This window comes from Rhodovulum sp. DZ06 (assembly GCF_050586345.1).
Taxonomy (GTDB): Bacteria; Pseudomonadota; Alphaproteobacteria; order Rhodobacterales; family Rhodobacteraceae; genus JBOCEF01.
Genome location: NZ_JBOCEF010000040.1, coordinates 1 through 48,271 on the forward strand (window position 1 = coordinate 1; position 48,271 = coordinate 48,271).

Below are 48,271 nucleotides of genomic sequence, written 5' to 3' on the forward strand. Positions count from 1 at the left end.
CCCCCCCCCCCCCCCCCCCCCCCCCCCCCCCCCCCCCCCCCTCCCCCCCCCCCCCCCCCCCCCCCCCCCCCCCCCCCGCCCGATTTGTTTCAGCCCCCTCACCGTTTCGGCGCCCCGCGTTCACGCCCCGGCGGCGAGGCGTTGATTGGCCCGTGCGCGGGGCGGCGCGGTATTTCCATCTTGCGGGCGGCGCCGCCGCCTGACGAAGAAGGGGAGAACCGCGAGATGACCCGCACCGCCATCCTGGCCGCCGCCTCGGCCCTGCTGAGCGCATCCACCGCCGCCGCCGCCTGCACCGCCCCCGCGGCGGGGGAGGACCTGACCGAGGCCCAGGCCGCCGAGGTCTACGCCTGCCTCGCCGCCGACATGCAGGCGGGCTATGCCAGGGGGCCGAAGCGCTGGATCGACGCGGCTTACGTCGCCGATTACCGCTCCTGGACCGCCGCCTCGACCGGCCCGGCCGCGCCCGGCGTGCATGGCGCGCGTTTCCTGATGACCTGGGTGAACCCGGTCGGCGCCGAGGCCTATCTGCGATTCGACGAGGAGGGCGCGAAGATGCCCGCCGGCACGGTGATCGCGAAGGAGAGCTTCACCGTGGACGCCTCGGGCGCGGCCGCCCCCGGCCCGCTGTTCTTCATGGAGAAGGCCGCGCCGGGCGCCAGCCCCGAGACGGGCGATTGGTACTACATGATGGTCTCGGCCCGGGGCGCGCCGGTCGCCGTGCCGGTCGTGCAGGCCTGCCATGACTGCCATTCGGGCTTCGAGGACAGCGACTTCCTCGGCTACCCGGCCGAGGAGGTGCGGGCGGGGGGCTGAGCGCCGCCGCCGGGGCCCCGCAGGCCGCCCGAAAACGCGAAACGCCGCCCCGGGGGGCGGCGTTCTTGCGTCCTGCTGACCCGCAGGAGGGGGATGGTACCGACGCCCCGGCTCGAACGGGGGACCCCTAGATCCACAATCTAGTGCTCTAACCTACTGAGCTACGTCGGCTCCGGGGGCGGATTTAGCGCCCATGCGCGCAGGATGCAAGAGCGGATCGACCGGAAAATTCCCCCGCTTCCGCAGGTCCGCGGCGCCGGGCGCATGCCTGGCCCGCGCCGGGCCCGTTGGGGCCGCGAACTTGCACCCCGCGCGCCGAGCGGCTATGCGCCCCCAAGGGCCGCAGGCGCGGCGGGCGGAGGCAGGACCATGGGCATCAACGACGAAAGCGAAATCGAGGCGGGGCTGCAGATCGGGCCGACCGAGCTCGGGATGGTGCGGATCCATGTCGAGGGCGACGGGTTCTCGATCCCGATGGATTTCGACCCCGAGGAGGCCGAGGAGATCGCCGAGGAGATCCGCGCCGCCGCCGAACGCGCCCGCGCCACGTCCCAGGGCGGCAAGGGCGGCAAGAAACGCCGCTGAGCGCCGCCGCGGGGCAGGGGGCGCAGCGCCCCCCTCGCCCCTTCAGTCCCCCAGGCTGAACGCCCCGGTCCCGGGATCGAGCGCCGCGCGCAGCCGCAGCGCCGCCGCCCGGGCGAATCGCGCCGTCAGCGCCTTGCGCCGCGCCGCCGCCAGCGGCCGCGCTTCGGGCATGCGGATGATCTCGGCCCCGAACCCGTCGGCGAGGATCAGGCCCTGGTCCTCGGGCAGGACCTCGACCGGGAAATCCGCGTCCACCGCGAAGAACAGCCGGTCGCACCATTCAAGGTAGCCCTCCCATTTCCGGTCCGCGCGGAAATCCGGCAGGCCCGACTTGCACTCCACCGCCCAGATCTCTCCCTTCGGGCCGAGCGCCAGCACGTCGCAGCGCAGGCCGCGCGCGGGCGAGACCTCGGTCGCCGGGGCGAAGCCGCCGTCCACCAGGAAGCGGCACACGCCGCGCGCGAGCAGCGCGCCCGGCTGCATCCGGGCGGCGGCATGATCGACGGGGAGGGGGGAATTCTGCGCCATGTACGCAGTTTGTTCCCGCGCGCCGCCCCGGTCAACGTTCGCCATCATTGCGCCCGCGCCCGCCGATCCGATACACCCAAGGCGGGCCCGGTCCGGCCGCGCCCGAAATTGCACGCCGCATGACATTCAGGACAGGATCCAGCCACGTGACCGACGCCGCGCCCGCCGACGGACAGACCGCCCCCGCCCCGCTCAAGCCGCTGTTCTACCAGAACCCGGAGGTGCTGGAGGCGACCCGCCACGGATCGCTCGGCCTGAAGGCCCATACCAGCTTCGGCTTCGCGGCGAAGGCCAACGCGATCCCGCTGAACATGGCAGAGTTCGCGCAGGCCGGCGTCTGGTACCCGATCGTGTTCTCGGGGCGCGACAGCCTCGCGCCCGTGGCCGTGGTCGGCGTGCGCGGCGGGCAGAACCTGTTCGTCGAGGACAGCGGCGCCTGGACCAGCCCGGCCTATGTCCCCGCCTATGTGCGCCGCTATCCCTTCATCCTGACCCGGCCGGACATGGCCAAGGACCAGGTGCTGCTGTGCGTCGACCGGGCCTCGGACCGGGTGGCCGAGGGCGAGGGGAACATGTTCTTCGAGGAGACCAAGCCCTCCGAGACGACCAACAGCGCGCTCGAGTACTGCCTGAACTTCCAGCGCCAGGCGATGGCGACCGAGCAGCTGACCAAGCTGCTGCAGGAGCATGACCTGCTGGTCGAGCGCCAGGGCACGCTGGAGCTTCCGGGCGGGACCGAGCGCCTGCGCCTGACGGATTTCAAGGTGGTGGACGAGGACCGGCTGAACAAGCTGTCGGACGCCGCGATGCTGGACCTGCGCAAGAAGGGCGGCCTCGCCGCCGCATACTGCCAGATGATGTCGATGAACAACTGGCAGGCGCTGGCCCACATGGCCGGCAAGCGCGGCAAGCCGCTGGCCTGATCGCCGCCGCCGGATGCATGGAACGCCCCCGCCGGAGACCTCCGGCGGGGGCGTTCGCGTTTCGGGGGCAGGAGCGCGCCGGCGGGCGGGGCGAAAAACGCCGCGCCCTTCAAAAATTTTCCAGTTGATAAAAATTCAGACCGCTCACATGCTGGACCCCGACGCTGCAAGGAGACCCCAGCATGAGCGACCCGCGCCTCGCCCCCGGCATCGCCGCCGGGCGCCTGTCCGCCGAAGCGGCGGCGGCGAACCTGTCCGACCTGCATCCGCCCTACTCGCCGCACGAAGCGGCCGTGGCGGCGGATCGCTGCTATTTCTGCCACGATGCGCCGTGCATGGAGGCATGCCCGACCGACATCGACATCCCGCTCTTCATCCGCCAGATCGCCGCGGGCAACGATGCGGGCGCGGCGAAGACGATCCTGTCGCAGAACATCCTCGGGGGCATGTGCGCGCGCGTCTGCCCGACCGAGACGCTGTGCGAGGAAGCCTGCGTGCGGATGACGGCCGAGGACAAGCCGGTCGAGATCGGCCGCCTCCAGCGCCACGCCACCGACGCGCTGATGGCCGCCGATGTCCACCCCTTCACCCGCGCCGCGCCCACCGGCAAGAAAGTCGCCGTGGTCGGCGCCGGGCCCGCGGGCCTCGCCTGCGCGCATCGCCTCGCCATGCATGGCCATGACGTGACGGTCTACGAGGCGAAGCCCAAGCCCGGCGGCCTCAACGAATACGGCATCGCCGCCTACAAGACCGTCGACGACTTCGCCCAGAAGGAAGTCGCCTGGCTGCTGAAGATCGGCGGGATCGAGATCCGCCACGGCCAGGCCCTCGGGAAAGACGTGACGCTGGAGGGGCTGGCCGAGGCGCATGACGCGGTGTTCCTCGGCATCGGTCTCGGCGCCGTCGGGGGCCTCGGCATCCCGGGCGAGGACCTGCCGGGCGTGCGCGACGCGGTCGATTTCATCGCCGAGCTGCGCCAGGCCGAGGACCCGACCAAGGTGCCCGTGGGCCGCAACGTCGTCGTCATCGGCGGCGGCATGACCGCGGTGGACGCCGCGGTGCAGGCCAAGGCCCTCGGGGCGGAAAACGTGACCATCGCCTATCGCCGTTCCCGCGCCGACATGCCCGCCAGCGGCTTCGAGCAGGAGCTCGCCGCCGCGAAGGGCGTGACGATCCGCGAGCACGTGATGCCGGTGCAGGCCATGGGCGACGCCGTCGTCCGCTCGGTCGCCTTCCGCTACGCCGAGGCCGGGCCGAACGGGCTGGAAGCGACGGGCGAGGGGTTCTCGATCCCCGCCGACATGGTGCTGAAGGCCATCGGCCAGAAGCTGGTCGCCCCGGAGGGCGCGGCGCTCGACGGGCGCAAGCTGGCGATCACCGGCGCGGGCCGCACCCCGAACCCGAAGATCTGGGCGGGCGGCGACTGCGCCGCGGGCGGCGAGGACCTGACCGTCACCGCCGTCGCCGAGGGCCGCGACGCGGCCGAAGACATTCACCGCGCGCTGAGCGCCTGAGCGAGGGGAGACAGGACCATGGCTGATCTTCGCAGCGAATTCATCGGCATCAAGTCGCCGAACCCGTTCTGGCTCGCCTCGGCGCCGCCGACGGACAAGGAATACAACGTGCGCCGCGCCTTCGAGGCGGGCTGGGGCGGCGTGGTGTGGAAGACCCTCGGGCTCGACCCCCACGTGGTCAACGTCAACGGCCCCCGCTACGGCGCGATGTACGGCGCCGACCGGCGGCTGCTGGCGCTCAACAATATCGAGCTGATCACCGACCGGCCGCTTCAGACCAATCTCGACGAGATCAAGGCGGTCAAGCGCGACTACCCGGACCGCGCCGTCATCGTCTCCCTGATGGTGCCGTGCGAGGAAGAGGCCTGGTCCACCATCCTGCCGCTGGTCGAGGCGACCGGCGCGGACGGGATCGAGCTGAACTGCGGCTGTCCCCACGGGATGTCCGAGCGCGGCATGGGCTCGGCCGTCGGCCAGGCCCCGGACCTGATCGAGCAGATCACCCGCTGGTGCAAGCAGAAGACCCGGATGCCGGTGATCGTGAAGCTGACGCCGAACATCACCGACATCCGCGGGCCCGCGCGGGCGGCGAAGGCGGGGGGCGCGGACGCGGTCTCGCTGATCAACACCGTCAGCTCGATCACCTCGGTCGACCTCGACAGCTTCTCGCCCGAGCCGTCGATCGGCGGCAAGGGCAGCCATGGCGGCATGTGCGGCCCGGCGGTGAAGCCCATCGCGCTGAACATGGTGGCCGAGATCGCCCGCGACCCCGAGACGGCGGGCCTGCCGATCTCGGGCATCGGCGGGATCACCACCTGGCGCGACGCGGCCGAGTTCCTGGCGCTTGGCGCGGGCAACCTGCAGGTCTGCACCGCGGCCATGACCTACGGGTTCAAGGTGGTCGAGGAGATGAAGACGGGCCTCTCGGACTGGATGGACGAGAAGGGCCATTCGGGCGTGGACGCGGTGGTCGGCCGCGCGGTGCAGAACGTGACCGACTGGCAGTTCCTGAACCTCAACTACGTCGCCAAGGCGAAGATCGACCAGGACCTGTGCATCAAGTGCGGCCGCTGCTACGCGGCCTGCGAGGACACCAGCCACCAGGCGATCGAGATGAAGCCGGGCCGGGTGTTCGAGGTGAAGGACGACGAGTGCGTCGCCTGCAACCTGTGCGTCAATGTCTGCCCGGTCGAGAACTGCATCGACATGGTCCCGATGAAGGCGGGCGAGGTCGATCCGCGCACCGGGGCCACGGTGTCGGACGAGTACGCCAACTGGACCCAGCACCCCAACAACCCCGCCGCGACGGCGGCGGAGTGAGGGGGCGCCGCGTCTTCGGGCCTCGCGCCTTGGGGCCTCGCGCCCCCGGGCGCCGCGTCTCCGGTCGCGGCGGCTGAACCGGGGCGCCCGCGGCGCGCGGCGGAAGCCTGCGCGTGCGGCGGGCGGGTCCCCGTGGCGGGCGCCGGGCCGGGCGTCCGCCACGCGCCCCCCGCGACCGGCCGCCGGCGATGGAGGGCGGTGATGGCGGGCGGCCGGTCGCGGGCCGGGCGGATCCCGCATGGGGGGCGAGCGGCTTGCGCCGCCCGCCCCTTTCGCGTTTCTCCCGCTCACCGCTCACCGCTCACCGCTCACCGCTCACCGCTCACCGCTCACCGCTCACCGCTCACCGCTCACCGCTCACCGCGCACCGTTCTCTCGCCGTTCTTCCCGTGGCCGCCGCGCTCCCCGTCGCGGGCCGCGCCCCTCCCGGAGCCCCGATGACCCCTCTTCGCGCCGACGCCCTCAAGGGCCATGCCGCCATGCTCGGCTTCGCGCTGATCATCTCCGGCTCCTTCTCGCTCGGGGCGCCGGCGGCCAAGCTGGTGGCGCCCTCTGCGCTCAACGCCGCGCGCTTCGCCCTCGCGATCCCGCTCCTCTGCGCCGCCGCCGCGCTCGGCCCCGGCCTGCGGCGCGACCAGCTGGGCGCGCCCTGGCGCTACCTGTTCCTCGGGGGGCTGCTGGCGGCCTATTTCGTGCTGATGTTCGAGGCGCTGCGGCTGACCGACCCGGTCTCCACCGCCGCCGTCTTCACCCTGACCCCGATCATGAGCGCCCTCTTCGCCCGCCTCTTCGACGGGCAGCGGATCTCGGGCGCCATGGCCGGGGCGCTGGCGCTGGGCGGCGGGGGCGCGCTCTGGGTGATCTTCCGCGGAGACCTCGACGCGATGCTGGCGCTGCGCTTCGGCGAGGGCGAGCGGCTCTACCTCGTGGGCTGCGCGCTCCACGCCCTCTACACCCCGATGGTGCGGCGGCTGAACCGGGGCGAGCCGCCGCTGGCCTTCGCCTTCTGGACCACGCTGGGCTGCGGGACGGTGATCTTCGCCTGGGCGCTGGTCGAGGGCGCGCTGGCGCCGGTCGACTGGGCCGCGCTGCCGCGGGAGGCCTGGGTGGCGATCATCTACCTCGCCATCGGGCCGACGGCGACGACCTTCTTCCTGCTGCAATTCGCGGCGCTGCGGCTCCATGCCGGGGCGGCGATGGCCTATGGCTACCTGGTGCCGAGCTTCGTGATCCTGTGGGAAGGCGTGGCGGGGCGCGGCTGGGTGGCGCCCGTCACCTGGATCGGCGTCGCGGCGACGGTGGCGGCGATGGCCTGGCTGCTGCGGCGCTGAGCGCGGCTGGCCCGCCGGGCGCCCCCTGCCGCAAGCGCCAGGGCCTGCCGCGCCGCGCGGGCGCCCCGGCGCCGCCCGCGCGGCGCCCGGCGCGCGGCCCCCTCAGCGCCGGGCGAACAGCTTCTCGAGCTCGGCCAGCGACAGCTTCACGTAAGTGGGCCGCCCGTGGTTGCAGACGCCGGAATTGGGCGTCGCCTCCATCTCGCGCAGCAGGGCGTTCATTTCCGGGCCGTTCAGCCGCCGCCCGGCGCGCACGGAGCCGTGGCAGGCCATGCGCGACAGGACCGCGTGCAGACGCGCCTCGACCGCCGAGGAGGCGCCCTCCGCGGCCAGCTCGTCCGCCACGTCCCGCAGGATCGCCTTCGCGTCCACCTGGCCCAGTTCCGCCGGGGTTTCGCGGACGCAGACCGCGCCCGGCCCGAAGGCGTCGACCACGAGGCCCGCCTGCGCCAGCTCCTCGGCCGCAGACAGCACCAGCTCGGCGTCGCCCTCGGCCATGTCCACCACCTCGGGGATCAGCAGGGCCTGGGTCTTGACGCCGTTTTCCGCCAGCTGGGTCTTGAGGCGCTCATAGACCAGCCGCTCATGCGCGGCGTGCTGGTCGATGAAGACCACGCCGGTCTCGGTCTGGGCGACGATATAGGTTTCATGCAGCTGCGCGCGGGCGGCGCCGAGGGGGAGGGTTTCGGCGGTTTCATCCGGCGCCTCGATGCGGGCGGAGTAGCCCATGGGCGCCTCGGCGAAGCCGGGCCGGGCCGCGTAACCTTCCGCCGGGGCGGGGATGTCGGCGGGGGACCATGCGGCGCCCTCCGCGCCTGGCTGTCCCCAGGCGGCGGGCATCGGGGCTTGCGCGGCATAAGCGGCGGACAGCGCGCCCTGCGACGGGCGGGGCGGGGGCGTCCAGCCGCCGCCGAAGCCCGACAGGCCCCGCTGGGCGCCCGGCGCGGCGGAGGCGTAGACCCGCCCCTCGGCCCCCGGGCCCTCCATTCCCTGTCCCAGCGCCCCCAGCGCCGCGTCGCCCATCGAGCGGGTGGCGCGGTGCCCGGCCTCGGCCATCGCGTGGCGCACGGCGGCGACGATCAGCCCGCGGACCATGCCGGGGTCGCGGAACCGGACCTCGGTCTTCGCCGGGTGGACGTTGACGTCCACCAGCTCCTCCGGGCAGGTCAGGAACAGCGCCGCGGCGGGGTGGCGCCCCGAGGGCAGCAGGTCCCCATACCCCCCCTTCAGCGCCCCGAGCAGCAGCCGGTCCTTCACCGGGCGGCCATTGACCACCAGGTGCTGGTGCTGGGCCGAGCCGCGGGCGGCGGCGGGCAGGCAGGCGAAGCCCTCGAGCAGGATCCCGTCCCGCTCGGCATGGAGCGGCACGCTGTCCTCGGCGAAGCCGGCCCCGAGGATGCGGCGCAGGCGGGCGAGGCGGGCGGTCTCGGTCTCGCCCCGCTCGGCCTCGGCGCGGTAGAGGGGGCGGCCCTCGCCATCCCCGTCCGAGACGTCGCGCAGGGTGAAGGCGACGCCCGGCGCGGACATCGAGAGGCGCCGGATGGCTTCCGCCACGGCCATGGTCTCGGCCCGGTCGGTGCGCAGGAACTTGAGGCGCGCGGGCGTGGCGTGGAACAGGTCCCGCACCTCCACCACCGTGCCTTTCGAGAGGGCGGCGGGGGCGGGGCGGCCGACGCGGCCCGCGTCGACCTTGAGCTGCCAGGCCTCCTCGGCGCCGCGGGCGCGGGAGGTGAGGGTGAGCCGCGCCACGGCGCCGATCGAGGGCAGCGCCTCGCCCCGGAAGCCGAAGGAGCGGATATGGACGAGGTCCTCGTCCACCAGCTTCGAGGTTGCGTGGCGCTCGACGGCCAGCAGCAGGTCCTCGGGGGACATGCCATGGCCGTCATCGGCGACGCGGATCAGGGTCTTGCCGCCATCGGCGATGGCGATGTCGACGCGCGTCGCCCCGGCGTCGAGGGCGTTCTCGACCAGTTCCTTCACCGCCGAGGCGGGGCGTTCGACCACCTCGCCCGCGGCGATGCGGTTCTGCGCGGCCTCGCCCAGGCGGCGGATGCGCGGGGGGGCGTCGAGCGCGGATATGTTGGGGTGCGACGCGTTCATGCCCCCAAGGATAGCGGAGGGGGCGGTGAGTCGAAAGGGGAGGCGGGGTCGACGCGGGGCGTCCGGGGCGCGCCGCGCCGGGCGTTGCGCGGCTTGGCCGGCCGGTCGCACGCGGCGCGCGGCGGGCGGGGCGCGGCGTGGCGGCGGGCGCCGGGCTCAGGCGCCGCGCAGCTTGTAGGTCAGCGCGCGAAGGATCAGCGGGCGCAGGGCCCCGGGCGGCGGCGGCGCGGCGGCGCAGAGATGGACGGCGCGGGTCCCCTCGATGTGCAGGCCCGGGGGCAGCAGCGGCCGGACATCCTCGATCACGCTGGTCTGGCAATGGACGTAGAGGGCGCAGGCGGCGGGGCCGAGGGGGCTCGTTTTCGGCAGGCCGACGCGCAGGGCGGTCCCGGCGCCGGAGCGGGGGCGCCAGCTCGGCTGGCCCCATTTCAGCGTCTCTTCCAGCGGGCCGATGCGCGGGTCGGCGGCGGCCCCGGCGAAGACCTCGGCGCGCAGGGCCGGCAGCAGCGCGCGCTGCGGCGCCGGGAAGGCGTCGAAGGCGGCGGCGACGGCAGGCGAGGCGAAGGGCGGGGCGGCGAAGGGCGGGGCGATCCCGGCCCCGGCCCCGGCCTCCTGCCGCTCTGCCGCCGCCGCCATCGCTCAGTTCACCGCGTCGCCAAGCCCCTCGGGCTTGCCGACCACGGTGACATGCAGCTTGCCGGCATCCAGCAGCCGCGCCGCCGCGGCCTTCGCGTCCTCAAGCGTCACCGCCTCGATCATCGCGTTGCGGTCGCGGATGTAGTCGGGCGTGAAGCCCTGGTGCATCAGCCCCGCCAGCTGCCCGGCGATCTTGCCGTTGCTGTCGAAGCGCAGCGGGTAGGCGCCGGTCAGGTACTGCTTGGCGGCCTCCAGCTCCTCCGCCGTCGGGCCCTCGGCGGCCATGCGCGCCCACTCGGCCTTGATCACCTCCACCGCCTCGGCGACCTTGGCGTTGTCCGAGCTGACGCCCGCCACCACCAGCCCGGTGGTCTGGCCGGCGGCGAGATAGGACCACACGCCATAGGTCAGGCCGCGCTTCTCGCGGACCTCCTCCATCAGGCGCGAGGCGAAGCCGCCGCCGCCGAGCACGTGGTTCATCACGTAGGCGGCCATGAAATCGGGATCGTCGCGCAGGATGCCCGGGCCGACCAGCCGCGCCACCGCCTGGGGGGTGTCGAACTCCACCACCTGCAGGGCGCCGTCGGTCTCCACCATCTCCAGCTCCGGCGCGGGCAGGGGGGCGTCGGGCAGGTCCCCGAGGATCCGGTCGAGCAGCGGGCCGAGGGTTTCGGCGTCGATGTCCCCGACCACGCCCACGGCGACGCCCGAGCGGTTGAAGGCCCGCGCCCGCGCCGCGCGCAGGGTGTCGGCGGTGATCGCCTCGACATCCGCCTCGGTCCCCTTCATCGGGCGGCCATGCACGCTGCCGGGGCCGTAGACCGCGTCGCGCCAGGCCTCGGCGGCGATGGCGTCGGGATCGGTCTTCTCGCTGCGCAGGCCCGAGAGGATCCCGGCCCGCATCCGCTCCAGCGGCTCCGCGTCGAAGCGCGGCTCCACCAGCGCCAGGCGCAGCAGCTCGGCGCTGGGCCCGAGGTTCTCGGTCAGCATCCGCGCGTTCACGGTGAAGCTGTCGCGCCCGGCGTCGAAACCGACGCGCAGGGCCAGGGTCTCGGCCCGGGCCGAGAAGGCGGCGCTGTCGAGATCGCCCGCGCCCTCGTCGAGCATGGTCGACAGGAAGTTGGTCGCGCCCTGCTGGTCCATGGGGTCGAGCCGGGCGCCGGTGTCGAAGATGAACTCCATCGCAACCATCGGGATGGCGTGCTCTTCCACCAGCCAGGCGGTGATGCCGCCGGGCGAGGTGATCACCTGCACCTCGGTCTCGGCCTGGGCGGCGGGGGCGAGGAGGGCTGCGCCGAGCCCGAGCGCGAGGCCGAGCCCCAGCGCCGCGCGGCGCAGCGGGGCGAAGGGGGCGGGGGTGAGGGCGGCCGTGGCGCGGGGGGCGTCGGCGGCGGGCGCGGGGGCGAAGGTCTGGGCGTGCATGGGCAAGAGTCCGTGCATGGGGAACAGGGGGGCGGCGGCGCGGGTCATCCGCGCGCTCATCCGCGGGTGGCCAGCGAGGGGCGGGCGCCGCCCGCATCCCGGGCGGCGTCGCCGGGGGCCTCGGTCCCGGCCTCGGGGGCGCGCAGCCAGCCGGTGACCGAGCGGTTCGGGTCCAGCGCCGCGCGCAGCGCCGCCATCACGTCCTCGGCCGTCACCGCCTGCAGCACGTCGCCCCAGGCCTCGATCTGCTCGATCGTCAGCCCGGTGGCGCGCCCGGCGCCGTAGCGGCGCGCAAGGCCCATCTGGCTGTCATCGGCATAGACGAGATCGGCGCGGTAGCCGGCCTTGATCCGCGCCAGCTCCGCCTCGGTCGGGCCGTCCGAGGCGAGGAACGCGGCCAGCGTCCTGTCGAGGGCGTCCTCGGCCTCCTGCAACGACACGCCGGGGGCGGGGGCGGCCCAGAAGCCGAACTCGGCATAGTCGCGCAGCCCGGCGCCGAACCAGGCCCCGGCCGAGACGGCGACGCGGTTCTGCACGGTCAGCGCCTGCTGGATGCGCCCGTTGATGCCGCCGCCGAGCACCTCGGAGGCGATCAGCAGCGCGGCCGCCTGCGCCTGGTCCGTGCGCCGCGGGGCGACGAGGTAGGAGCGGCTCATGGCCGGCTGGCGCACGCGGGCGTCCTCCATCACCAGCCGCCGCGGGGCGCGCTGGGGCGGCTCGGACGGGCGCATCCGCGGGGCTTCGCCGATATCCGAGGGCGGGATCGGGCCGTAATGCTTCTCGGCGAGGCGCCTGACCTCCTCCGGGGTCACGTCGCCCGCGACCACCAGCATGGCGCGGTTCGGGGCGTACCAGCGGTCGTAGAAGGCATGCAGGTCCGGCAGGGTCAGGGCGTCGATCTCGTGCCGCCAGCCGATCACCGGGATGCCATAGGGGTGGTTCATGTAGAGCGCGGCGTCGAACTGTTCGCCGAACAGGGCGCGCGGGTTGTTCTCGGTGCGCTGGTTGCGCTCCTCGATCACCACCTGGCGCTCGGTGCGCAGGTGGTCGTCATTGATCACGAGGTCGGCCATGCGGTCGGCCTCCATCTTCATCACCAGCTCCAGCCGGTCGGCGGCGATGCGCTGGTAATAGGCGGTGTAGTCCTGGCTGGTGAAGGCGTTGTCCTGCCCGCCATTGGCCGCGACGATCTTGGAGAAGGCGCTGTCCGGGATCTCGTCCGTGCCCTTGAACATCAGGTGCTCGAACAGGTGCGCGATGCCCGAGCGGCCCGGGGGTTCGTCCGCGGCGCCGACCTTGTACCAGACCATGTGGGTGACGACCGGGGCCCGGTGATCCTCGATCACCACCGCCTCCATGCCGTTGGCGAGGGTGAAGGCGGTGACCTGCGGCTTCGCCGCGGCCGGAAGCGCGGGGGCGAGGACCGTGGCGGCGGCGAGCGCCAGCGCCGCGGCGGCGGCGCGCAGCGGGTTGCGCGGGGCCATGGGCGCGGGGGCGCGGGCGGCGGCGGCGCGGGAGGCGGCGGCGGCCGCGGCGGAGAAGCGGGGGCGCGGCGATCCCGGAACGGGCAGGCGAAGCATCGGGCGTCTCCTTTGCGGCGGGGCGGCGCTGTCGGCCGCCTTGCGCCGCGTCCTGGCGCGGCCGCCCGGCGGGTCCCCCGGGGGGGGGGCGTGCGGCGGCGCGCGGTCATGGGCGGTGTCTCGGGGGGAATTTAGGGGGCGGAAGGGGCCGCGCATAGCCCGGCCGCGGTCGCGGTTGCGTGAGCGGGCCGGGCGGGACGGCCCGGGCGGGGCCCATGGCGGGGGGCGGCGGCGCAGGGCGGCCGGGCGGGGCGCACGGGGCGGCGGGGGACGGCCCCCCGCAACGCGAAACGCCCCCGCCGGGGGGGGCGGGGGCGTCTTCGGGGCGTCCTTGCCTGGCGCGCCGGGCGGGGTCAGCCGCCGAACACGCCGAGCTCGAAGGTCAGGCCGTTGTCTTCCTCTTCCTCCTCGACCGGCGGCGGGGTCGGGGTGGCGACGCCCGCGTCGCGCAGGCGCCCGGTCTCGTCGCGCTGGTCCAGGATCTCCTCGATCCGGCCGTCGGGCATCTCGTAGCCGAAGATCGAGGTCAGCCCGTACTTGCGGCTGGCCGGGGCCGACTCGCCCGCCAGCACGGTGCGGATGTCGGGCTGGGCCGCATCGGCGCCCGCGGCCTCGAGCAGCGCCAGCTCGCCCGCGCTGGGCGCGCCGGCCGAGGGGCCGACATGGCGCAGGGCCGCCTTCGCCTCGTCCACCGGGCGGTAGGCCAGCGGGCTTTCCGCGCCGGGATCCGGCCGGGGCAGGTAGCTCAGGTCGCCGGGCAGGCGCAGGGGCTTGTGCGGCTGGACGTTGAAGGCGTCCGGCGGCGGCACGTCGATGCCGAAGGTCTGGCGCAGCCCGCCGCCGCAGGCCGACAGGCCGATGGCGAGGCCGATCAGCGTCGCGGCGCGGAAGGCCCGGCGGAGGGGCTGGTCAGCGGGGCTGTCGCTCGCATGTCGCATGGCGGTCTCGTCGTCCTGTTCAGCGCGGGGCGCGGCCCGGGCCTCCCGCCCGTCGGGGGCGGCGCCGGGGCCGGCGCGTCGGCGCGCAATGTGCCCAAGCCGGGCGGCGGGCGCAAGCGGCAGGGCGCCCGGCGGGGCGCGCCGCTTGCGCGCGGCGTCAGTCCTTGCCGGCGGAGTCCTTGCCGTCGACCGTGCCGGCCTTCGCCTCCGCCTCCGCCGCGGGCGGCTCGGCCCCCAGCGCCACCAGGCCGATGGCCCCGGCGAAGATGAAGATGTCGGCGGGGTTGAAGGCGTAGGGGTTGTAGAAGCCGCAGCAGCTCATGTTCAGGAAATCGGCCACCGCGCCGTAGATCCAGCGGTCGAGCGCGTTGCCGAGCGCGCCGCCGACCAGCAGCCCGATGCAGATCCGCCGCCAGGGCGAGGCGAGGCGCAGGGCCCAGATCGTCAGCCCCGAGGAGATGGCGAGGGCGAGCAGGATCCAGAAGCCGCGCCCGAGATCGTCGCCGAGGCCGAAATTGGCGCCCTCGTTCCACGCCATCAGCAGCGTCAGGTAGGGCGGCGCGACGTCGATCCGCAGCTGCGTCGCGAGGTCCATGAGCTCGACCACCCAGTATTTCGAGGCGCGGTCGAGCAGGAAGGCGGCGAGCGCGACCCAGGCGACGATCTTCAGCCGCCCCGCGGCGCGGCGCGCGCGGCCCTGCTCCGGGGCGGCCCCGGGGGCGCCGCGATCCGCGCCGGAATTGCCCTTGGTGCTCATCGGTGGTCGCTCATCGGGTCTTCAGCCTCGCGCCGGTTGCATCCCCGGCGTCCTGCCCGGATGCGGCCCGCAGGTCAAGCGCGGCCCGGGCGCGGGGGCGGGGGACCGGGGGGGACGGGGCGGGGCTGTCGCAGGGGGCGGGGCGGCCTCAGCGCGTGGCGCCGACGGGGGTGCGCGATTTCTCCTGCGCCCAGCGCCCGGCGCGCATCGCCTTGCCCGCGTCGCCCTCGGCGGCGCGCTGCGCGCAGCGGGTATAGAGCGCCTTGGCCACCTTGCGCTCGTAGATGAAGAGCGGCTCGTCCTCGACCCGCAGCGGCGCGGGGCGCGAGCCGCGATAGCCGGTCCGGTCGATCTCGGCCAGCTTCCGGTCCAGCCGGCGGCAGTCGAGGCCCGCGACCGGCTCGAACTCCACCACCGCGCCGCCGGTGGTGGTGAAGTTGCGCGCATCCGCGGCCGCGCCGGCGGAGGCGGCGCACCCGGCGGCAAGGGCGATGACGAGGAGCGACTGGGCTGCGCCGCGGCGGGCGGGAAGGAAATGCATCGGTTCGGACGGTCCGCAGTGAGGGGGGAGCGGTCGGCGCAGGCGCCGGGGGTTCCGGAATGGACAGGTAAGGTAGCGGTCGGTCGTGTTCAAATCTTGGCGAAATCACAGTTCGATTCAGCCGTATTTCACGGTTTCGCGCAAGACCGGGGGTGCGGGCGGGTTTCCGGCAGAGGTTGTACGCCGCAGGGGTGTTGTGCAAGCTGGCGCGCGCGCACTACCTTGGACAGGTGCGGATGCGCGCGGGCGCGGGCCGGGTTCGGCCCCCCGCGCGGACGGCCCCCGCGGCGGGGGCGAGGATGAGAGAGAGGTACGGTTCGTGAACGCAAAGGTCTATCGGCGGGTCGCCACGGCCCTCGCGGCGGGCGCCGTCATGGTCGGAATGGCGGCGCAGGCCCAGGCCGCGTCGCGCAGCCTCGCGGGCGCATACCTCGCCGCCCGCCAGGCCAGCCAGCGCAACGACATGGCGGCCGCGGCCGATTACTGGACCCAGGCCCTCGCGCTCAACCCGTCCAGCCACCAGCTGCGCGGGCAGGCGCTGAACTTCAAGGTGCTGGTCGGCGACTTCAAGACCGCCGCCGTGCTCGCCTCGGCGCTGGTCAACGGGCAGCCGGGCCACCGCCTCGCCCACCTGACCCTGGCCGCCGACGCCTTCACCAGCCGCGCCTACGACACCGCGCTCGACCGGATCGAGACCGCGCCCGAGGGCGCGTTCCCGCCGCTGCTGGCCTCGCTGCTGTCCGGCTGGGCCCATGCGGGGCTGGGCGAGGCCGAGGCCGCGAAGGCCGCCTTCATGTCCGGCGCGGGCGAGGGGGTGGCGATGTACGACCTCTTCGGCGGCTATCACTGGGGCCTCGCGCAGATGGCGATGGGCGACCCCGAGGCGGCGGCCGAGACCTTCCGCGAGACCGCCGAGGCCGTGGGCGGCGCCGGCGCGCGCATGACCCGCGCGCACGGCCTCGCGCTCGAGGCCGCGGGGCGGCGCGAGGCGGCGCTGGAGCTGTGGCGCGGCGCCCTCGCCTCGGGCCAGGCCGACGCGCTGATCGAGCACGAGCTCGACCGGATGGAGCGCGGCGAGACCGGCGCGATCCCGGTCGCCGACGCCCGCGACGGCGCGGCCGAGGGCATGTTCTCGATCGCCGGGGCGCTGAGCCAGGACCAGACCGGCGCCGCGGCGCTGCTGTATTCGCAGTTCGCCCTGTTCCTGCGCCCCGACATGCACGAGGCGCGGCTGCTGGCGGCCGAGCTGCTGGCCGACCAGGGCCAGGCGAAGGGCGCCGCCGACAATTTCGCGAAGATCCCCCTCGGCTCGCCCTTCCACGTGAGCGCGGAGATCGGCCGCGCCGAGGCGCTGCGCAAGCTGGAGCGGACGGACGAGGCGATCATCGCCCTCAAGGCGCTGGCAGAGATCGCGCCCGAATCGCGCCAGGCGCATATCGCGCTGGGCGACCTTCTGCGCCGCGAGGAACGCTTCGCCGAGGCCGCGGACGCCTATACCGACGCCATCGACCTGATGGGAGAGCCGGACCCCCGCCACTGGGCGCTCTACTACCAGCGCGGCATCTCGAACGAGCGTTCGGGCGCCTGGGAGCAGGCCGAGAAGGACTTCCTGACCGCGCTGGACCTGCAGCCCGGCCAGCCGCTGGCGCTGAACTATCTCGGCTATTCCTGGGTCGAGCAGCGCCGCAACCTCGACGAGGCGCTGGACATGATCGAGCGCGCCGTGGCGCAGCGCCCGCAGGACGGCTACATCACCGACAGCCTCGGCTGGGTCCTCTACCGCATGGACCGGCACGAAGAAGCCGTCCCGCACCTGGAGCGCGCGGTGGAGCTGACCCCGGTGGACCCGGTGATCAACGACCATCTGGGCGACGCGCTGTGGATGGTGGGCCGCAAGCGCGAGGCGCGGTTCCAGTGGCGCCGGGCGCTGAGCTTCGAGCCGGAGCAGGAGGAGGCCGACCGGATCCGGCGCAAGCTGGCCAAGGGCCTCGACGCCGTGCTGCGCGACGAGGCCGCCGAGGCGACCGCCGATGGCGGCGACGCGGCCCAGAACGACGGCTGATCCCCCCGGCGCCCGCGCGCCGACCCCAGGCAGACCGGCCCCGCGGCGCGATCCGCGGGGCCGCGTGGTCTTCGCCCGACGCCCCCCGCCAAGGATGATCCCATGACCGACGCCGCGCCCGATTTCGTCACCGAGATCGCCCGCGCCAAGGTGAACCTGTGCCTGCATGTCACCGGCCTGCGCGGCGACGGGTATCACCTGCTCGACAGCCTCGTCGCCTTTCCCGCCCTCGGCGACCGGATCGAGGCGGAGCCGGCGCGCGGCCTGTCGCTGACCATCGACGGCCCCTTCGCCTCCGGCCTCTCGGCCGCGGGCGACAACCTGGTGCTGCGCGCGGCCGAGGCGCTGCGGGCGCTGGCCCCCGGCGCCCCCGGCGCGGCGCTGCGGCTGACCAAGTCGCTGCCCGTCGCCTCGGGCATCGGCGGCGGATCGGCCGACGCCGCCGCGGCGCTCAGGGCGCTGGACCGGCTCTGGGGCTTCGGCCTGCCCGCTGCGCGGCTCGAGGCGCTGGGCCTGTCGCTCGGGGCCGACGTGCCGGTCTGCATCGCCTCCGCCCCGCGGCGGATGGCCGGGATCGGAGAGGTCCTCTCGCCCGTCCCGCCCTTGCCCGAAGCCTGGATCGCGCTGGTCAACCCGCTGGTGGAAACGCCCACCCCCGCGGTGTTCAAGGCGCTGGCGCAAAAGGACAATCCCCCGGTCCCCGCGCCCCCGGACGGGGGCTGGGCCGACGCCGCCGCGCTGGCCGGGTGGCTGGCGGAGCGGACGCGCAACGACCTTTTCGCCCCCGCCGCCGCGCAGGTCGGGGCGGTGGAGGAGGCGCGCGCCGCCCTCGCCGCCCGCCCCGGCTGCCTGCTGGCGCGGATGTCCGGCAGCGGCGCCACCGTGTTCGGCCTGTTCGCGGACCGCGACGCGGCGCTGGACGCCGCCGCCGCGCTGCCGGATCGCTGGTGGCGCGCCGCCGCGCCGCTGGGCTGAGCGCGCGGGGCCCCGCGGGGGCGTGCGCAACGCTTCCTAAACCCTCTGGCGCCAGAACGGTGTCCCACGCAGAGGGAGGAGGCGCGCCCGCATGGCCGCGGAGGAACACGAGATCGCGACCGGGGCGGAAGAGGCGCGCCGCGACCGGCGGCACGGCGTCCGGCTGGCCGTCGCGCTGGGCCTCGCGGCCCTCGTCGTCGCCCTCGGCGTCTGGCGCAACCAGGAGCTGCGCGGCCGCGCCGACGACATCGCCCTGATGACCCGCGACGTCGCCCAGGTGCAGGAGCAGGCCCGCCAGATCGCCCTGTGGCTCCATGCCGAGGACGCGATGCCCGCCGACATGCCGCGGGAGCCGCTGGCCCCCATCGCCGGGGCCGCGATGAAGGCCGCGCAGCGCCTCAAGGACCACCACGAGGCCGCCACCCGCGCCGCCTGGCGCGAGGGATTCGCCGGCGACCTGAGCGAGAGCGCGGCCGAGAATTTCCAGCGCCCGGCCCACCAGATGGACATGATGGTGCGCGGCTTCCTGCGCGGCGTCGACCGCGTGGCCGAGGCCTCGGGCGAACGCCGCGCCGCGGCGCGGGCCGAGTTGCTCGAACTGGTCGAGGGCGCCCTCGCCTCGGGCGCGGAGCAGGCGATCGCCACCCTGGACGAGGTCAGCGCCGCCCTGCGGGCCGAGGCGCGCGCGACGATGACCGGGGCCGCGGCGGCGGCGCTGCTGTGCCTCGCGGCGGCCCTCTGGATGCACCTGCGCGGCGTGGCCCCCGCCCTCGCCGCCGCGCGGCGCCGGGCCGAGGGGGCCGAGGCGGCGATGGAGGAGGCGACGGTGCGCCTGCGCGGCGCGCAGCGCGACCGGGCGCGGATGCTCGACCTCGCCGTCGCCGGGCTGAAGGATGCGAATGAACGGATGCGCGCCGCCGCCGGCCTGCTGGTGCGCACCCCGCTGAGCGAGACGCAGATGCGCGTGCTCGAGGGGCTGCGCGGCGCGATCAGCGACCAGGCCGACCGGCTCGAGGGCCAGCGGCTGCTGAGCGCGCATGGCGACGGGCGGCTGCGCCTGGCCGCGCGGCGGGTGCAGCCGGGGGCCTTCTGCGCCGAGTGGCTGGACGAGGCGCGGCGCAAGGCGGTGGAGGAAGGCCGCACGCTGATCGTGGAATCGATCCTGGACCCCGAACCGTTCTTCCGCGGCGACCCGGCGCTGGTGCGCAAGGCGCTGGACCGGCTTCTGGACGACGCGCTGCGCCGGGTCGGCAAGGGCGGGGTGGTGCGCCTCTCGGCCCGGCTGGAGCGGATCGAGGAAGGCCGTGCCGAGCTGCGGGTGGTGGTGGAGCATGACGGCCCGCCGCCGGGGCCGAGCGAGATCGCCGCGGCCCGCGATCCGTTCACCGAGCGTCCGCCCTCGGAGACCACGCTGACCAAGGGCTCGGACCCGTTCGGCCTGGCGCTGGCGCTGGCGATCTGCAACGCCTCCGGCGGGGGGCTGGAGATCGACGGCGGGCCGGAAGCCGGCACGCGGGCGCTCGCCCGGTTCCGCTTCGCCTGCGACCTGGTCGCGGTCGAGGCCGAGGACGTGATCGACGCCGACACCGGCGCGTTCGAGGCGGAGATGCTGGACGACCTGCTGGAGGAGGAGGCCGCGGCCGCGCTGGACCCGTCCTTCGGCGAGGCGCCCGCCGCGACGGGCGAGCGGCGCTCGGGCGCCGGGCGCAGGCGGGTCGACCGGGTCCGCGACGGCGCCGCGCTGCGCCGGGCCGCCCACGGCGCCGACCTGCCCGAGGAACGGCGCAGCCTCTGAGCCGCCGGCGCGGAGGGCGGGGCAGGGGCCAGTGGGCAGGGGGCAGGGCCGAGATCCGGGCCCCCCGGCAGGGCGCGCGCGGCCGATGGCGCATGGCAGGGTGCTGGCACGAGAAACGGCCCCGCGCGATGCGCGGGGCCGTTTCTGGTCCGTCGGACCGGGCTGCGCCCTCGGCGCGCCGATGGATCAGGAGAGGCGCGAGACCACGAACTCCGCCACGTCCGCCAGCGCGGTTTTCAGCGGCATGTCCGGGAACTGGTCCAGCGCGCCGACCGCGGCGGCGGTGTAGTCGCGCGCCCGGGTGGTGGCGGCGTCGAGGGCGCCCGTCTCCCGCAGCCGGCGCAGCGCCTCCTCGAGGTCGCCCTCCTGCTGCTTCGAGGGCCGCTCGATGCAGCGCTTCCAGAAGGCCAGCGCCGCCTCGTCCCCCGCCGCGCGGGCCTCGGCCACCGCGATCAGCACCGGAAGGGTCATCTTCCCCTCGCGGAAATCATCGCCGACGGTCTTGCCCAGCCGCGCCGAGCTGCCGCCGTAATCGAGCACGTCGTCCACGATCTGGAACGCCATGCCGAGATCGCGGCCATAGGCGCGCAGGGCCTGGACCTGCGCCTCGGGCGCCGCGGCGATCACGCCGCCGACCTCGGAGGCGGCGGCGAACAGCGCCGCGGTCTTGCCGTGGATCATCTTCAGGTAGGTGTCGACCTCGACATCCAGCGACCCGCCGGTCGAAAGCTGCAGCACCTCGCCCTCGGCGATGGTCGCCGAGGCGTCGGCCAGGATCTCCAGCACCCGCATCGAGCCGCACTCGGTCATCAGCTGGAAGCTGCGGGCGAACAGGTAGTCGCCGACCAGCACCGAGGACTTGTTGTCCCACAGAAGGTTGGCGGTCGGACGGCCGCGGCGCTGCGCGCTCTCGTCCACCACGTCGTCATGCAGAAGCGTCGCGGTGTGGATGAACTCCACCGTCGCGGCCAGCTTCACGTGGTCCTCGCCCGCATAGCCGCAGAGCCGCGCGGCGGCGAGGGTCAGGATCGGGCGCAGGCGCTTGCCGCCGGCGTCGACCAGGTGCCGCGTCACCTCGGGGATGCGCGGCGCGTTCTCCGAGGCCATGCGGGTGGCGATCTGGTGATTGACCGCCTCCATGTCCTCTTGCACCAGCGCGCTGAGGCGCTGGAAGGGCTGGTCCACGGGGGCGGCGGCGCGGGCGGTCGCGGTCACGGGTCGGACTCTCCGTCTTCGTCGGCTCGACGGAGGGGCGCCGTCGGGCTAAACACGCGCGCATGGAAGAAATTCTCCGCACGAACGACATGGGCGTGATCGCCTTCGCCTCCGCGCTGCTGCGTGCCGAGGATATAGACTGCTTCGAGTTCGACGTCCATATGAGCGTGCTCGACGGGTCATTGGGCGTCTTGCCGCGGCGCCTGATGGTGGCGCGGCGCGACGCGTTCCGCGCGCGGGCGATCCTGCGCGACAACGACCTGGGCCACGAATTGCGGGACGCGCGATGAGCGAAGCCATCCCCCCGCTCGGGCCCGACGAGACCGAGGACCGCACCCTGGGCGGCCGGGTGATCCTGCGCCAGCCGAAGGTGGGCTACCGCGCGGCCACCGACCCGGTCCTGCTGGCGGCCGCCTGTCCGGCGCGGCCGGGGCAGGTCGTGCTCGACCTCGGCTGCGGCGCGGGGGCGGCGGCGCTGTGCCTCTTGGGCCGCGTGCCGGGGACCGCCGCGCACGGGCTCGAGCTTCAGCCGCGCTACGCCGCGCTGGCCCGGACCAACGCCGCGCTGAACGGCGCCGCGCTGACGGTGCACGAGGGCGACCTGCGCCGCCCGCCGGCCGCGCTGCGGGCGATGGCCTTCGACCACGTGATCTGCAACCCGCCCTTCTACGCCGCCGGCCGCGCCATGCCCTCCCCCGACCGCGGCCGCGACGTCGCGCATCGCGAGGATACGCCGATGGCCGACTGGGCCGATGCGGCCTTGCGGCGACTCAGGCCGCGCGGCACGCTGACTGTGGTGCACAGGGCCGAGCGGCTGCCCGACATCCTTGCGCCGCTGGAGGGGCGCGCGGGCGACGTCACGGTCCTGCCGCTGGCGGCGCGCGAGGGCCGGGCGGCCAAGCGCGTCATCGTGCAGGCCCGCAAGGGCGCGAAGGGAGACTTCATGTTGCTGCCCCCCCTGGTGATCCATGCCGGGGAGGCCCATCTGAAGGATGAAGAGCGGCTGACGCCCGGGGCGTCCGCCGTGCTGCGCGACGCCGCGGCGCTTTTACTGCACCGCGATGCATGAATATTGCGCTGCACGCTTAACCAGTCTTAACGAAACTGCGAAATAATCATCGCTTGCGCACGATTCAAGACGTGACAGGCGCTTCCGTCGGTGCTCTACTTTTTGTCACCGAACCGTCAAACGAAGGAGGCGCCGATGAGCATTGCCGCACACGTGAGCGAGCTCAGGAGAAAGCACCAGTCCCTTTCCGCTCTGATCGAGCAGGAAGAACGCAGCCCCGGATCCGACGACCTCGAAGTACGCCGCCTGAAGCGCGAGAAGCTTCGTCTCAAGGAAGAGATCACGCGTCTCGACGGCCGCCTGAACTGAGCGGTCTGCGCGCCGCCCGCGGCCCGGATGACCGCCGCGCCCGGCGCACCCCCCAGAACCTTGGATGACGCATGCGAGAGGGCCCCACCCCCAGTGGGGCCCTCTTCGTTTGCGGGGGGGCGGGGTCAGGGCCGCCCGGTCGCGCCCGCGTCGGCGGGGGACGCCGCCCGCGCCTTGCGCCGCGAGGCGCGCGCCGCCAGCCCCGCCCCGGCGGCGATCAGCAGCGCCGCCAGCGCCAGCCGGCCCGTCAGCGCCGTCAGCCCCGCCGCCGCCAGCGCGAGGGTCGAGAGCAGCGGCGCGGCATAGGAGGCGACGCCCAGCAGCTGGATGTCGCCGCGCTTCACGCCCACGTCCCAGACATAGAAGGCGAGGCCGAGCGGCCCGGCCCCGAGGCCGATCGTGGCCGCCCATTCGCCCGCGTCCCGCGGCCAGGCGGTCTCCTCCAGCCCCAGGTGGCACAGGGCCGAGAGCGCCGCGCCCGCGGCGCAGAACAGGGTCACCGTCTCGGTCGGCGCCTGCCCGACCCGGCGCGACAGCACCGAGTAGCCCGACCAGGTGAGCGAGCAGACCCCCGCGGCGGCGAAGCCGAAGGCGTGCTCGGGCGCGAAGGAGAGCGAGGCGCCGCGGGTCAGGATCAGCGCCGCCCCCGACAGCGCGACGACCGCGCCGATCACGTGCCCCGCCCGCAGCCGCTCGCCCGGCAGCAGGGACGAGAACAGCACGATCAGCAGCGGCCACATGTAGGCGATCAGCCCCGCCTCGGCCGCCGGCGCGTTCCGAAGGGCGGTGAAGTAGAAGAAGTGGTAGCCGAAGATCCCCCCGATCCCCAGCAGCCAGACCGGCCAGGGCTGCGCCGCGGCGGCGCGCAGCGACCCGCCCGTGGCCGCGCCCCAGCCGAGCCCCACCAGCGCCCCGACCCCGAGGCAGATGGCGGTGAGCTGGAAGGGCGGGACCGCGCCCGACAGCACGGTGAGCAGCGCCAGCACGGCCCAGAGCAGCACGGCGATGAAGCCGAGCGCGGTGGCCCGGGCGGAGGCGGCTGCGGCGGCGGTGGAAGCGGCGGCGGCGGAGGGGGAATCGGTCATGCGGCGGGGGGCTCCGGCAAGAACGGCGGCATCTGCCGACCGGCATTGCAGGCGCCGCGCCCGGGCGCAAGGGGGAGATGGGGGAGGGGAAGGGCCCGACGCGGAACGCGTCAGAGGGGGCTGGGTCGGCGCCGCGCCGGGCCGGGGAGCGCGTCGCGCATCCCGCTGGTGGATAGAACTGGCCTTGGAAAGGGGCGGGCGCGGGTCCGAAATATGCTCTTTTCGCAGCATCTGCGGCGGGAAGGCGGCGGGGGCTCAGCCCTCCTCTTCGCCCTCGGGCGCGAGCGACAGCCAGCGCGCCACCGCCGCCCGGGTCTCGGCCGCCTCGGCCTGCAGCCAGCGCAGGAAGGCGGCGTGGCGGGGGCGGACCTGGGCCCCGGGCAGGCAGACGAAGTAATAGCGCCCGTTGCCGGGCAGCGAGATCGGGAAGGGTGCGACCAGCCGCCCCGCGGCCACGTCGGGCTCGGCCAGGAAGGCGCGGGCCAGCACCACCCCGGCGCCCGAGGCGGCGGCGCCGATGGCATGGTCGGCGTTGGAAAAGCGCGGGCCGCGGTCCCCCGCCGCGCGGGGCAGGCCCGCGCGCTCCATCCAGTCGGGCCAGCTGTAGGCGGGGCCGAGCAGGCCCATGCTGTCATCGTGCAGCAGCGTGGCCCCGAGCAGGTCCCCGGGCCTGCGCAGCGCCTGCGCCACCTGCGGCGTGCACAGGGGCACGAGGCGCTCGCCCCCGAGATCGACCGAGAACAGCTCCTCGGGCGGCTGCGGGCCGTAGCGGATCGCGGCGTCGACCCCGTCGCGCTCGAGGTCCAGCACCCGCAGCGAGGCGACGAAGCGCAGCTCGATCTCCGGGTGGGCCTGGGCGAAGCGCATCATGCGGGGCGCGAGCCACTTGCCGGTCACCGCCGGGCCCGCGGTGACGTTGAGCGCGCCGTCCTCGGCCAGCCGCCGCACCGCGGCCTGGGCCGAGAGGAAGGCGGCGAAGCCGTCGGCCACGCCGGGGCGCAGGGCGGCGCCCGCCTCGGTCAGCGCCACCGCGCGGTTGAGGCGGTGGAACAGCGCCACGCCCAGGTGAGCCTCGAGCCGCTTGATCTGGTAGCTGAGCGCGGCGGGGGTGACCGACAGCTCCTCGGCCGCGCGGGCGAAGGACATGTGCCGGGCCGCGGCCTCGAAGGCGCGCAGGGCGGTCAGGGGCGGCATCCGGTCCGCGCCGCGGGCGGGCGGTTCGCGCCGGTCGGCGTCGCGGCGGGCGTGGGCGTCGTGGCCCGAGGGCAAGGCCATTTTAATTGAACCTCGGATAAGACTCGTTTGATGTCCGGCGGGGCAGGGCCCATCTTGTAGACACGAAAGGGATTTCGTCGGCGGGAGGTGTCGGGCTCCCGCGCTGAGCATGGAAAGGTATGCATTATGAATCAAGTTGAACTGAATGATCTCGACCTGTCGCCCGAGGCGGTGCGGATGCACCTGGCCCGCGGGCAGGCGGAGCGGTCGCGGATGATCCGGGCCTGGGCGCTGGGCGCGCTGCGGGCGGTGGTGTTCCCGAAACGGCCGGAATTCACCACCTCGGCCGCGCGCGCCGCGGGGATGAACGCCTGAGGCGCGGCCCCGACGGGACGGGGGCGCAGGACGGGAAAGCAGGACGGGGACGACGTGCAGGGGCGCGGCCGGTGGGCTGCGCTTCTTGCGTTTCGGGGGGCGCTTCCAGGGCCGTCCCGGGGCCGTTTTCATGCAGCTGAAAACCAACCTGACGGATTCCTGAAGAAAGAGGCACTCCATTTGACCTGAGTCAGGGTCCGCCGCTTCGTGCGCAGGTAGAACGCCCCCAGTCGCGTAAAACACCCTTCCGGGTCGACGTGGCGGCCAGGCGTAGCGTTGTGACATCGGCCGCAGATCCGGGCGAAGTGCGTATCCAGACCCAAGGCGCGGCAGGACCGGGGCGTCCCTCGCCGGTTCCAAGGCGCCATCCCCACAAGACGAAGGCCGCCCCCCTGCAGGGGCGGCCTCACGATTTTCGGGGGGGCGGGCGGGGGCGCGGCCCCCGCCCGATCTTCCGGTCAGACGAAGAACTGGGCGCCGTTGGCCGAGATGGTCGAGCCGTTGATGAAGCCCGAATCCTCGGCGGCCAGGAAGGCCACGCAGCGCGCGATCTCCGACGGCTCGCCCAGGCGGCCGGCGGGGATCCCCTTGATGATCTTCTCGCGGACCGACTCGTCGATCGCCATCACCATCTCGGTGCCGATATAGCCCGGGCAGACCGCGTTGGCGGTGATGCCGAAGCGCGCGCCTTCCTGGGCCAGCGACTTGACGATGCCGAGATCGCCGGCCTTGGTCGCGGCGTAGTTCACCTGGCCGGCCTGGCCCTTCTGGCCGTTGACCGAGGAGATGACGATCACGCGGCCGAACTTGCGCTCGCGCATCCCGGCCCAGACCGGGTGCACGGTGTTGAACACGCCGGTGAGGTTGGTGCCGATGACCTCGTTCCACTGCTCGGGGGTCATGCGGTGGAACATGGCGTCGCGGGTGATGCCCGCATTGGCGACCACGGTGTCGATCGGGCCGAGATCGGCCTCGACCTGCGCGATGCCGGCCTTGGAGGCCTCGTAATCCGCGACGTTCCACTTGTAGGTCTTGATGCCGGTGGCGGCGGTGAAGGCGGCGGCCTTCTCGTCATTGCCGGCATAGGTGGCGGCCACTTCGTAGCCTTCGGCCTTCAGGGCCTTGGAGATAGCTTCGCCGATTCCGCGGGAACCGCCGGTGACGAGGGCGACACGAGCCATGATTTTTTCCTCCGGTCTGGATGGGTTTGTTGGTGTTTGCAGGGTGGGCGGGTCTTCAATCGCCGAGATCGGTGGTCCAGACGCGCAGCGCCTGCCAGGCGATGGCGGCGGCGACCATGAACGAGCCGATCACGGCGAGGGGTTCGGCGGCGTGGACGCCCGAATGGTCGAGGGCGATGCCGATGAACTGGACGGGGGCGCCGGCGGCCATCAGGTGCACGATCCAGCGCCCCGGCCCGGCGGCCAGCGCCGGGTAGGCGCGCAGCAGCAGCCCGGTCCCGAGCAGCCCCAGCCACCCGATCAGCACCAGGTGGGCATGGGCGACCGAGATCGCGTGATTCCCGCTCATCGCCATGCCGAGGCCGACCAGGACGGCGGCCACGCCATAGGTGAAGGACAGGCGGATGCACAGGGCCGGGAGCGGCATGCGGCGGATCTCCTGCTGGCGTCCGGCGATCAGTAGCGGCCGAGCTCGATCTCGCCGAAGGCGAGGAGCGTGCCGTCGGGCGCCAGCGCCTTCACGTCCGCGGAGTAGAGGTTGTACTTGCTGGCCGGCGAGCAGGGCGGCAGGTAGCCCGCGGGGGCGAAGTTCCCCGCCCGGTGGGTCTTCACCAGCCGCGCGCCGGGCACGCCGAGATCGGTCTTCGAGGGCGGGACCGAGGCGAGGGTCGCGGTCGGCGCGCCGTCATGCGCATAGCCGATGATGCCGTGGCCGCCGCCATAGGACAGCGGCTGGTACCCCTCGTCGTTGAACTCCACGATGATGTCCGAGGTTCCTGCGGGGATGCCCGCCACCTCGATCGCCGGGGACATGCCGTCGCCGCCCTGCTTGGGGCAATGCGCGCCGGGGCGGATCGGCTCGGCGTTCCAGGCCGGGTCGGCGAAGGACAGCGACAGGGCCGGGGCCTCGGGCTTCGCCTCGGGGCCGCAGGCGGCGAGGGCGACGGCGGCGAGGCCGAGAAGCAGCGTGGTGCGGGCGATCATCGTCATTCCTCCTTGGGGTGCGGCGGACTCGTTTGCGGCGGTCCGTTCTTCGCGTCCCCCCGCGGCGGCCGGGCCGCCGCGGGGGAAAATGGTCGCCGGGGCGCCGGGCCCCGGGGCAAGGCGTCAGGCCGCGGCCCGGATCACGGGCGCTCGACGCACATGGCGACGCCCATGCCGCCGCCGATGCACAGGGTGGCGAGGCCCTTCTTGGCGCCGCGGCGCTGCATCTCGAACAGCAGGGTGTTGAGCACGCGGCAGCCCGAGGCGCCGATCGGGTGGCCGATGGCGATGGCGCCGCCGTTCACGTTCACGATCTCCGGGTCCCAGCCCATGTCCTTGTTCACCGCGCAGGCCTGGGCGGCGAAGGCCTCGTTGGCTTCCACCAGGTCGAGATCCGAGGGCTTCCACCCGGCCTTCTCCAGCGCCTTGCGCGACGCGTAGATCGGGCCGACGCCCATGATCTTCGGCGACAGGCCCGCGGTGGCGTAGGAGACGATGCGGGCCATCGGGGTGATGCCGCGCTTCTCGGCTTCGTCCGCCGACATCACCAGGGCGACGGCGGCGCCGTCATTGATGCCGGACGCGTTGGCCGCGGTGACCGAGCCGTCCTTGGTGAAGGCGGGGCGCAGCTTGGCCATCGCATCGATCGTGGCGCCGTGGCGGATGTACTCGTCCTGGTCGACGATGGTGTCGCCCTTGCGGCCCGAGATGGTGAAGGGGGTGATCTCGTCCGCGAACTTGCCGGCCTTCTGCGCCGCCTCGGCCTTGTTCTGCGAGGCGACGGCGAAGGCGTCCTGCTCGTCGCGGCTGATCTGCCACTGCTGGGCCACGTTCTCGGCCGTCTGGCCCATGTGGTAGCCGTTGAAGGCGTCCCAGAGGCCGTCCTTGATCATGGTGTCGATCATTTTCAGATCGCCCATCTTCTGGCCGGCGCGCAGGTGGGCGGCATGGGCGGAGAGGGACATGCTCTCCTGCCCGCCGGCGACCACGATCCCGGCGTCGCCGAGCTGCACGTGCTGGGCGGCGAGCGCCACGGCGCGCAGGCCCGAGCCGCAGACCTGGTTGATGCCCCAGGCGGCGGCCTCTTCGGGCAGGCCGGCGGCGATATGGGCCTGGCGGGCGGGGTTCTGGCCCTGCGCGGCGGTGAGGACCTGGCCGAGGATGGTCTCGGACACGTCGGCGGCGTCCACGCCGGCGCGCGCGAGCGCGGCCTTGATGGCGGCGGCGCCCAGCTCGTGCGCCGGGGTCTTGGCGAAGGAGCCGTTGAAGGAGCCCACGGCGGTGCGGGCCGCGCTGGCGATCACGACGTTGGTCATCGGTTTTCAACCTTTCCGGTCATCCGGAGGTGCGGGGAGGCCTCCGGGGGTTTGTTGCGGCGCAGCATGGGCGCCGTAGCGCCCGCTGTCAGTTGTGCAATCCCGCGCGCGACCGAATGTCCCGCGGGGGACCGCAGGATGCGCCGCACGGGCGTCGCACGCGACTGAAAAAACCAGTTTGCCGCGTCGCGTCAAGGCTTGGGTAATAAAATTGCCTGAAAGGCGGAGGGTTCGACATGATTTGTCGCATCTCACGCGGGCGTGAGCGGCCTGGCGGCGCGGCGGCGGGTCCGGCCGCCGGGATGTCGGACCCGGGCGGGCGGCCTTCCGCATGGGCCTGCGGCGGGGGTCAGCCGCGCAGGAAGGCGGCCAGCGGCTCCCACACCGTGCGGCGGGCGCTGGACCCGGTGATCATGCCGACATGGCCGGTGGCCGGGCGCAGGATGCGCGCGCCGGGGACGGCGGCGGGCAGCGCCTCGGCGCAGCCCGGCGGCGCGATCCGGTCCGAGGAGGAGCAGAAGGCCAGCATCGGCGCGCCGATGGCGCGGGGCCGGGCGGGCACGCCCTCGGGCGCCCAGGCGCCGCGCTCCAGCGCGTTGTCGACGAACCAGGAGAACAGGAGCTCCCGCGCCGCGGGCTGCGCCAGCGCGACGCCGTCGTTCAGCCAGTCCTCGGTGGCGGCGAACAGCTCGGCCCGCGCGCCGTCCTGCGGCAGGCGGCCGAAGGCGCGGAACTTGCGGAAGGCCAGCGTGGGGTCGAGCGCGGCGAAGAGAAGCTGCAGCGCCTCGACCGGGATCGCCCCGAAGGCGGAGCCGACCGCCTCGAGCCGCGCGCGGATGACGGTCCGGTCCTCCATCCGCAGAAGGGTCAGCAGCGCCCGCGCGGCGCCCTGGAGCTTCTCGAAATTCCACGGGGAGCCGATGACGGCGAGGCGCGAGACCCGGTCCCGCCCGCCGACGGCGAGGGCGGCGAGCAGCGCGCCGCCCATGCAGTATCCCAGCGCAGCGGGTGCGGCGCCGTCCGGGGACAGCATCCGGCTCGCCTCGACCGCGGGGGCGAGGCGCAGGCGCACGTAGTCCGAGAGGTCGAAGTCGCGTTCCTCGTATCCCGGGTCGCCCCAGTCGAGCAGCAGCGGCCGCAGCCCCTGGGCCGCGAGCCAGCGCAGCAGGGAGCGGTCCGGGTGCAGGTCGAGCACGTAAGGCCGGTTGACCAGCGACGGGACCACCAGCACCGGCGGGCCCGCCGGGCCGCCCGGCGTCGTCGCGCCGTAATCGAGCAGCCGGGTCGCGCCGCGCCGCCACAGGACGGGCGGCTCGGGCAGGGTCCGCCGCCAGGGGTGGCGCTGCCAGGCCTCGACCCCCGCGACCATCTCCGAAAGCTGCGCGCGGGCGGCGGCGGCGACGGTCAGGCCGACCGCGGGGCCTTCCTGGTCGCGCAGCGCGGCGCCGAGCGCGGCGCCGCGTTCGGCCAGCGATTCGGTCCAGGGAAAGCGCGGGTCGTCCGCCAGCGCCGCCAGCGCCGTGCCTTGGGACACGGAGGCGGCGGCGGAGGCGAAGTGGAAGAACAGCGGCGTCGGCGCGCCGACCCGGTGGGGCGCGGCGCCGGGATTGCTGGCGGGCAGGTCCGAGAAGGCGCGCGGCTCGGGCCGCTTGCCGGGATCGCGCGGCGGGGCGGGGGCGCCGGGCGCGGCGTCGTCGCCGGGCGGGGCGCCGTCCGCGGCGCGGGTCGCGGCGTCGACCGCCTCGCCGACATTCTGCAGGATCCTGTCCATGGCGAGGCGCGCGGCCTCGACCGTGCCTTCCATCGGGTCGCTCGGGCGGACGGGATCGGCGGCGGGGGCCTCGCCCTCGGCCGCGCGGCGGCGGGCCTCGGCGGCGGCGCGGGCGGCTGCGGCGGCGCGCGGCCCGAGCGCGGCGGGGCCCTGGCGGGCGAGGTCCGAGAGGTTGCGGTCCCACAGGTCGAGATAGGCATGGGCCAGTCCCCGCCCGCCCGCGCGCGGCGGCGATCCGCCGCCCGGCCCGCTCTCGGGGCCGGCGCCGGGGCCGTGCGGGACGGGGGGCAGGCGGTCCTTCATCTCTCCTCCGGCCCGGCTCCTCCGACCTTGCCCGGGGCCGGGCGGGCCGCGCGGGGGGCGCGGATGGCGGGCGCCGCGCCAGGGGCGTCGCCGGCATCCGGGCCGCGCCCGCCGGGCGGGCGCGGGTTGGTTGCACAAGGCCCCCGGGCGCGGCGCCTGTGCAAGGGGCGCCGGCGCCGCGGCTGCGCATCGCGCGGGCGTGTGGCGCCCGCGCGATGCCGCGCAATCGGGCGCGCGGGGCGGAGCTTCCATGCTGCAGGCGCGAGTTCCGCGGCGCAACGATAAGGCTCCCTTGCAGTGCGCGACACGCGGGGCGTGCAAGGCCCCGCGGGGGCTTCGCGCTTGCGAAAATCAGGGTTTCCCGCGGCGCGTCAAGCCGATAGGGTTTTGTGGAAAGATCGGTTCCACGATCCGCGCAGGGAGGACATGTGCATGGCCAAGGACTCGGTGAAGGGCAAGGGCGACGCGCCGATCACCATCAAGAAATACGCCAATCGCCGCCTCTACAACACGGCGAAGAGCAGCTACGTGACGCTCGACCACCTGGCGCAGATGGTGCGCGACGGCGATGATTTCGTGGTCTACGACGCCAAGTCGGGCGAGGACATCACCCGCTCCGTGCTCACCCAGATCATCTTCGAGGAAGAGGCCAAGGGGCAGAACCTGCTCCCGATCTCGTTCCTGCGCCAGCTGATCCGCCTCTATGGCGACACGCTGCAGGGCTATGTGCCGGGCTATCTCGAGGCGTCGATGGAAGCGTTCTCCAGCAACCAGGAGCGCCTGCGCGAGCAGGTGTCGGCGGCGTTCGGCGCCAACCCGGCGCTGGCCAATTTCGAAAGCGCGGCGCGGGCGAACATGGAGCTGTTCGAGAACGCGATGCGCATGTTCTCGCCCTTCTCCGGCATGCCGGGCATGCCCGGGGTTCCGGGCAGCGGCCCGCGCGAGACGAGCGCCCGCCCGGCCGAGCCGGCCCCCGAGGCGCCGCGCACGGAGGGCGAGTTCGACGCGCTGAAATCGCAGCTGGCCGAGATGCAGGCGCAGCTCGACAAGCTGACCCGCGGCGACGGCTGACGCGCCGCGCCGCCGCCGCGCCGGGAGGGGCGCGGCGGCGGCGGGCGGCCCGGACGAAGACGCCCCGCCGGGAGGACCGGCGGGGCGTCTTGCGTTTCGGGCGGGCAGGGGGGCTGCCTTCAGCTTTCCTCGCCGAAGCGTCCCGCGACCAGCGCGTCGAGCGCGTCGAGCAGCGCCTCCGCCTCGGGGCCTTCCGTCTCCACCTCGATGGTCGAGCCCTTGGCGGCGGCGAGCATCAGCAGCCCCATGATCGAATCGCCGGCCACGTCCATCCCGTCCCGGGTCACCGTCGCGCTTGCGTCATGCCCCTCGACCGTGGCTACGAACTTGGCCGAGGCGCGCGCGTGCAGGCCCTTGTCATTGATGATGGAGAGGGTGCGGGGCCCTGCGGCGGCGACGGTTTTCTCGGACATGCGGTGGGTCAGGTTCCTGGGTCTTCGGGCCGCGCGGGTCAGGCGCGGGCGCGGCGGGCGGCGAGGATGCCGCCGGCGCTGTCCACGTATTTGACGCCCGCCGCGACGGCGGCGCCGGCGGCCTCGGCCATCGGCAGGCGCCGGGATTTCGCGAGCTTGACCAGCAGCGGCAGGTTGGCGCCGTAGATCACGTCCACGTCGGGCCGGGTCATCGCGGACATGGCGAGGTTGGAGGGGGTGCCGCCGAACATGTCGGTGATCAGGATGACGCCGGAGCCGTCATCGACCTCCTCCACCGCCGACAGGATCACCTTCTGCAGCTCGGGCAGGTTCGCGTCCGGCGTCACGGGAATGGCGCGGGCGCCCGGCTGGGGGCCGACGACATGCTCCATGGCTGCGAGCAATTCGGTCGCGAGGCCCCCGTGGGCCACGATCACCAGACCGATCATGCGTTGCGGCTCCTTCCCGGGCGGGGGCCGTGTGGCCCACGCCGCTCGCCTGCGTTTCATCATTCATGGGCGGCGCCCGCGCCCCTGCCGCGCCCGCGCCCCCCGATACATTTCCCCGGCCCTGGCGCCCCGGCCCTCGCGCCGGGCGCTCAGCCGCTCCCGGCGTCCAGCTCCCGGTGGCGCAGCGCGGCCCGCCAGCCTTCGGTGCGCAGCCGCGCGGCAAGCTCCTCGGCCGCGGCGACCGAGCGGTGCCGGCCGCCCGAGCATCCGAGCGCGATGCAGAAATAGGCCTTCCCCTCACGTCGGTAGGCCGGGAGGAGCATCATCGTCAATTCAGCGACCCGGTCAAGGAACGGGGCGTAGAGCGGGTCGCCTTCGACGTGTTCGCGCACCGGGGCGTCGCGCCCGTCCATCGGGCGCAGCTCCGCCTGCCAGTGCGGGTTGCGCAGGAAGCGGCAGTCGAACACCGAATCGGCCTCGCGCGGGGCGCCGCGCTTGAAGCTGAAGGACTGGACCGAGATCGCCAGTTCCGCCTGCGGGCCGCCCTCCTCGGCGATGAAAGCGGCGAGGCGGGCCTTGAGGTCATGCGGGCTGAGCGCGGTGGTGTCGATGACGATGTCCGCGCGCTCGCGCAAAGGCGCCAGCAGCTCGCGCTCGAGCGTGATGCCGCCCTCGATCCCGCCCTCGGCGCCGAGGGGATGGCGGCGGCGGGTGGTCTTGAACCGGTCGACCAGCGTGTCGGGCGCGCAGTCGAGGAACACCATGCGCACGTCCAGCCCCGGGTCGGCGCGCATCGCGCGCAGGCGGGCGCGGAAGGCGTCGGGGGTGAAGCCGCGGGTGCGCACGTCGACGCCGAGCGCCAGCGGGCGCGGCGGGGCGCCGGGTTCGGGCGCCGCTTCGCCCGAGGCGAGCCGGGCGATGAAGGAGAGGGGCAGGTTGTCGATCGCCTCGTGTCCGAGGTCTTCGAGCACCCGGATGGCGGTGGAATTGCCCGCGCCCGACAGGCCCGTGACCAGCACGATGCGGGTCGGGGCGTCGCCGTCTTCGGCCGCTTGAGCGTCGGGCGTGTCGGTCATCGGGGTTTCGGTCCTCGGTCCTGGGTCCGCGGTCGGGGCGCCTCGGACGGGCGCGTCAGACGGGTGCGTCAGACGGGTTCCGGCGCGCCGCCGCCGCGCAGCAGAAGCGCGACCGCCGCAGCCAGCGCGGGCGGCCCGAACGGGGCGGTCCCCGCGCGATCCCCCGCGGCCCCGAGAATGCGCGGCAGCGCCCGCCCGAGCAACAGCGCGCGGCGGGGGGGCGGCAGTCTGTCCCCCTCGGCGGCCGAAAGGTCCACGACCAGGACCGCCTCGGCCTCCTCCAGCGCGGGGACCCGCAGCAGGCCGACGCCGCGCGCCTCGATCAGCCCGCGATGGGCGGGGGAGGGGCAAGCGGCGAGCAGGCGGCCGCCGTCGCGGCGGACCCGCGTGCGGTCGTCGGAGACGAGGATCCCGCCGCGCGACAGGATGTCCAGCGCCAGGGTGGATTTGCCGGCGCCCGAGGGCCCGAGGATCAGCGCCGCCAGCGGCGCGCCCGAGGGCCCGGGCAGGGCGACGCAGGAGGCATGGAGGATGACGGGGCCGTCCCCGGCGGCGAGGATCGGGGCCTCGGCCCCGCTCACCCCGGAAGCTCCACCACGAAGCGGGCGCCGCGGCGCGGGTCCCCCGCCGGGCCGCGGTTCTCGGCCCGGATATGCCCGCCATGCGCGTCCACGATCTGGCGCGAGATCGACAGCCCGAGGCCCGAATGGTCGCCGAAGCTCTCCTCGTCCGGGCGCTCGGAATAGAACCGCTCGAAGATCGAGCCGAGATTGTCGTCCGGGATGCCCGGCCCGTCATCCTCCACCATCGCGGCGACCACGCCGCCCTCGGGGCGCTCGAGCCGGACCAGGATCCGCCCGCCCTCGGGCGAGAAGGAGATGGCGTTCTCGATCAGGTTCACGAAGACCTGCGCGATCTGGCCCTCGAGGCCGACGATCTCGATCGGCCCGGCGGGCAGCTGCGCCGTGAGCCGCGCGCCCCTCTCCCGCGCCCGGTCGGCATTGTATTCCACCAGCTGGTCGAGCAGCGCGCGCAGGTCGAACGGCTCGCGCGCCTCGCGCACCAGCTCGGCGTCGAGGCGCGAGGCGTTGGAGATGTCGGTCACGAGCCGGTCGAGCCGGGCGACGTCGTGCTCGATCACCTGGGTCAGCCGCTCGCGCGCATCGTCGGTGCGCGCCAGGCGCATGGTCTCGACCGCCGAGCGCAGCGAGGTGAGGGGGTTCTTGATCTCGTGCGCCACGTCGGCGGCGAAGGCCTCGGTCGCCTCGATCCGGGTGTAGAGGGCGCGGGTCATGCGCTGAAGCGCGGCCGAGAGGTCGCCGATCTCGTCCCGCCGCCGGGTGAAATCGGGGATCTCGACGCGCTTGACCTCGGACCGCCCGCGCCGCCGCCCGCCGCCGCGCTCGGAATCCTCGGCCGCCTCGGCCAGCTTGCGCAGCGGCCGGGCGATGGCGTTGGCCAGCAGCACCGAGAGCACGATGGAGGTGGCGAGGGCCACGAGGAACACCTGCAGGATCGACATCCGCTCGGACTGCACGATGGCGTCGATGTCGCCGCCCTGGGTCGACAGGACCAGCACGCCGAGCACCGCCCGCAGCCGGGTGATGGGGATGGAGACGGAGACGATCAGCTCGCCCCGCTCGTTCACCCGCTCGCCGCGCGCGGTGGCGCCGCCGAGGGCCGCGTAGACCTCCTGCGCCTCGGCCGCGCCGCCGATGGTCTCGAGGTCCGGCCCGTCGGAGAGGAGCGAGGCGCGCACGGCGCGCAGCTGGTCCTCGAACCATTGCAGGGCGGCCTCGGCCGGTTCGGTCTGCACCACTTCGGCGGGGGGCAGGGGGTCGATGGTCTCGAGCCCCCCGCCGGGGGCGAGCGCGGTGTCGCGCATCAGCCGCCCCCCGCGGTCGAAGATCTGGGCGCGCACGTGGACGGGTTCGGTCAGGCGCTGGAGGACGGCCATGGCGCGATCGGGGTCGAGCCGCGTGGGCGCGTCGAAATCCGAGGCGGATTCGCCGATGGCGATGGCGATGATGCGGCCCTGGGTCTCCAGCGCCTCGGTGCGCATCTCGATCAGCTTGCCGCGGAAATCGTTGAGGATGAGGACGCCGGTGACCAGCAGGCCGAGGCCGATGAGGTTGAGCCCGACGATGCGGCGGGTCAGGGACGTGCGCCGCGCGGCCTGGCCGATCCAGCGCGCGCCCTCGGCCGCCGCCGACCCGGCGCCGACGCGGTGGGGCGGCGGGGTCTTGCGGTTGGCGCCCGCCTTCGGCGCCGCGCGCGCCGGCGCGGCGCCGGGGGCATGCGCGGCGCCGTCATCGGCGGGATCGGAGGCGCTGTCGAAGGCGGCCATGGTCGGGATCAGACCTCGCGGAAGCGGTAGCCGACGCCGTAGAGCGTCTCGATCGACGCGAAGTCGTTGTCGACGGCGCGGAACTTCTTGCGGATGCGCTTGATGTGGCTGTCGATGGTGCGGTCGTCGACATAGACCTGGTCGTCATAGGCCGCGTCCATCAGCTGGTCGCGGGATTTGACGAAGCCGGGGCGCTGGGCGAGGGCCTGGAGGATCAGGAACTCGGTCACCGTCAGGGTCACCCCCTCGCCGCCCCAGGTGCAGGAATGGCGCAACGGGTCGAGGGACAGCTTGCCGCGCACGATGGCCTTGTCGGCCTCGGAGGCCGCCGTCTCCTCGCCCGCCGCCTCGCGCCGGCGCAGCACCGCGCGGATCCGTTCGATGAGAAGGCGCTGGGAGAAGGGCTTGCGCACGTAATCGTCGGCGCCCATGCGCAGGCCCAGCACCTCGTCGATCTCCTCGTCCTTCGAGGTGAGGAAGATCACCGGCAGGTCCGAGGTCTGGCGCAGGCGGCGCAGCATCTCCATCCCGTCCATGCGCGGCATCTTGATGTCGAGCACGGCGAGGTCCGGCGGCGTCGAGGTGAGGGCGGCGAGCGCCGCGGCCCCGTCGGTATAGGTGCGCACGTCGAACCCTTCGGATTCGAGGGCGATCGAGACCGAGGTAAGAATGTTGCGGTCATCGTCGATCAGCGCGATCTGGGTCATGGCGGGGCCTCCGGTTCATGGCGCGCGGGGGTCGTCCCCCGGCTTGCGGCGCCGGGAGGGCGCGCGCCCATCATCTCATATGGCGCAGAAATGACGCTTCGAAAACGGCAGGGATGCGGCGAGGATGCGCCATTGTGACGTTCGGGGGCGTGCAGAATGGGCCTGTAATAAAATTGCCGACATGATATAGCCCCCGCCAGCGCCGGTTCAGCGGCGCGCGATCCTCCCCGTGTTGGGGCGGGGGGGGCATTCACTGCCGATGGCCCACGAGCGCGGGCCCTCCGCCGGTCGACTTCCGGTCCTGCGCCGCGGCAGAGATGACATTGCGAGGAGATCAACCCATGGAGCACGGGACCTTCAATCCTGCTCACAGCCTGTCCACCATCGGCGCGTCCGATCTGAAGGCGGTTCATTACAACCTGATCGAGCCCGCGCTCATGACCCAGGCGGTCGCGCGCGGCGAAGGCGAGATCGGCCAGGGCGGCACGCTCCTGGTCTCGACCGGCAAGCACACCGGCCGCTCCCCGCTCGACAAGTTCGTCGTCCGCGAAGACTCGGTCGAAGACACGATCTGGTGGGAAAACAACAAGCCGATGGCCCCCGAGGCCTTCGAACAGCTGCGGCTCGACATGCTCGCCCACATGAAGGGCAAGGAGTATTTCGTGCAGGATCTGTTCGGCGGCGCGGATGAGCATCACCGCCTGAACGTGCGCGTGACGACCGAGCTGGCCTGGCACGGCCTGTTCATCCGCCACCTGCTGCGCCGTCCGGAGCGCGCCGAGCTCGAGAGCTTCGTGCCCGAGTTCAACATCATCAACTGCCCGAGCTTCAGCGCCGACCCGGCGAAGCATGGCTGCCGGTCCGAGACCGTCATCGCCATCAGCTTCGAGCGCAAGCTGATCCTGATCGGCGGCACGTCCTATGCGGGCGAGAACAAGAAATCCGTGTTCTCGGTGCTGAACTACATCCTGCCCGGCAAGGGCGTGATGGCGATGCACTGCTCGGCCAACCACGCGATCGGGAACCCGGACGATTCGGCCGTGTTCTTCGGCCTGTCGGGCACCGGCAAGACCACGCTGTCGGCCGACCCGTCGCGCACGCTGATCGGCGATGACGAGCATGGCTGGACCGACCAGGGCGTGTTCAACTTCGAGGGCGGCTGCTACGCGAAGACCATTTCGCTGAGCCCCGAGGCCGAGCCGGAGATCTTCTCGACCACCCAGCGTTTCGCGACGGTGATCGAGAACATGGTGTACGACAAGGACACCCTGGAGCTCGACTTCGAAGACGACAGCCTGACCCCGAACATGCGCTGCGCCTACCCGCTCGAGGCGATCTCCAACGCTTCGGACACCGGCCTCGGCGGCGCGCCGAAGAACGTGGTGATGCTGACCTGCGACGCGTTCGGCGTCCTGCCGCCGATCGCGCGGCTGACCCCGGCGCAGGCGATGTACCACTTCCTGTCGGGCTTCACCTCGAAGGTCGCCGGCACCGAGAAGGGCGTGACCGAGCCGTCGCCGACCTTCTCGACCTGCTTCGGCGCCCCGTTCATGCCGCGTCGCCCGGAAGTCTACGGCGCGCTGCTGCGCGACAAGATCGCCGAGCATGGCGCGGTCTGCTGGCTGGTGAACACCGGCTGGACCGGCGGCGCCTATGGCAAGGGCTCGCGGATGCCGATCAAGGCGACCCGCGCGCTGCTGACCGCGGCCCTGGACGGCTCGCTGAACGAGGCCGAGTTCCGCAAGGATCCGAACTTCGGCTTCGACGTGCCGGTGTCGGTGCCGGGCGTCGCGGACGTTCTGCTCGATCCGCGCCAGACCTGGGAAGACGGCGAGGCGTATGACGTGCAGGCCAGGAAGCTGGTCGAGATGTTCTCGGAGAACTTCGCCCAGTACGATCCCTATGTCGGCGACGACGTGAAGGAGGCGGCGCCGAAGGTCGCCTGACCCTCGCGCCCCTGAATGATGCGCGGCCCGGGTTCCGAGAGGAACCCGGGCCGTTTCTTTTTGCGGCGGGGCGCAGACCGGCCCATCGCGGGACCGCAGCTTCGCTCCGCCCCCGCATCCGGCCCGCCCTGCTCCCCGCCGCGTCGCGCTTCCGCTTGCCGCCGCGCCTGTCCCGGCGCCTGGGGCGGGCGCGCGGCCTGCCCGGCGCGGCTCGGTCGGTCGAGCGGGGGCCCCTGCGGCCCCCCGAGGCCGGGCGAAGCGCCCCCCGCGGCGATGTCAGCAGACCGCGCCCGCCTTCGCGAATCCCCCTCCCGCCCCGGCGCGCCGCGCCGTATCCTGCGCCCCGCCATGACCGCCGCCGCCCCGCTCCAGACCCTGTGCCGCGACTGCTTCGCCCGCCCCGACCCCGGGGCGCTGCGCTGCGCGTCCTGCGGCTCCCCGCGCATCCTGCGCCATGCGGAGCTGTTCGATCTCGGCGTCGCGCACATGGATTGCGACGCCTTCTACGCGTCGGTCGAGAAGCGCGATTCGCCCGAGATCCGCGACAAGCCGGTGATCGTCGGCGGCGGCAAGAGGGGCGTGGTGTCGACCTGCTGCTACATCGCCCGAATCAACGGCGTGCGCAGCGCCATGCCGATGGGCCAGGCGCTGCGCCTGTGCCCCCAGGCGGTGGTGGTGAAGCCGCGGATGGACCGTTACGTCGAGGTCTCGCGCCAGATCCGCGCGATGATGGATGCGCGCACGCCGCTGGTCGAACCGCTCAGCCTCGACGAGGCGTTCCTCGACCTGCGCGGGACCGAGCGCCTGTCCGGGCCGCCCGCCGAGCAGCTCGCGCGACTGGCGAAACAGGTGGAGGCGGCGCTGGGGGTGACCATCTCGGTGGGCCTGTCGCACAACAAGTTCCTCGCCAAGATGGCCTCCGACATGGACAAGCCGCGCGGCTTCTCGGTGATCGGCAAGGCCGAGACGATGGACCTGCTGGCGCCGATGCCGGTCTCGGCGATCTGGGGCGTGGGGGCGGCGGGGCGGCGCAAGCTGGAGCGCGAGGGCTACCGGCGCCTCTCGGACCTGCGTCAGGCCGAGCCGCAGCGGCTGGTGGCGCTGTTCGGCGCCATGGGCCTGCGCCTGTCGCAGCTGGCGCGGGGCGAGGACGACCGGCCGGTGAAGCGCGATTCGAAGCCCAAGAGCATCTCGGCCGAGACCACCTTCGAGGAGGACATCGGCGGCGCGGAGCTGCTGGAAGGGCATCTCTGGCGGCTGGCCGAGAAGGTGTCCGACCGCGCCAAGGCCAAGGGGCTGTGCGGGCGGACGGTGACGCTCAAGCTCCGGCAGGCGGATTTCCGGCTTCTGACCCGCAGCGCCACCGGCGCGGCCCCGGCGCAGCTGGCGGACGAGATCTGGCGCGCCGCGGGGCCGATGCTGCGGGCGGAGCTGGCGCGCGGGCCGTTCCGGCTGATCGGCGTCGGGATCTCGGGCCTCGCGCCCGAGGGGCAGGGCGGCGGCGTGGGCGACCTGCTGGACCCGGACGCCGGGCGGCGGCGGGCGGTGGAGGCGGCCTCGGACCGGATTCGCGCGCTCTATGGCGGGGACGCGATTCTCAAGGGGCGGGCCCTCAAATGACGTAAGGGCGCCCCGCTTCGGGCATGTCCGTTTCGCCATGAAATCGCCGGAATGGCGCCCACGGTTTGGGCAAGTGCCATTTCACGCTGCAACGCAGCGGCATGGCCCAAAGGTATGACAGAAATTTTTTTGAGCCATATCAGTGGCTTGTGCGGATATTGACGTTAACGTCACTTCTTGCAGCTTGCGCATGCTGCGCTGCACCCGTATCTTTTTCTTGTGACGTCTGACGTCACCGCCCTTCTGGGCGTTTCCTCCCTAGACTTGGGCCGCGTTTCGACGCGGCCCTTTTTTTTGGTTTTGGGTCGGAATCACGAAATTTCGGCGGCGCGGCCCGGCGCCCGACCGCTCACTCGGCGGCCAGCGCCCCGGAATCGGCGGCCGAAAGCGCCGCGATCACCGGCTCCAGCGCCCGGCGCAGCCCCTCGAAGCCCGTGGATTTCTCCAGCCGCGCCTCGTCGAGATAGAGCCCCCGGTCAAGCTCGATCTGGATCGCGTGGACCCCGCGCGACGGGCGCCCGTAGCGCTGGGTGATGTAGCCGCCCGCGAAGGGCGCGTTGCGCGCGGTCGAGAGGCCCGCGGCGGCGAAGGCGCGCTCGGCCCGTTCCGTCAGCCAGGGCGCGCAGGAGACGCCGAACCGGTCCCCCAGCACCACGTCGGGCCGCTTGGCCCCGTGGCCGCCGCGCCGCCCGGCGCCGCGCACGGCATCCGAGGGCATCGAGTGGCAGTCGACCAGCACCGCGAAGCCGTGCCTTGCCCGTGCGGCCTCGAGCAGGCCCGCCAGCGCGTCGTGATAGGGCCGCCAGACCGCCTGCAGGCGGGCGGCGGCTTCCTCGCGCGTCAGCTTGCCGTCATAGATCGCGACGCCCTCCGCCACCACGCGCGGGATCACCCCGAGCCCGGCGGCGAGGCGCGGGTTCAGGCCCGGCGCGCTCACCCCCTCGATCAGCGCGGGGTCCAGCTCCTCGGGCGCGCGGTTGAGATCGACGTAAGCCCGCGGCGCGTCGGCATGGATCAGCGGCGCGCCATAGCGGGGCGCGGCCGCGAACAGCTCCTCGACGAAGGCGTCCTCGGACTTGCGCAGGGCCAGCGGCGACAGGCGGGCGCGGTCGATCATGCTCTGCGGATAGATCCGGCCCGAATGGGGCGAGCTGAAGACCACGGCGCCGCTCGCGCCGATGGGCCGCCTGATGTGAATGCCGGTGGGATCGATCATGGGCGGAGTATAGCCGCGGCGGCGGCGGCGGGAAGGGCCGCCGCCGCCGCGCGCGCCTTTCACATGCTCAAATGCCGGAGAGTTCGGCCTGGATCGCGGCGGCGGCGGCGTGCGGATCCGCGGCCTTGTAGATCGGGCGGCCCACCACGATGTGGTCGGCGCCGTCGGCGATGGCCTGCGCCGGGGTGGCGACGCGCTTCTGGTCGCCGAGCGCGGCGCCCGCGGGGCGCACGCCGGGGGTGACGATCAGCTTGCCGGCCGCCTCGGGCAGGGCGCGAATCATCGCCGCCTCCTGCGGCGAGGCGATCAGCCCGTCGGCCCCGGCCAGCAGCGCGGCGCGCGCGCGTTCCAGCACGATGTCGCGAATCTCGCCCTGCTTGATCAGCGCCGCATCGAGGTCGCCGCGGTCGAGCGAGGTGAGGATGGTGACGGCGAGGATCCTGGTCGGCTTGTCGCCCCGGCCCGCCACCGCGGCGCGCACCACGTGCGGGTCGCCATGCACGGTCAGGAAGTCGAGCTCGAACTGCGCCAGCCCGCGCACGGCGGATTCGACCGTGTTGCCGATGTCGAACAGCTTCATGTCGAGGAAGACGCGTTTCCCCTTGTCTTTCAGCTCCATCGCCAGCGCCAGCCCGCCGCCGGTCAGCATCCCGAGGCCGATCTTGTAGAAGCTGGCGGCGTCGCCGATCCGGTCGACCATCTCGAGCCCCGACACCGCGTCGGGCAAGTCGAGGGCGACGATCAGGCGGTCGGAGCCCGCGGAGGGGGCGGCGGCGGGGGCGGGGGCGTCGGTCATGGCGGTCTCCGTTGGCGTGCGGCTGCTGCGCGGCTGCCTGGGGCGTTCATCTGCGCGTTCGCGAATTGATCCAACTCAATTCACGCGGGGGGCGAGCGTGTTACGTGCCGCTCAGTTCAGGGGGGCATGCGTCCGTCCGCCGGCGGCGTCGCTTATCCGGCCGGTCCCGGGCGCAAGGCTGCCTCCCCCTCGCGCAGCGTGCGTAACGTGTAGAAGGAACGACAGCAATGCGAAGCCAAGCGATCAGCGCGCTCCTCGGCGCCGCGGCCCTCGCGGTCGGCCTTGCCGCGGGCGGCCCCGCCCTCGCCGCGAAGGCGGAGAAGCCCCTCAAGGTCGTCGCCCCGGAAGACGTGAAGTGGAACGACGATTACGACATCCGCAAGCCGCTGCTGAACCGGCGCGGCAAGGCGTTCCGCGGCCTCGAGGTGTTCATCGACGAGAAGCGCGGCAACTGCGTCGCCTGCCACCACAATTTCGACGTCGAGGCGGTGGGCTTCCTCGGGAATATCGGCCCGGACCTGAACTGGGTGGGCGAGCGCTTCACCAAGTCCGAGCTGCGCGCCATCCTGGTCGACCCCAAGCGGATGTTCGGGGACGAGACGATCATGCCCGGCTTTTATGTCGAGCGCAGCGGCGCGCGCACCAAGCCCGAGCTGATCGGCAAGACCATCCTGACGGCGCAGGAGGTCGAGGACGTCGTCATGTACCTGCTGGAAATGCAGCGCTGAAAAGGGCTTCACGCCCTCTTGAGCGGGGGCGAAGCGGCGCCCATATCACTCCTGTACCAGCGAGAGGCGCCGCGTGTCGGGCCCCTCGCGCCCCCGGGCCGGACCCCGGAACGCGCCGCGGATGCGGGCGTCCCCCAGACCGGCGCTGATCACAGGAGAGACGGATGAATTTCGAGAAATTCACCGATCGCGCCCGCGGCTTCGTGCAGGCGGCGCAGACCATCGCGATGCGTGAAGACCACCAGCGCATCACCCCCGAACACCTTCTGAAGGCCCTCCTGGACGACGAGCAGGGCATGGCCGCCGGGCTGATCGCCCGCGCGGGCGGCGATGCGGCGCGCGTGCGCCAGGACAACGACCTCGCGCTGTCGAAGAACCCGAAGGTGCAGGGCGGCGACATCCATGTCGACCAGTCCCTGGCCCGCGTCTTCGCCGAGGTGGAGGGCATCGCCAGGAAGGCCGGCGATTCCTACGTCACCGTGGAACGGCTGCTGCTGGCGCTCGCGCTCTCCAAGACCGCGGCGGGCAAGGCGCTGGCCGCGGGCGGCGTCACCGCGCAGGGCCTCAACCAGGCGATCAACGACCTGCGCCAGGGCCGCACCGCCGACAGCGCCTCCGCCGAGGAAGGCTATGACGCGCTGAAGAAATACGCGCGCGACCTGACCGAGGCGGCCCGCGAGGGCAAGATCGACCCGGTGATCGGCCGCGACGAGGAGATCCGCCGCACCGTCCAGGTCCTGTCCCGCCGCACCAAGAACAACCCGGTGCTGATCGGCGAGCCGGGCGTGGGCAAGACCGCGATCGCGGAGGGCCTCGCCATCCGCATCGTCAACGGCGACGTGCCCGAGAGCCTGAAGGACAAGTCCCTGATGGCGCTCGACATGGGCGCGCTGATCGCCGGCGCGAAATATCGCGGCGAGTTCGAGGAGCGCCTGAAGGCGATCCTGTCCGAGGTCACCGCGGCCGCGGGCGGCGTGATCCTGTTCATCGACGAGATGCACACCCTGGTCGGCGCCGGCAAGGCGGACGGCGCGATGGATGCGTCCAACCTTCTCAAACCTGCGCTGGCGCGCGGGGAGCTGCACTGCGTCGGCGCCACCACGCTCGACGAGTACCGCAAGCACGTGGAGAAGGACGCCGCCCTCGCCCGCCGGTTCCAGCCGGTGATGGTGACCGAACCGACGGTGGAGGACGCGATCTCCATCCTGCGCGGGATCAAGGAGAAGTACGAGGTTCACCACGGCGTCCGCATCGCGGACAGCGCGCTGGTGGCCGCCGCGCAGCTCTCGAACCGCTACATCACCGACCGGTTCCTGCCCGACAAGGCCATCGACCTGATGGACGAGGCCGCGAGCCGTCTGCGCATGGAAGTGGACAGCAAGCCCGAGGAGCTCGACGCGCTGGACCGCGAGATCCTGCAGAAGCAGATCGAGGCGGAGGCCCTGAAGAAGGAGACCGACGCCGCGAGCAAGGAGCGGCTGGAGAAGCTGAATGCCGACCTTGCGTCGCTGCAGGAGGAATCGGACGTCCTGACCGCCCGCTGGCAGGCCGAGCGCGACAAGCTCGGGGCCGCGCGGGACCTGAAGGAGAAGCTCGACCGGGCCCGCGCCGATCTCGACGCCGCCAAGCGCCAGGGCGACCTGGCCAAGGCGGGCGAGCTCGCCTATGGCGTGATCCCGCAGCTCGAGAAGGACCTCGCGGCGGCGGAGGAGGCCGAGGCCGAGGCGGACGTCATGGTCGAAGAGGCCGTGACGCCCGAGCACGTGGCGGCGGTCGTCTCCCGCTGGACCGGGGTGCCGGTGGACAAGATGCTGGAAGGCGAGCGCGAGAAGCTGCTGCGCATGGAAGAGGCGATCGGGCGCCGCGTCATCGGCCAGTCCGAGGCGGTGACCGCCGTGTCCAACGCCGTGCGCCGGGCGCGAGCGGGTCTGAACGATCCGCACCGGCCGCTGGGCAGCTTCCTGTTCCTCGGCCCGACCGGCGTCGGCAAGACCGAGCTGACCAAGGCGCTGGCCGAGTTCCTGTTCGACGACGACCAGGCCATGGCCCGGATCGACATGTCCGAGTTCATGGAGAAGCACGCCGTCGCGCGGCTGATCGGCGCCCCCCCGGGCTATGTCGGCTATGACGAGGGCGGGGTTCTGACCGAGGCGGTGCGGCGCCGGCCCTACCAGGTCGTGCTGTTCGACGAGGTGGAGAAAGCGCATCCGGACGTCTTCAACGTCCTGCTGCAGGTGCTCGACGAAGGGCGCCTGACGGACGGGCAGGGGCGGACGGTCGATTTCCGCAACACGCTGATCATCATGACCAGCAACCTCGGGGCGGAGTTCCTGTCGAACCTGCCCGCGGACGGCAAGGCGGATGACGCGCGCGCCATGGTGATGGAGGCGGTCCGGGCGCATTTCCGGCCCGAGTTCCTGAACCGGCTCGACGAGATCGTGCTGTTCGACCGGCTGAGCCGCGCGAACATGGACGGGATCGTGGACATCCAGCTCGCGCAGCTCGAGCAGCGGCTGGCGGATCGCAAGATCGGTCTCGCGCTGTCCGAGGACGCCCGGACCTGGCTGGCCGACAAGGGCTACGACCCGGTCTACGGCGCCCGGCCGCTCAAGCGCGTGATCCAGAAGGCGCTGCAGGATCCGCTGGCCGAGCTGCTGCTGTCGGGCCAGGTCCGCGACGGCTCCGAGGTGGACGTGACCGCGGGCCCCGAGGGGCTGGTGGTGGGCGACCGCATCGTGCCGCCGCCGGGCGCGGCGGCGTCGGCCGGGCAGGGCGGCGAGGCCACCCTGCACTGACCCGGATCGCGGCGGGCGCGTCCCGCCCGCGATTCGACCGGGAAGTCCGAGAAGGGGGCCGCGCGCTTCGGCGCGCGGCCCCTTTACCTAGCGAAAAGTGCAAGCCCCCGGAGCGGCGCTGCAGCGCCATGCGAATTGATCGCGTCGAACCCACGTTCAGGTTGCAAAACCCGGGTTCGGCGCGCACCTTTGAAGGCCAGCGACGTCAACAAGTTCCTAATTTACGCGTGAGCAAACATTCCTGCGTAGGATTTTGTCCGAGGACGAATGGGCTGGGGAGTGGCCGGATGAAGTGCCTGGTAGCGGACGACAACGCCGACCTGGCCGAGCTGTGGGCGATCGCGCTGCGTGCCGACGGCCACGACGTCACCTGTTGCACCGACGGCAACCAGGCGGTGAACCAGATGCGCGTGCAGGATTTCGACCTGCTGGTGCTCGACCTGTTCATGCCGGGGGGCGGGGCGCTCTCGCTGGCGCGGGTCGCCGTCTACAACAATCCCGACGCCCAGGTCATGGTCATCACCGGCGCCGACTGCTTCGCCTATGGCGAGTTGCTGGAGATGGGCGACAACATCGCCATGGTCTTGCGCAAGCCGGTCTCGCCCCAGGACCTGCGCAGCTTCGTCACGCATCTCGAGCACAAGCGCCGCGCGCGCGAGGATGTCGGCGGTTCAGCGGGCGGGCAGCGCGTCGATCAGCGCGCGCACCGCGCCTAGGTCCAGCGGCTTCATCAACACGTCGTCGAACCCCGCATCCTCGACCCGCCCGCCCTCGTCGTCCACCGGGTTGGCGGTGACGGCGATGATCGGCGTCTCGCGGTTGCGCCCCTCGGTGCGGATGCGCCGCGCGGCCTCGTCCCCGCGCATGTGCGGCATCCGCATGTCCATCAGCACCACGTCGAAGCGATGCGCGGCGCAGGCCTTCACCGCCTCGCGCCCGTCCACGGCGAAGCGCACCTCGTGCCCCATCCGCGCCAGCGCCTCGCCCAGCAGGCGGCGGTTGCGCTGGTCGTCCTCGGCCACCAGCACGCGGCGCGACGGTCCCGAGGCGGCGGCCAGCGGGGCGGCGGCGGCCCGGGGTTCGCCCTCGGGCAGCACCAGTTCGAGATGCACGCAGCCCTCGCCGTCCGGGCCGCACCGCTCCACGCCCACCTCGGCGCCCATCCGCGCCGCGATCGCGCAGCACCCGGCGAGGTCCGCGGCGGCGGGATCGAAGGCGCCGCCGGCGCAGACGCTCAGCCGCAGCCGCCAGGCCGCGCCCTCGCACCCCAGCGCCCGCGCGTGAAGCGAGACGGGGCCCGCCCCCGGCGCCGCCAGCGCCGCTTCGGCAAGGGCGCCGAGCGCTTCCTCGATCCGCGTGACGTCGCCCTCGAGGCTGCGGGGCAGGGCGGGATCGACGTTGCACCGCACCGGTTCGGGCGCGGGGCCCCCGCCGGGGCCGCCCGTCCGGGCCATCCGCGCGCACAGCCCCTGCACCGCCGCGGCCGGATCGAAGGGCGCGATGTTGAGCGCGGGGGCCTGCGCGGAGGCCTGCGCCCGGTCGAGCACGGCGCCCAGCTGCGTGGTCAGCGCGGCGATCGCGGCCAGCGCGGTGTCGAGATGCCGGGCCTCGTCCTCTCCGACCCGTCCCGCGCGGGCGAGCTGGATATAACCCATGACGATGTTGAGGGGCGTGCGCACCTCGTGGCTCACCTGCGCGAGCAGGCGCGTCTTCAGCGCGTCGGCATGCTGCGCGTCCCGCCGCGCCTGCACGGCCTGGCGGAACAGGCGGCTGTCGGACAGCTCTATGATGGTCAGGAAGCGCCCCTGCGGCGCGCCGTCCGGCCCGCCCAGCGGCGAGGCGTTGACGAGGACCGGCATCGGCATCCCGTCCTGGCTGCGCAGGACCGCGTCCAACGTGAAGATGCGGGGCGAGAAGGCATGCTCGATCAGCAGGTCCTGCAGCTCCTCGCTCGAGTCGCAGGTCAGGAGGTCCTGGACCGTCAGCCCCTCCACCGGGGCGGCGCCGAGCCCGGCCGCGGAGCGCAGTCCGGCGCTGATCCCGAGCAGCTTGCCGTCCGCCCCGACCGCGGCCCGCAGCAGCGGCGTGTCCGCCAGCAGGTCCTGCAGCGAAGCGGGGCTCCCCCGGACGTCCTGGCTGAAGATCATGGGCATGGGCGGTCTCCGCGTGGGCCCCGAAACTCTGCGCGCAGATGGTGTCGAACCGGTTAATCGGGCCACGGCGAGAAAAGCGAAGTTTTTGCGACGAGGGGCGTTGACGCCCCCGGGCGAATCCCTTAGATACGCCTTCACCGACGGGGCGACGCCCTGACGGACACTCCGGAAAGGACAGGGTCGCAGGACCTGCTACGAAGCAGGTCAGCGGCTCTTTTGCCCGCCCGGAACGCTGTTTGACAAGATGGATGGAAGGGACATGCGGGCGGTCCGGTTTGTCGTAGATACGACGCGGACTTGAGCATGTC

General features: G+C 73.2%; 44 protein-coding genes and 1 tRNA gene. 19 read left to right on the top strand and 26 right to left on the bottom strand.

From position 1 onward, the window contains the following. Nucleotides 1-225: 225 nt before the first annotated feature. Complete coding sequence (locus ACQ5SO_RS15920) at nt 226-816, top strand: cytochrome P460 family protein (RefSeq protein ID WP_430942613.1); 591 nt, start codon at nt 226-228, stop codon at nt 814-816. A gap of 94 nt (nt 817-910) precedes the next feature. Here the strand turns inward: ACQ5SO_RS15920 and ACQ5SO_RS15925 are convergent. Continuing rightward, a tRNA-His gene (locus tag ACQ5SO_RS15925) sits at nt 911-987 on the bottom strand. Between the two features lie 198 nt (nt 988-1,185). On the opposite strand from ACQ5SO_RS15925, the gene ACQ5SO_RS15930 reads away from it, so the two are divergent. Beyond that, the gene (locus tag ACQ5SO_RS15930) at nt 1,186-1,401 is read left to right on the top strand and encodes a DUF6324 family protein (protein WP_430942614.1); all 216 of its coding nucleotides are present in this window, start codon (nt 1,186-1,188) and stop codon (nt 1,399-1,401) included. 42 nt (nt 1,402-1,443) lie between these two features. Here ACQ5SO_RS15930 and ACQ5SO_RS15935 read toward each other — a convergent pair whose 3' ends face one another. Further along, nucleotides 1,444-1,929 carry an MmcB family DNA repair protein gene (locus tag ACQ5SO_RS15935; RefSeq protein WP_430942615.1) on the bottom strand — a complete coding sequence of 162 codons (486 nt, stop codon included), beginning with the start codon at nt 1,927-1,929 and terminating at the stop codon, nt 1,444-1,446. Nucleotides 1,930-2,075: 146 nt separating this feature from the next. Here ACQ5SO_RS15935 and ACQ5SO_RS15940 point away from each other — a divergent pair, with 146 nt between their 5' ends. The 4 genes from ACQ5SO_RS15940 to ACQ5SO_RS15955 all read left to right on the top strand — a co-directional run bounded on the left by ACQ5SO_RS15940 (nt 2,076) and on the right by ACQ5SO_RS15955 (nt 7,017). Then, nucleotides 2,076-2,852, top strand: a complete 777-nt coding sequence (locus ACQ5SO_RS15940; RefSeq protein ID WP_430942616.1) for a SapC family protein — start codon at nt 2,076-2,078, stop codon at nt 2,850-2,852. Between the two features lie 182 nt (nt 2,853-3,034). After that, entirely contained in the window at nt 3,035-4,366 is a 1,332-nt protein-coding gene (locus ACQ5SO_RS15945; protein ID WP_430942617.1) for an NAD(P)-dependent oxidoreductase, read from the top strand. A gap of 18 nt (nt 4,367-4,384) precedes the next feature. Continuing rightward, the gene (gene preA, locus ACQ5SO_RS15950) at nt 4,385-5,686 is read left to right on the top strand and encodes an NAD-dependent dihydropyrimidine dehydrogenase subunit PreA (protein WP_430942618.1); all 1,302 of its coding nucleotides are present in this window, start codon (nt 4,385-4,387) and stop codon (nt 5,684-5,686) included. 437 nt (nt 5,687-6,123) lie between these two features. Beyond that, entirely contained in the window at nt 6,124-7,017 is an 894-nt protein-coding gene (locus ACQ5SO_RS15955; protein WP_430942619.1) for a DMT family transporter, read from the top strand. A gap of 102 nt (nt 7,018-7,119) precedes the next feature. Here the strand turns inward: ACQ5SO_RS15955 and mutL are convergent, their stop codons facing one another. The 7 genes from mutL to ACQ5SO_RS15990 all read right to left on the bottom strand — a co-directional run bounded on the left by mutL (nt 7,120) and on the right by ACQ5SO_RS15990 (nt 14,991). Next, on the bottom strand, nt 7,120-9,117 hold the full coding sequence (mutL, locus tag ACQ5SO_RS15960) for a DNA mismatch repair endonuclease MutL (RefSeq protein WP_430942620.1): 1,998 nt from the start codon (nt 9,115-9,117) through the stop codon (nt 7,120-7,122). A gap of 156 nt (nt 9,118-9,273) precedes the next feature. After that, nucleotides 9,274-9,753, bottom strand: coding sequence for a DUF1801 domain-containing protein (locus ACQ5SO_RS15965; RefSeq protein WP_430942621.1), 480 nt, complete (start codon nt 9,751-9,753; stop codon nt 9,274-9,276). Between the two features lie 3 nt (nt 9,754-9,756). Beyond that, nucleotides 9,757-11,175: a M16 family metallopeptidase gene (locus ACQ5SO_RS15970; protein WP_430942622.1), complete on the bottom strand. Its 1,419-nt coding sequence runs from the start codon at nt 11,173-11,175 to the stop codon at nt 9,757-9,759. Nucleotides 11,176-11,231: 56 nt separating this feature from the next. Continuing rightward, a complete protein-coding gene (locus ACQ5SO_RS15975; RefSeq protein WP_430942654.1) occupies nt 11,232-12,659 on the bottom strand; it encodes a M16 family metallopeptidase in 1,428 nt (475 codons plus the stop codon). A 449-nt stretch (nt 12,660-13,108) separates the two neighbouring features. Next, nucleotides 13,109-13,693, bottom strand: a complete 585-nt coding sequence (locus tag ACQ5SO_RS15980; RefSeq protein ID WP_430942623.1) for a DUF3035 domain-containing protein — start codon at nt 13,691-13,693, stop codon at nt 13,109-13,111. A gap of 157 nt (nt 13,694-13,850) precedes the next feature. Beyond that, a complete protein-coding gene (gene lspA, locus ACQ5SO_RS15985) occupies nt 13,851-14,450 on the bottom strand; it encodes a signal peptidase II (RefSeq protein WP_430942624.1) in 600 nt (199 codons plus the stop codon). A gap of 148 nt (nt 14,451-14,598) precedes the next feature. Continuing rightward, nucleotides 14,599-14,991, bottom strand: coding sequence for a hypothetical protein (locus ACQ5SO_RS15990; protein ID WP_430942625.1), 393 nt, complete (start codon nt 14,989-14,991; stop codon nt 14,599-14,601). A gap of 319 nt (nt 14,992-15,310) precedes the next feature. Here ACQ5SO_RS15990 and ACQ5SO_RS15995 point away from each other — a divergent pair, with 319 nt between their 5' ends. From ACQ5SO_RS15995 to ACQ5SO_RS16005, 3 genes are all read left to right on the top strand, one after another. Further along, nucleotides 15,311-17,053 (top strand): tetratricopeptide repeat protein, encoded by a 1,743-nt coding sequence (locus ACQ5SO_RS15995; RefSeq protein WP_430942626.1) that lies wholly within the window; start codon nt 15,311-15,313, stop codon nt 17,051-17,053. Nucleotides 17,054-17,155: 102 nt separating this feature from the next. Next, nucleotides 17,156-18,028 carry a 4-(cytidine 5'-diphospho)-2-C-methyl-D-erythritol kinase gene (locus tag ACQ5SO_RS16000; protein WP_430942627.1) on the top strand — a complete coding sequence of 291 codons (873 nt, stop codon included), beginning with the start codon at nt 17,156-17,158 and terminating at the stop codon, nt 18,026-18,028. Nucleotides 18,029-18,119: 91 nt separating this feature from the next. Then, nucleotides 18,120-19,823 (top strand): sensor histidine kinase, encoded by a 1,704-nt coding sequence (locus tag ACQ5SO_RS16005; protein WP_430942628.1) that lies wholly within the window; start codon nt 18,120-18,122, stop codon nt 19,821-19,823. A 186-nt stretch (nt 19,824-20,009) separates the two neighbouring features. Here ACQ5SO_RS16005 and ACQ5SO_RS16010 read toward each other — a convergent pair whose 3' ends face one another. Next, nucleotides 20,010-20,963 carry a polyprenyl synthetase family protein gene (locus ACQ5SO_RS16010; protein WP_430942655.1) on the bottom strand — a complete coding sequence of 318 codons (954 nt, stop codon included), beginning with the start codon at nt 20,961-20,963 and terminating at the stop codon, nt 20,010-20,012. A gap of 137 nt (nt 20,964-21,100) precedes the next feature. Here ACQ5SO_RS16010 and ACQ5SO_RS16015 point away from each other — a divergent pair, with 137 nt between their 5' ends. The 3 genes from ACQ5SO_RS16015 (at nt 21,101) to ACQ5SO_RS16025 (ending at nt 22,416) form a co-directional block, all read left to right on the top strand. Next, the gene (locus ACQ5SO_RS16015; protein WP_430942629.1) at nt 21,101-21,328 is read left to right on the top strand and encodes a DUF2007 domain-containing protein; all 228 of its coding nucleotides are present in this window, start codon (nt 21,101-21,103) and stop codon (nt 21,326-21,328) included. Next, nucleotides 21,325-22,107, top strand: coding sequence for a tRNA1(Val) (adenine(37)-N6)-methyltransferase (locus ACQ5SO_RS16020; RefSeq protein WP_430942630.1), 783 nt, complete (start codon nt 21,325-21,327; stop codon nt 22,105-22,107). The genes ACQ5SO_RS16015 and ACQ5SO_RS16020 overlap by 4 nt, the downstream gene beginning before the upstream one ends. A gap of 135 nt (nt 22,108-22,242) precedes the next feature. Next, on the top strand, nt 22,243-22,416 hold the full coding sequence (locus ACQ5SO_RS16025; RefSeq protein ID WP_430942631.1) for a YdcH family protein: 174 nt from the start codon (nt 22,243-22,245) through the stop codon (nt 22,414-22,416). Between the two features lie 125 nt (nt 22,417-22,541). Here the strand turns inward: ACQ5SO_RS16025 and yddG are convergent, their stop codons facing one another. Together yddG and gcvA are read right to left on the bottom strand one after the other, a co-directional pair. After that, a complete protein-coding gene (gene yddG, locus ACQ5SO_RS16030) occupies nt 22,542-23,501 on the bottom strand; it encodes an aromatic amino acid exporter YddG (protein WP_430942632.1) in 960 nt (319 codons plus the stop codon). 255 nt (nt 23,502-23,756) lie between these two features. Further along, nucleotides 23,757-24,776, bottom strand: a complete 1,020-nt coding sequence (gene gcvA, locus ACQ5SO_RS16035; RefSeq protein ID WP_430942633.1) for a transcriptional regulator GcvA — start codon at nt 24,774-24,776, stop codon at nt 23,757-23,759. A 126-nt stretch (nt 24,777-24,902) separates the two neighbouring features. Here gcvA and ACQ5SO_RS16040 point away from each other — a divergent pair, with 126 nt between their 5' ends. Next, the gene (locus ACQ5SO_RS16040; protein ID WP_430942634.1) at nt 24,903-25,091 is read left to right on the top strand and encodes a hypothetical protein; all 189 of its coding nucleotides are present in this window, start codon (nt 24,903-24,905) and stop codon (nt 25,089-25,091) included. Nucleotides 25,092-25,549: 458 nt separating this feature from the next. Here the strand turns inward: ACQ5SO_RS16040 and phbB are convergent, their stop codons facing one another. From phbB to ACQ5SO_RS16065, 5 genes are all read right to left on the bottom strand, one after another. Beyond that, entirely contained in the window at nt 25,550-26,272 is a 723-nt protein-coding gene (gene phbB / locus ACQ5SO_RS16045) for an acetoacetyl-CoA reductase (protein WP_430942635.1), read from the bottom strand. A gap of 55 nt (nt 26,273-26,327) precedes the next feature. Next, nucleotides 26,328-26,699, bottom strand: a complete 372-nt coding sequence (locus tag ACQ5SO_RS16050) for a hypothetical protein (RefSeq protein ID WP_430942636.1) — start codon at nt 26,697-26,699, stop codon at nt 26,328-26,330. 29 nt (nt 26,700-26,728) lie between these two features. Continuing rightward, on the bottom strand, nt 26,729-27,262 hold the full coding sequence (locus ACQ5SO_RS16055) for a hypothetical protein (RefSeq protein ID WP_430942637.1): 534 nt from the start codon (nt 27,260-27,262) through the stop codon (nt 26,729-26,731). Between the two features lie 134 nt (nt 27,263-27,396). Further along, complete coding sequence (locus ACQ5SO_RS16060; protein ID WP_430942638.1) at nt 27,397-28,572, bottom strand: acetyl-CoA C-acetyltransferase; 1,176 nt, start codon at nt 28,570-28,572, stop codon at nt 27,397-27,399. Between the two features lie 349 nt (nt 28,573-28,921). Further along, entirely contained in the window at nt 28,922-30,646 is a 1,725-nt protein-coding gene (locus ACQ5SO_RS16065) for an alpha/beta fold hydrolase (RefSeq protein WP_430942639.1), read from the bottom strand. Nucleotides 30,647-31,078: 432 nt separating this feature from the next. Between ACQ5SO_RS16065 and phaR the strand changes: the two genes are divergently transcribed. Further along, complete coding sequence (gene phaR, locus ACQ5SO_RS16070) at nt 31,079-31,717, top strand: polyhydroxyalkanoate synthesis repressor PhaR (protein ID WP_430942640.1); 639 nt, start codon at nt 31,079-31,081, stop codon at nt 31,715-31,717. A 119-nt stretch (nt 31,718-31,836) separates the two neighbouring features. On the opposite strand, the gene ACQ5SO_RS16075 is transcribed toward phaR, so the two are convergent. From ACQ5SO_RS16075 to ACQ5SO_RS16100, 6 genes are all read right to left on the bottom strand, one after another. After that, nucleotides 31,837-32,130, bottom strand: a complete 294-nt coding sequence (locus ACQ5SO_RS16075) for an HPr family phosphocarrier protein (protein ID WP_430942641.1) — start codon at nt 32,128-32,130, stop codon at nt 31,837-31,839. 38 nt (nt 32,131-32,168) lie between these two features. Further along, on the bottom strand, nt 32,169-32,579 hold the full coding sequence (locus ACQ5SO_RS16080; RefSeq protein ID WP_430942642.1) for a PTS sugar transporter subunit IIA: 411 nt from the start codon (nt 32,577-32,579) through the stop codon (nt 32,169-32,171). 149 nt (nt 32,580-32,728) lie between these two features. Continuing rightward, nucleotides 32,729-33,655: an RNase adapter RapZ gene (gene rapZ / locus ACQ5SO_RS16085; protein WP_430942643.1), complete on the bottom strand. Its 927-nt coding sequence runs from the start codon at nt 33,653-33,655 to the stop codon at nt 32,729-32,731. 68 nt (nt 33,656-33,723) lie between these two features. Beyond that, nucleotides 33,724-34,236: an HPr kinase/phosphorylase gene (locus ACQ5SO_RS16090; protein ID WP_430942644.1), complete on the bottom strand. Its 513-nt coding sequence runs from the start codon at nt 34,234-34,236 to the stop codon at nt 33,724-33,726. Beyond that, nucleotides 34,233-36,002: a stimulus-sensing domain-containing protein gene (locus ACQ5SO_RS16095; RefSeq protein WP_430942645.1), complete on the bottom strand. Its 1,770-nt coding sequence runs from the start codon at nt 36,000-36,002 to the stop codon at nt 34,233-34,235. The genes ACQ5SO_RS16090 and ACQ5SO_RS16095 overlap by 4 nt, the downstream gene beginning before the upstream one ends. Nucleotides 36,003-36,010: 8 nt before the next feature. Beyond that, complete coding sequence (locus ACQ5SO_RS16100; RefSeq protein WP_430942646.1) at nt 36,011-36,709, bottom strand: response regulator transcription factor; 699 nt, start codon at nt 36,707-36,709, stop codon at nt 36,011-36,013. Nucleotides 36,710-37,050: 341 nt separating this feature from the next. On the opposite strand from ACQ5SO_RS16100, the gene ACQ5SO_RS16105 reads away from it, so the two are divergent. Next, entirely contained in the window at nt 37,051-38,655 is a 1,605-nt protein-coding gene (locus ACQ5SO_RS16105; RefSeq protein WP_430942647.1) for a phosphoenolpyruvate carboxykinase, read from the top strand. Nucleotides 38,656-39,003: 348 nt separating this feature from the next. Beyond that, nucleotides 39,004-40,275: a DNA polymerase IV gene (locus ACQ5SO_RS16110; protein ID WP_430942648.1), complete on the top strand. Its 1,272-nt coding sequence runs from the start codon at nt 39,004-39,006 to the stop codon at nt 40,273-40,275. Nucleotides 40,276-40,624: 349 nt separating this feature from the next. On the opposite strand, the gene ACQ5SO_RS16115 is transcribed toward ACQ5SO_RS16110, so the two are convergent. Both ACQ5SO_RS16115 and pyrF read right to left on the bottom strand, forming a co-directional pair. Next, nucleotides 40,625-41,488, bottom strand: a complete 864-nt coding sequence (locus tag ACQ5SO_RS16115) for an N-formylglutamate amidohydrolase (RefSeq protein WP_430942656.1) — start codon at nt 41,486-41,488, stop codon at nt 40,625-40,627. 70 nt (nt 41,489-41,558) lie between these two features. Further along, entirely contained in the window at nt 41,559-42,287 is a 729-nt protein-coding gene (gene pyrF / locus ACQ5SO_RS16120) for an orotidine-5'-phosphate decarboxylase (protein WP_430942649.1), read from the bottom strand. A 227-nt stretch (nt 42,288-42,514) separates the two neighbouring features. On the opposite strand from pyrF, the gene soxX reads away from it, so the two are divergent. From soxX to ACQ5SO_RS16135, 3 genes are all read left to right on the top strand, one after another. Further along, nucleotides 42,515-43,015, top strand: coding sequence for a sulfur oxidation c-type cytochrome SoxX (gene soxX, locus ACQ5SO_RS16125; protein WP_430942650.1), 501 nt, complete (start codon nt 42,515-42,517; stop codon nt 43,013-43,015). A gap of 164 nt (nt 43,016-43,179) precedes the next feature. After that, nucleotides 43,180-45,810, top strand: coding sequence for an ATP-dependent chaperone ClpB (clpB, locus tag ACQ5SO_RS16130; RefSeq protein ID WP_430942651.1), 2,631 nt, complete (start codon nt 43,180-43,182; stop codon nt 45,808-45,810). A gap of 287 nt (nt 45,811-46,097) precedes the next feature. Further along, nucleotides 46,098-46,526, top strand: a complete 429-nt coding sequence (locus ACQ5SO_RS16135; RefSeq protein WP_430942652.1) for a response regulator — start codon at nt 46,098-46,100, stop codon at nt 46,524-46,526. Here ACQ5SO_RS16135 and ACQ5SO_RS16140 read toward each other — a convergent pair. Beyond that, complete coding sequence (locus ACQ5SO_RS16140; RefSeq protein ID WP_430942653.1) at nt 46,482-47,963, bottom strand: response regulator; 1,482 nt, start codon at nt 47,961-47,963, stop codon at nt 46,482-46,484. The genes ACQ5SO_RS16135 and ACQ5SO_RS16140 overlap by 45 nt on opposite strands. Between the last annotated feature and the right edge of the window lie 308 nt (nt 47,964-48,271).

Excerpts from the sequence above, each read along its gene's own strand:
- soxX (WP_430942650.1), top strand. The coding sequence starts at position 42,515 with ATGCGAAGCCAAGCGATCAGCGCGCTCCTCGGCGCCGCGGCCCTCGCG.
- phbB (WP_430942635.1), bottom strand. The coding sequence starts at position 26,272 with ATGGCTCGTGTCGCCCTCGTCACCGGCGGTTCCCGCGGAATCGGCGAA.
- ACQ5SO_RS15980 (WP_430942623.1), bottom strand. The coding sequence starts at position 13,693 with ATGCGACATGCGAGCGACAGCCCCGCTGACCAGCCCCTCCGCCGGGCC.
- mutL (WP_430942620.1), bottom strand. The coding sequence starts at position 9,117 with ATGAACGCGTCGCACCCCAACATATCCGCGCTCGACGCCCCCCCGCGC.
- ACQ5SO_RS16005 (WP_430942628.1), top strand. The coding sequence starts at position 18,120 with ATGGCCGCGGAGGAACACGAGATCGCGACCGGGGCGGAAGAGGCGCGC.
- ACQ5SO_RS16075 (WP_430942641.1), bottom strand. The coding sequence starts at position 32,130 with ATGTCCGAGAAAACCGTCGCCGCCGCAGGGCCCCGCACCCTCTCCATC.
- ACQ5SO_RS16100 (WP_430942646.1), bottom strand. The coding sequence starts at position 36,709 with ATGACCCAGATCGCGCTGATCGACGATGACCGCAACATTCTTACCTCG.
- ACQ5SO_RS16010 (WP_430942655.1), bottom strand. The coding sequence starts at position 20,963 with ATGGAGGCGGTCAATCACCAGATCGCCACCCGCATGGCCTCGGAGAAC.
- ACQ5SO_RS15975 (WP_430942654.1), bottom strand. The coding sequence starts at position 12,659 with ATGGCCCCGCGCAACCCGCTGCGCGCCGCCGCCGCGGCGCTGGCGCTC.
- ACQ5SO_RS16025 (WP_430942631.1), top strand. The coding sequence starts at position 22,243 with ATGAGCATTGCCGCACACGTGAGCGAGCTCAGGAGAAAGCACCAGTCC.
- ACQ5SO_RS16000 (WP_430942627.1), top strand. The coding sequence starts at position 17,156 with ATGACCGACGCCGCGCCCGATTTCGTCACCGAGATCGCCCGCGCCAAG.
- ACQ5SO_RS16055 (WP_430942637.1), bottom strand. The coding sequence starts at position 27,262 with ATGACGATGATCGCCCGCACCACGCTGCTTCTCGGCCTCGCCGCCGTC.
- ACQ5SO_RS16105 (WP_430942647.1), top strand. The coding sequence starts at position 37,051 with ATGGAGCACGGGACCTTCAATCCTGCTCACAGCCTGTCCACCATCGGC.
- ACQ5SO_RS15945 (WP_430942617.1), top strand. The coding sequence starts at position 3,035 with ATGAGCGACCCGCGCCTCGCCCCCGGCATCGCCGCCGGGCGCCTGTCC.
- gcvA (WP_430942633.1), bottom strand. The coding sequence starts at position 24,776 with ATGGCCTTGCCCTCGGGCCACGACGCCCACGCCCGCCGCGACGCCGAC.
- rapZ (WP_430942643.1), bottom strand. The coding sequence starts at position 33,655 with ATGACCGACACGCCCGACGCTCAAGCGGCCGAAGACGGCGACGCCCCG.
- ACQ5SO_RS15935 (WP_430942615.1), bottom strand. The coding sequence starts at position 1,929 with ATGGCGCAGAATTCCCCCCTCCCCGTCGATCATGCCGCCGCCCGGATG.
- ACQ5SO_RS16065 (WP_430942639.1), bottom strand. The coding sequence starts at position 30,646 with ATGAAGGACCGCCTGCCCCCCGTCCCGCACGGCCCCGGCGCCGGCCCC.
- clpB (WP_430942651.1), top strand. The coding sequence starts at position 43,180 with ATGAATTTCGAGAAATTCACCGATCGCGCCCGCGGCTTCGTGCAGGCG.
- ACQ5SO_RS15955 (WP_430942619.1), top strand. The coding sequence starts at position 6,124 with ATGACCCCTCTTCGCGCCGACGCCCTCAAGGGCCATGCCGCCATGCTC.
- ACQ5SO_RS15930 (WP_430942614.1), top strand. The coding sequence starts at position 1,186 with ATGGGCATCAACGACGAAAGCGAAATCGAGGCGGGGCTGCAGATCGGG.
- ACQ5SO_RS16110 (WP_430942648.1), top strand. The coding sequence starts at position 39,004 with ATGACCGCCGCCGCCCCGCTCCAGACCCTGTGCCGCGACTGCTTCGCC.
- ACQ5SO_RS15965 (WP_430942621.1), bottom strand. The coding sequence starts at position 9,753 with ATGGCGGCGGCGGCAGAGCGGCAGGAGGCCGGGGCCGGGGCCGGGATC.
- yddG (WP_430942632.1), bottom strand. The coding sequence starts at position 23,501 with ATGACCGATTCCCCCTCCGCCGCCGCCGCTTCCACCGCCGCCGCAGCC.
- ACQ5SO_RS15990 (WP_430942625.1), bottom strand. The coding sequence starts at position 14,991 with ATGCATTTCCTTCCCGCCCGCCGCGGCGCAGCCCAGTCGCTCCTCGTC.
- ACQ5SO_RS16050 (WP_430942636.1), bottom strand. The coding sequence starts at position 26,699 with ATGCCGCTCCCGGCCCTGTGCATCCGCCTGTCCTTCACCTATGGCGTG.
- ACQ5SO_RS16020 (WP_430942630.1), top strand. The coding sequence starts at position 21,325 with ATGAGCGAAGCCATCCCCCCGCTCGGGCCCGACGAGACCGAGGACCGC.
- lspA (WP_430942624.1), bottom strand. The coding sequence starts at position 14,450 with ATGAGCACCAAGGGCAATTCCGGCGCGGATCGCGGCGCCCCCGGGGCC.
- ACQ5SO_RS15920 (WP_430942613.1), top strand. The coding sequence starts at position 226 with ATGACCCGCACCGCCATCCTGGCCGCCGCCTCGGCCCTGCTGAGCGCA.
- ACQ5SO_RS16095 (WP_430942645.1), bottom strand. The coding sequence starts at position 36,002 with ATGGCCGCCTTCGACAGCGCCTCCGATCCCGCCGATGACGGCGCCGCG.
- pyrF (WP_430942649.1), bottom strand. The coding sequence starts at position 42,287 with ATGACCGACGCCCCCGCCCCCGCCGCCGCCCCCTCCGCGGGCTCCGAC.
- ACQ5SO_RS15970 (WP_430942622.1), bottom strand. The coding sequence starts at position 11,175 with ATGCACGCCCAGACCTTCGCCCCCGCGCCCGCCGCCGACGCCCCCCGC.
- ACQ5SO_RS16060 (WP_430942638.1), bottom strand. The coding sequence starts at position 28,572 with ATGACCAACGTCGTGATCGCCAGCGCGGCCCGCACCGCCGTGGGCTCC.
- ACQ5SO_RS16015 (WP_430942629.1), top strand. The coding sequence starts at position 21,101 with ATGGAAGAAATTCTCCGCACGAACGACATGGGCGTGATCGCCTTCGCC.
- ACQ5SO_RS16040 (WP_430942634.1), top strand. The coding sequence starts at position 24,903 with ATGAATCAAGTTGAACTGAATGATCTCGACCTGTCGCCCGAGGCGGTG.
- phaR (WP_430942640.1), top strand. The coding sequence starts at position 31,079 with ATGGCCAAGGACTCGGTGAAGGGCAAGGGCGACGCGCCGATCACCATC.
- ACQ5SO_RS16135 (WP_430942652.1), top strand. The coding sequence starts at position 46,098 with ATGAAGTGCCTGGTAGCGGACGACAACGCCGACCTGGCCGAGCTGTGG.
- preA (WP_430942618.1), top strand. The coding sequence starts at position 4,385 with ATGGCTGATCTTCGCAGCGAATTCATCGGCATCAAGTCGCCGAACCCG.
- ACQ5SO_RS16140 (WP_430942653.1), bottom strand. The coding sequence starts at position 47,963 with ATGCCCATGATCTTCAGCCAGGACGTCCGGGGGAGCCCCGCTTCGCTG.
- ACQ5SO_RS16080 (WP_430942642.1), bottom strand. The coding sequence starts at position 32,579 with ATGATCGGTCTGGTGATCGTGGCCCACGGGGGCCTCGCGACCGAATTG.